This is a genomic window from Streptomyces sp. NPDC093018, from assembly GCF_040684035.1.
Lineage (GTDB): Bacteria > Actinomycetota > Actinomycetes > Streptomycetales > Streptomycetaceae > Streptomyces > Streptomyces murinus.
In genome coordinates this window covers 113755-171425 of record NZ_JBFBFF010000006.1, presented here as the reverse complement: position 1 = coordinate 171425, position 57671 = coordinate 113755, and the positions used below count along the sequence as shown (strand labels likewise).

Genomic DNA, 57671 nt, shown 5'->3' with positions numbered 1-57671 from the left:
GAAGGTCCTGTGCGTGCCCGCCCACGACCCTCGGTACGCGCCGGTGCAGGACATCACCGACATCTCGGAGTTCGACCGGCTGGAGATCACCCACTTCTTCGAGGTCTACAAGGACCTGGAGCCCGGCAAGTCCGTCGAGGGTTCGCACTGGGAGGGCCGCGAGCAGGCCTACGCGGAGATCGAGGCCTCCCGGGCCCGCGCCGTGGGAACGGGAGCCTGATCCATGACCCTGCGGATCACCGAACTGCACGCCGTCGAGATCCTCGACTCCCGGGCCCGCCCCACCCTCGCCGTCACCCTCACCACGGGCGACGGCGCCCGGATCCGGGCCGGGGTGCCCTCCGGTGCCTCCACCGGCACCCGGGAGGCGGTCGAACTGCGCGACGGCGACCGGACCCGCTACGGCGGCCAGGGCGTCTGCACGGCGGTCGGGCACGTCAACGCCGAGATCACCCGGGCCCTGACCGGACGCGACTTCGCCTCGGCCGCCGACATCGACCGGGCGCTGATCGAACTGGACGGCACCGACACCAAGGCGAGGCTCGGCGCCAATGCCGTCATCGGGGTCTCCCTCGCCGCCTGGCGCGCCGAGGCGGCCGCCGCCGGACAGCCGCTGTGGCGGCATCTCGCCGAGGTGGCGGGCACCGCGCCCCGCCTGCCGGTGCCGCACTTCAACGTGGTCAACGGCGGTGTCCACGCCGCCAACGACCTCGACTTCCAGGAGTTCATGCTGGCCCCGCTCGGCGCGCCGAGTCTGCCCGCGGCCGTACGCGCCGGGGCCGAGGTGTACGCCCGGCTGAAGGCGCGGCTGGCCGCCGACGGCCACACCACGGGCCTGGGCGACGAGGGCGGCTTCGCCCCCGCCATCGACCGGCCCGAGGACGTCCTGCAACTCCTCGTCGAGGCGATCACCGACGCCGGCTACACACCGGGCCGCGACAGTGTCGCGATCGCCCTGGACCCGGCGGCCAGCGAGTTCCGGCTGCCGGACGGCCGGTACCGGGTCGCGGGCGAGGCGCTGAGCAGTGACGACCTGATCGACCGCTACGAGGCGATCATCGACCGCTACCCCGTCTGGTCGATCGAGGACGGTCTGGCCGAGGACGACTGGCACGGCTGGGTCCGGCTGACCGAACGCCTCGGCGACCGGGTGCAGGTGATGGGCGACGACATCTTCGTCACCAACCCCGTCATCATCCAGGAGGCGATCAGCAAGAAGATCGGCAACTCCGCTCTGATCAAGGTCAATCAGATCGGCACCGTCACCGAGACCCTCGACGCGATGCGGATCTGCCGCGCGGCCGGCTACACCCAGATGATCTCCCATCGTTCCGGCGAGACCGAGGACACCTTCATCGCCGACCTTTCCGTGGGCACCGGCTGCGGTCAGATCAAGTCCGGGGCCCCGGCCCGGGGTGAACGCGTCGCCAAGTACAACCGGCTGATCGAGATCGCCGACAGCGACCCCTCGCTTCCGTTCGGCCTCACCGGCGGCTGACCCAGGGCCGCGCGGATCACTCCAGACAGCCGGTGAGCTGGAGATAGGCGTGCCGGGCGGTCTCCAGCAGTTCACCGGCTTCCAGGGCCGGTCCGATCCCTTCGACCTGGCAGGCGCTGCCCGGGGCGAGGCGTGCCAGCGCCTGCGCCCATGCCTCGGGCTGGGCGTGCCAGCGGGGGAAGTCGGCCAGGTCCAGCAGGCCGGTGAAGGGCGCGGCCTCGGCCACGCACAGCACCTCGTCCACCGGGCCGTCCGGCGCGGCGAGGTGGAGGACGGCCACCGGCCAGGCTTTGACCTCGTCACGGGGAACCGCGGGCTCGCACATCAGGACCAGCGCCCGCAGTGGGCCGCCGTCCTCGCCCAGGGTGTCCCGGACGCGGCCGTACCCCACCGGCCAGCCGTCCTTTCCGTGCGCGGGCGGCGGGTCCACCAGGGGTTCGGTCTCGTCGTCCCGGATGCCGCTGGCGACGGTCGCCTCGACCGTCACGGCGATTCTGGTCATCGATGCCACCTCCGTGCTGCGCGACGTGCCTGCATCACGTAGAGGCCATCAGCACCGGCCATGGGTGCGGTTGCGGCGAGCCTCATCGCCGTACGCCTCCAGTGTCCCGCGCGCCGGTGGCGCCCGCACCCAGCCGGGTCGGCTCCATCGGGTCAGCTCCGGGGCGCGCACAGCACATGGTCGGTGAGGGCCTGCACCGCCCGGTCGAGCCGGTCCTCGTCGACGAGCGCGGTGGTGGAGGTCACCGACACGGTCACCGCTCGTCCGCCGTCGGCGCCGACCGCCGGTCTGCCGTAGACCCCGAGCCCGTCGCCCTCGTGCGTGTAGTAGACGCCCCCGCAGGTCAGGGGGACGACCCGCAGTCCGAGGCCGTATCCGCCCTGTTTTCCGGCGGGGGGTATCGGCAGGTCGTCGTACGGGACCGTCCGGCGCATCAGGGCCCACTGCCCGGCGGGCAGCAGCCGTCCGTCCGCCAGGGCGCGGAAGAAGCGGTCGAGGTCCGAGGGGGTGCTCACCACTCCGGAGTCGGCGGTGTGCTGGTAGCTCTGCTCGGTGAGGTCTTCCGGTACGCCCCCGGGGCCGTCGATGGTCACCCGCTCGTGCGGGCCGATCAGATATGGGTTCTCGCCGGGGATGTAGGTGTGCCGCAGGCCGAGCGGGGCGATGATCCGGTGCTCGACCAGTTGCCGCCAGTCCGTGCCGGCCGCCTTCTCGGCGATCATCGCCGCCAGCAGGTAGTTGGTGTTCGAGTACGCCCAGCGGCGCGGCGAGCCGGGCGGCGGTGGGGTGAAGAGCGGGGCGTGTCGCATGGCGGTCGCGACGAGTTGGGACGCCGGGGTGGCGTCGTACCGGTTCTCGTCGAAGTGGTTCAGCAGCCGGTCCCGCACATCGGGGTCGTCGACGTAGTCGTAGATCCCGCTGGTCTGCTGGAGCAGGTCGCGGACGGTGATCCGCGCGCCGTCATTGCCATGCCCGCGGACCACTCCGGGCAGCCAGTGGGCCACCGTGTCGCCCAGCGAGAGCCGCCCCTGTGCGGCCAGTTGGAGGACCACCACCGCCGTGAACGTCTTGGTGGTGCTCGCCGTCCGGAACTCCGGGTCCCATGGCACGGGGGCGGTCGAGCCCACGCCCGCGGTCCCGTACCGTGCCCGCAGCACGGCGCCGTCCGGCTCGTCCACCCGGGCCACCACGTTCACATCACCGCCCGCGGCGGTACGGACCGCCGCCAGATCCCGTCTCAGCTCCCCCGCCGAGTAACCGCCCTCGCCCCCGTGCGCCCCGGCGGGCGCCGCGCCCACCGTGCCCGCCATGAGTGCCGCCAGGCATGCCACGGCTGCCGTACGCTTCCCCACCACGCTGTCCCCCTGTGCTGTACCCGGTCGGCCCTCACCCGTCCCTTGCCAGTCAACCGGTCGGGGCTCCCGTCATCGATGGAGCTGCCACCCGAGTACGAGGTGGGGCTTTCCCCCGCACGCGATCTTCACCGGGACAGCGGCTTCCACCGCCAATATCTACTTCCATATGGATCATGACGCATACATATATTGGACAGACGTGTGCCGCCGAGTGTCCACTGGATTCAACCGAGAATCACCTGCTCTCCTCGGAGGCTCCGCATGCAGAAGGAAGACGTGGCCCGCCTCTTCACCACCCCGGTGGACTCCCCGGCCTACGCCCCCACCCGGTACCGGTTCACCAACCGCGAGTACCTCAACATCTACTACCGCACGGACCCCGAGGTACTGCGCCGCCTCGTCCCGGAGCCGTTGACGGTCACCGATCCGATCGTGCGCTTCGAGATCATGCGCATGCCCGACACCACCGGGCTCGGCGACTACACGGAGGCCGGTCAGCTGATCGCCGTGGAACACGAGGGCGAGAAGGGCGAGTTCAACCTCGCCATGTACGTGGACAGCGTGCCCGCGATCTCCAGTGGCCGCGAGTACAGCGCGTACCCGAAGAAGTCCGGCTCCCCCACCCTCTACGTGGACTCCGACACGTTGGTCGGCACGCTCGACTACGGGACGCTGCGGGTGGCCACCGCGACCATGGGCTACAAGCACCACGCCATGGACCCGGCGGAGGCGCGCGCCCAGGTGTGCGCGCCGAACTTCATGATCAAGACGGTCCCGGACTACGACGGCGGCCTGCGCGTCTGCGATCTGGTCCGCACCCAGATCAGCGATGTCACCGTCAAGAGCGCCTACACCGCACCGGCGCGCCTGGAGCTCTTCGCCCACGCCATGGCCCCGCTCGCGGACCTGCCCGTGCTGGAGGTCCTCGGCGCCGGCCACCTCGTCACCGACCTGACGCTCAGCCCGGTCGAGCCGGTCTTCGACTACCTCGCCGCCTGACCCCGCCGCACCGCGCCCACCTCCGTCTTCGAGAAAGGCCCGCACCATGTCCCGCACCTCCGAGCCCGCCCTGCAGTCCTACCGGCGTGCCGCCGTCATCGGCGGCGGTGTGATCGGTGTCTCCTGGACCGGCCTCTTCCTCGCCCGCGGCATCGACGTCGTCGTCAACGACCCCCGCCCCGACATCGAGGATCTCGTCCGCGCCGGACTCGCGGAGATCACCCCCGCACTGGCCGCGCTCGGCCTGCCGACCGAGAACCTGACCGCCGGGCTCACCTTCGAGGCGGACCTCGCGACCGCCGTCGCCGAGGTGGACATCGTCCAGGAGAACGGTCCCGAGCGGCTCGAACTCAAGCAGGAGATCTGGGGGACCGTCGAAACGGCCGCCCCCACCCACGCGCTGCTGGCCACCTCGACCTCCAGCATCCCGGCGACCGCCATCGCCGAGGCCATGCGGGCGCCCGAACGCCTGATCGTGGGCCACCCCTTCAACCCCCCGCACCTCGTGCCCCTCGTGGAGATCGTGCCCGGCGCGCGCACCGCCCCGGCCACCGTCGAACAGGCCACGGCCTTCTACACCGCGCTCGGCAAGCAGCCGCAGGTCCTGCGCAAGGAGGTGCCGGGCTTCGTCGCCAACCGCCTCCAGGCGGCCCTCTTCCGCGAGTGCGTCCATCTGGTCGCCGAGGGCGTGGTGACGGAGCGGCAGCTCGACGACATCGTGACCTCCTCCATCGGGATGCGCTGGGCTGTCGCCGGTCCCTTCCGCACCTTCCATCTCGGCGGCGGCCCCGGCGGGCTCCCGCACTTCATCGACCATCTCGGGCGCGGTATGGAGACCGGCCTGTGGCCGCTTCTGGGCAATCCCACCTTCGACGACGCCACCGTCGCCCTCCTCACCGAGCAGGCACGCGAGGCGTTCGGCGGTGAATCCGTGGAGCAGCTCGCCGCCGAGCGCGACCGTGCGCAGATCACGCTGATGCGCGCCCTGGGCGAGACCCCGGACGCCGAGCGCGCCCGCTCCTGAACTCCCGCACACCACACACGAGAAGCGAAGAAGTCATGGACCTCACTGACAAGATCAGGAAGGCCGTCGCCGGCCCTGCCACGGACGACGCCTTCGATGTGCACGCCGAGACGGACGAGGTGCTCGCGGGCATCGGCCTGCGGCCGGGCGACACCGGCGGCCGGATCACCTTCGAGGGCGCGGACCCGGTCGTCCCCAGCACCCTGCGCCTGGGCGCGGCCTCCGGAATCGCGCTGGTCGCCAAGTCCGCCGCCGTCGCCGCCCTGTGGAAGGACCGCACCGGGCGCGGCCAGGACATCCACATGGACCTGCGCGTCGGCCCGCACCGGCTGTGCCCCTTCTACGACGGGAAGTGGGAACTCATCAACGGCTATGTCGGCGGCACCCCCTCGCTGCCGAACCAGGCGTTCGCCAACGCCTTCTACCGCACCGCCGACGACCGCTGGATGATGCCGTTCAACATCTATCCCAACATCAAGGTCGCCGCGCAGCGGCTGCTCGGTGTCGGCGAGGTGCCCGAGGACGTCGCGGCCGCGATCGCCAAGTGGAACGCCCGGGAGCTGGAGCAGGCCGGCGCGGAGGCCGGGTGCGTGATGCCGATGGTGCGCACGCCCGCCGAGATCCTGGAGGAGGCGCAGTACCGGCAGGTGCTCGCCGGGCTGCCGCTGGTGGAGATCACCCGCATCGGCGACAGCGACCCCGAGCCGCTGCCCGCGGATCCGACCGCGCCGCTCGACGGGGTACGCGCCCTGGGCATGGGCCACATCATCGCGGGCGCCGGAGCCGGCCGCGCCCTCGCCCTGCACGGCGCCGACGTGCTGAACCTGTGGCGGCCGTACGAGCTGGAGCACGATGTCACCTACCTGACCACCAGCGTGGGCGTGCGCTCCGCCACGGTCAGTCCGTACACCCGGGAGGGGCTGGCCCGGATCCATGAACTCCAGTCCGGCGCCGATGTCTTCTACGCCAACCGCCGCCCGGGCTTCCTCGACTCCATCGGCCTGTCCGAGGAGGAGTCCATCGCGCGCCGACCCGGTCTGATCCACGCGACGGTCTCGCTGAACGGCCGCAGCGGCCCCTGGAAGAACTACCTGGGCTTCGACCAGACCGCGGGCGCGCTCACCGGTCTGCTCCACCTGGAGGGCGACGGCGACAAGCCGGCCCTGCCGCCCATCACCGTCGTCAACGACTACCTGGTCTCGTGGTTCATGACGGCCGGGATCGCCGAGGCGCTGCGCCGCCGTGCCGTGGCCGGCGGCAGCTACCGCGTCCATGTCTCGCTGTCCCGGGTCGCCCTGTGGATCCTGTCGATGGGCATCTTCGACACGTCGTACGCCGAGGAGATCGCGGGCACCGGCGAGCTGCACGCCTATCCGGACCCCGAGGTCTTCACCGCCGAGACGCCGCTCGGCCACTACCAGGGCGTCACCGACCAGGTGAGGATGTCGGACACCCCCGGCGCCTACCGGCAGATCCTCGTGCCCCGTGGCTCCCAGCGGGCCCAGTGGCTGCCCACCGCCTGATCCGCCGCCCGGCAGAGCCGCTGTGCGTCACCCCGGTACGGGCTTCCGGTCCGGGTGCGCCGGGTCGAGGGTGAAGAGTTTGCCGTCGGAGGCCGCGAGGACCAGCGCGCCCTTGTCGAACCACACGGTGGGCAGCAGCCCGCTGTCCAGCACCTCCGCGCGGGCCGAGGACTCCCACAGCAGGGTGCCGCGGGCCGTGTCGAGGGCGGCCACCCGGCCGCTCCCCCCGGCCAGGTACACGGTGCGGCCGTTCGGGTCCACCGAGGCCTGGCCCGGAGTCTCCAGGGTCGTATGGCTCTGCCACAGTCTGGCCCCGGTCATGGGTGAGACGGCCGTGACCATGCCGCTGGAGGTGGCGAAGTAGAGCGTGCCGTGGGCCAGGGTCGGGATCCCGCCCCGGTACCGCTCGGGCAGCGGTGTCAGCGACCGCTCGCCGGTGCGCGGGTCGACCCGCACGATACGGGTGTAGACCAGGTCGGGGCTGTCGGGGGCGGGGTTGTCGGTCGATTCCACGAAGACCAGCCGGCCGTCCAGGGCGCCGATGAAGCTCCGCTGCTGGGCGGGGGACGCCAGGGTGCGCGCGGAGCCGTCGGCGGGGTCGACCACCAGGAACTTCGTGAGGTGCGAGCCCTCCGCGCGGGTGACGCACTCCACATACGGGCGATTGCCCGCGGCGAGCGGATAGCAGTCGTATCCGGCGGGTACGGGGATCCGGCCGCGGACCGTTCCGTCGCGCGCCGAGCGGACGGTCACCGCGCTGCCGTCGCCCTCCTGGGTCATCGTCACCCCGGCCGCGTAGGCCGAGCCCAGGCTGTCGACGCGCACCGGGTGCGACCAGAGCTGTGCGCCGCTCGTGGCGTCGAGGGCGAGGACGGACTGCGACCGGCCGGTGCCGCCCGAGCCGGTGACTGTCAACTCCACGAGCACCACGCCCTCGTACGTGCCGAGGATGTTCGTGACGTACCGGTCGGCCGGGACCCCGGCGGGCGCGATGCCGGAGCGCCACAGGGTGCGTCCGGAGGCGGCGTCGATCCGTTCGGGGAGGAGTGCGCTGCCCGCGCAGTAGAGGGCACCGGCGTCCGGTACGCAGGCCGGTGTCCGGTTCCCGTCGTATCCCGGTGCCTTCCGCACGCCCTTCTCGGCGTCGGCGGCCGCGGTCGTCTGCCAGGGTTTCCAGCCGGCCGGGAGCGGGGTCCAGCGTCCGGTGGCCGCGGATCCGGCCCGTACCGTGGCGCCGCCGGCACCGCCGCCGTCGCCCGGCGGGTCGAGCAGGAGAAAGCCGGTCAGGGCGGCGGCCAGCACTCCGGACACGGCCGGCAGCACCCGTGGGCCGCGCCGTCGCGGGCGGTGCTCCGCGGTGGTCGGGGCGCCGGGGAGGGACGGTGGTGCGGGCCGCGCCGAGGGCAGCCGCAGTGTCATCGTCTGCGGTTCGCCCGGTGACGGCTCCGGCAGGGCCTCGGCGAACTCCTGGGCCAGTCGGTCCGGTACGGGCCGGTCGGCGGGCTCCTTGGCCAGGCAGCGCTCCAGCACCGTGCGCACGGAGCCGGTCACCCCGTCGAGGGTGGGCTCGTTGTGGACGACCCGGTAGCCGGTCAGATAGGGGCTGTCGGCGTCGAAGGGGCCGTGCCCGGTGACGCACCACACCAGCAGCGCGCCCAGCGAGAAGACGTCGGAGGCGGGGCCGACCGTACGGGCGTCCGTGAACTGCTCGGGGGACATGAAGGGCGGGGTGCCGATCACCTGCCCGGTCTCGGTGAGGGTGTGGTGGCTCTCCACGGCCCGGGAGATGCCGAAGTCGATGACGCGCGGGCCGTCCTCCGCCATCAGGACGTTGGCCGGTTTCAGATCGCGGTGCACCACCCCGGCCCGGTGGATGTCGCGCAGCGCCTCCACCAGGCCCAGCGCCAGCGGCCGCAACTCGGTGATGCGCAACGGGCCCTGGTCGCGGACGCGGTCCGCGAGGGACCGGCCGCGCACGTACTGGGTGGCCATCCAGGGCGAGGCGGCTTCCGGGTCGGCGTCCACCACGGCCGCGGTGAAGGCGCCGCTCACCCGGCGGGCGGCCTCGATCTCCTGCCGGAACCGGGCCCGGAAGACGGGGTTCTGGGCGTACTCGGCATGGACGACCTTGACGGCGACCTCGCGTCCGGAACGCGATCTGCCCCGGTAGACCCTGCCCATGCCGCCGGCGCCGAGCCGGTCGATCAGCTTGTAGCCGCCGACGGATCTCGGGTCGTCCTTGTGCAGCGGCACGCGCCCCTCCCCTGGCCTCCCAGCAGTTCCAGCCGCCAGAATACGGAACGCGCACGCGTGGTCGGCCGGGCGGCGGACGGTCCGGGCCGCCCTTCGCAGAAGCATCACACATGGACACGGTCCTCCCAACTCCTCGGCGGCCGGGCCGAGTCCGTGCCGGAGGCTCCGGGCGGCCCCTTGCCCGCCGGGGACCGATCGGCGGCGCCGATCCACCGAGGACGACGCCGACGCCGGCACATGCTCGCCTCGAAGGGCCTCGAAGGCGCCGATCAGGCGGCCCCTCGGGGTGTCGTGACGCCTTCTCGCCGCCGCGCTGCGTTCCTTGATACGAGGGCATCGTCTCGGACGTGCCCGCAGTCCGCCGGACGGGCCCGCCCGGCGCGTGACCTCGAAAGGTGTCCCGTATGTCCGCACAGAGCGCCGCCCCCGCGTCCCGCCCGCCGACCGCGCTGGTCACCGGTGCCACCTCCGGTATCGGCCGGGCGATCGCCAAGCGACTGGCCGAGGACGGGCTGTCCGTCGTGGTCGTGGGCCGCAATGCCGAGCGCGGTGCCGAGGCCGTGGCGGAGATCGCCGCGGCCGGGGGCCGGGCCCGGTTCGTCGCGGCCGACCTGACCGAGCCGGACGGTGCGAGCCGGCTGGCGGCGGAGGTGGGCGAGGTGGATGTGCTGGTCAACAACGCCGGAGTCGCGCACTGGGCCCCGACCGAGGAGATGCGGCCCGCCGACTACGACGCCATGTTCGACGGCAATGTCCGCGCGCCCTTCTTCCTGGTGGCCGCCTTCGCCCCCGCGATGGCCGCGAAGGGCTCGGGCAGTGTGATCAGCGTCGGCAGCATGGCGGGCAGCCTCGGTCTGGCCAATGCCGCGGCGTACGGCGCCACGAAGGCGGCCCTGGCCTCGCTGACGCGGAGCTGGACGGCCGAGTACAGCGCTCGCGGTGTCCGCTTCAACACCGTGGCGCCCGGCCCGGTTTACACCCGGCCGGAGGCGCGCGAGCTGTTCGACGCGCTGGGCGCGACCACCGCGATGCAGCGGGTGGCCGAGCCCTCCGAGGTCGCCGAGGTGGTCGCCTTCCTGGCCTCGCCGAGGGCCAGTTATGTCACCGGCGCCACCATCGCCGTGGACGGCGGCCGGACCGCGATCTGAGGCGCCCCGGTCCGGGAGGCGCCCCGGGCGGGGCGGTCGAGCCGTCCCACCCGGGGGCGCGCCGGATCAGGAGACCGTCCGGCAGACCGTGCCGTTGAGACTGAAGGATGTCGGGGCGGGGTTGGCGCCGTCGTTGGCGCCGACGAAGCCGAAGGTGGCGGAGTTGCCGCCGTTCGGCGCGAGTTCGGCGTTGGAGTCGGTGTTGGTCACATGGACGTGCCGCCCGTCACCGGTGACGTTCGCGTTCCAGGACGAGGAGACCGACTGCCCGGCCGAGGGCCAGTCGAAGGTCAGCGTCCAGCCGTCGATGTCCGCGGGCCCGACATTGCGCACCACGACAGTGGAGACGAAGCCGTTGCCCCAGCCGGAGGTCACCTGGTACGAGACGGTGCAGGTGCTGTCGTCCGGCGTAGCGGCGGTGAAGGTCAGCGGGGCGGAGGGCCGGGATAGGTGTCCCGCCTTGTCGCGGGCCAGCACATTGACGGTGTGCCGGGAGCCGGCCGGGAGATTGGAGAGCGTGACGGAGGTGCCGGTGGACGAGCCGAGCAGCTGGATGTTGGTGCCGAGCTGCTCGTAGACCTCGTACCGGTCCACCGTGCCGGTCGCGGCCGGCCAGCTCAGGCCGACGGTGCCGGCACCGACCGTCGTGGTCCGCGGTGTGCCCGGGGCGCCGACGGTGGCGGCGGCGGAACCCGTGCCGCTCTTCGGGTGCAGGGTCAGCACGGTGATGGAGTACGGCGCGAGGGTCACCGAGTCGGCCGTGGCGGTGCCGGTCGCGTCCACCAGGCCGTCGTCACCGGGGGCCCACCGCTGGACCTCGGGGGCACCGGAGGCGGCGGTGAAGCCCAGGTACCGCAGGTCCACGGTGTGCTCGGTGCCGGAGCTCTTGTTCAGCAGCAGGACTCCGAGGTCGCCGTCGGACCGGAGCACGGCGTGCGAGGAGACCTCGGAGCCGGAGGTGCCGGACGTGCCGGAGGCCACCATGCTGTCGCCGGGGTCGCTGAGCGCGCCGAGTGTCTTGATGCCGTAGTACGGCGCGAAGGGGGTGTTCACGGCGGGCTCGCAGACGCCGCCGGAGCAGCTGCCGTTGGACAGCATGCCCATGTCGCCGTAGTCGGTCTCGCCGCCGACCGTGCTGATGGTGCCCGCGCTGTTGTGGGTGTCCCACCAGTCCACGGTGAAGACGCCGTTCTCCAGCGCGGTCATCATGGCCTCGGCGGTGAACAGGCCGTTGGGGCGGCTGGTGAAGGCGCCGCCGCCGGAGTTGGAGTTCACCTCGGTCATCGCGATGCCGATGTGCGCGGAGTCGGCGCCCGCGTACCGGTCCACCAGGTCGCGCACCTCGTGCAGCTCACCGGGCAACTGCCGTACGGCGGCCAGCGACTGGTCGCCGTCGCTGGTGTTGGGGTACCAGTGGACGCTGACGAAGTCGATGTCGTGGGCGACGGCGGCGAGCACGGTGTTGTTCCAGTCGCCGGTGTCGCCCGCGGCCACCGAGCCGTCGGGCCAGTTGCCGGGCATGGTGAGGACCGCGCCGATCTTGACGGTGGGGTCGACCGCCTTCATGGCCGCGGCATAGGACGTGACCTCGCGGGCGTACTGGTCCGGCGTCTTGTCCGCGTGGGTGTCGTTCTCCCAGCCGCTGCCGTAGACGCCGTTGCCGTAGAGCTCGTTGCCGATCTCCCAGTACCTGGCGCCGTAGCCCTTGGTGATGTTCGCGTACCGGACCCAGTCCGCGGCCTCCTGGGCGGTTCCGGAGCCGTAGTTGGCGATCAGGATCGGCTGGGCGCCGGATGCCTTCGCGGTGCCCATGAAGGAGTCGAAGCCGGTGCCGGGGGCGACGTAGCCGCCGGGCGCGGTGTTGTCGACCCAGTGGTAGAGGTCGGCGTAGGAGCCGCCCGGGTAGCGCAGCGCGCCGATCCCCGCGGCCCGGTAGAGGGGGGCCACTCCGGGGTCGTTCATGTACGCGTCCCAGACGGCGGTGTTGGCGCCGAGCGCGGTCGAAGTGACCGTGCCCAGGCCCGCGTTCGCGTTGACCGTGACCGTGGTGTCGCCGGTGGCGGCCGCGTCGGCTGCGGCGGAGGTGGCGAGCGGCACGATCGCGGCCGCCATGGCCAGGGCGGCCGAGGCCATGGCGGCGAGCGGGCGGCGGAGCCCGTCCGTTCTCCTGCGGGCTGGTCTCCTGCGGAACGGCATGGGGGTGTTCCTCCCGGGTGATGCGCCGGCCCGGGGCCACACCGCGGAGCCGGACGAGGGACGGGGAACCGTGCGGCGTGCAGCACCGTGTCACCCGTCGGCGGTGTGCCAACGGGCGGGCGGGGCTTGGGACATGAGGCTTGGGAGCGCTCCCATGATGGGAGCGCTCGCCGGTCGTGTCAATCGGCCGTCCCTCGCCGGCACGGGCCGCCCGAGACGGTGCCGTCGCGTTCCCCGTGCCCGATGGCCGGGCCCCGCGGGAGGTCTCGCCCGCGGGGCCCGGCCGGATCATCAGGCGGTTCCGGTACGGTCCCCGGCCGCGGGCCGCACGCCCGCCTTGTCGACCACGGCGTGGGCCAGTTCGGCCGTGCTGGACAGCAGGGTGCCGGCCTTGCCGTACGACGTGTCCTTCGTCAGGTAGCTGCGGGAGCCGAGGAAGGAGTAGTCCTTGGCGTCGAAGACCCACTCGGTGCGCACGCAGTAGCGCGTGTCGTCGCGGACGATGCCGAGGCCCTGCCGACCGATCGCGTCCCGCACCCGCGACGACCGGTCGACGCCGGGGATCTTCGCGGCGGCCTGATAGAGGGCGGCGGCGGTGCGGGGCGGCGTCAGTCCGCCGAGCAGACCGCCGATCTCCTCGAACACCGCCTGGTCGCGTTCCCGTCCTTCGGCCGCGGGCGTCTTGGCGTACAGGTAGGCGAGCAGCTTGTCCGGGTCGGTGGGCAGGGCGGCGAGCCAGCGGTACGTGGGCCGGCCGAGACCGGCCGGGGTGCCCTTGGTGTCCCCCAGTTCGGCGTTGATGGGCAGGGTCTCCCCGTCGACGCGGGACAGACCGAGCCTGTGCAGCGGGCCGGGCTGCTGGGACACCCACGCCTCGTAGTCCTTGAGCGGGCTGACGACGGCCTTGCCGCTGGTCAGATCGGCCTCGCGGACCATCTCCCGGGTGTAGACGAACTGGTCGTCGCGCACGGTGAGCGTGCCGTGGTTCGCGGCGGCGTTCGAGATGCGGTGCAGCAGGGCGGCGGCGGGCCGCATGTCCGCGGCGGCGTGCGCTGCGGCGGCGTCGTCGTGGCCGCCGTTGCCGCTCAGGACGGCACCGGCGGTTCCCGCCGCGGCCAGGGCGAGGGCGGCCGCCGAGGCGACGAGCGCGGGCCGCAGCCGGGGCCGGGCGCGCCGGACCGGCGCGGCGCTGGTTTCGGGGGTGGCGGTTTCGGCCTGGTCGCGGTCGATGTGGCGCATGAGCAGATCCTTGTGACGAAGGTGCTGCTCGCGCGGGAGGTCCCAGTCGGCCGGGGCCGGCAGCAGACGGGCGATCTCCTCGCGGTCGTCGTGCCGCTCCGGGCAAGCGTGACGGTCGTTCATGTGAGTTCCTCCCGCACGGGCAGGGCCGCGATCGCGGCCGCACTGGTTATCTCTCCGCGGCGGAGATGCGGTTCCCGGCTTTGTCCGGCGCTCTCGTCCGCGAGGCGGGCGAGCTTCTTGCGGGCACGGGAGAGCCGGGAGCGTACGGTGCCGACCGCGATCCCCAGCGCTTCGGCCGTCTCCTGGTAGTCCAGTCCGGACCAGACGCACAGGGCGAGGACCTCGCGTTCCTGTCGCCGCAGCCGGCCCAGCGCCGCGTGCACGGCCCGGAGCCGGCGCGCGTCGTCGATGCGCCCGGCCGACCGGGCGGCGAAGTCCTCGACGTCCGGCGGTGGCGGCTGGCGGGCCAGGAACAGCTGCCGCCGCCAGGTGCTGCGGCGCGCGTTGTCCGCCTTGTGGGTGGCGATGCCCAGCAGCCAGGGCAGCAGCGAGCCGCCGTCCTCCTGGACCCGCGCACGCGAGTGCCACGCGGTCAGAAACGTCTCTGACATGACCTCTTCGGCCGTCGACCAGTCGCCGGTCAGCCGCAGCCCGTGGTTGTACACGGGCCGGGCGAACTCCTCGTACAGCTGGGCGAACGCCTCGCGGTCCCCCTCGCGTACGCGGCGGCGGATGTCGTTCTCTGACTTGTTCACACTCACTTCTCTCCGCACGACGCGGAGAGTTCCTGTGTCGTACGTCACGGCGGCGCGCCGCTGCGGGCAACCTCCCGAGGGTACGGCCCCGGGCGCGGGCGCCTTCGCCGGGAGCGGATCTGGGCGCGGATGCCGCCTCTTACCATCCTCGGATGGAAGAGATAAGACTCGGATTCGGCCCGCGCGAGCAGCGCGACATCCGGCTGCGCGCGCTCGGCCTCACGGGGCTGTTCGGGGCGGTCGCGCTGTTCGTCGTGAGCAGGTCGGACGGACCCGGCCGGCCCGCGCTGGTCCTCCTCGCGGCCGCCCTCGCCCTCGGCGTGCTGACCCTGCTGAGGTACGGCTCCGGCACGACGCTGCTGACGCCTTCGGGCGTGGTCCTGGCCACCTGGTTCGGCCGCAGGACCGTCTCCTGGGAGCGGATCACGCGTATCGAGGTCCGCCGTCGGGTGGGCCGTTACGGGTCGACCTGGATGATCGCCCGGATCCATCTGGCGGACGCGCGCCCGATGCCGCTGCCCGGACTCGTCGAGGCCAAGTCGGGTCTGCCGAAGGCCGAGTTCCAGGGTCAGGTCCGCACCTTGCTGGGCTACTGGCAGCAGGCGACCGGCCGTACCGAGATGGTGCTCTTCACTCCCTGAACCGGCGAACGGCGGACGGCGAGCGGGGCCGGGCGGCGGCCCCGGGGTCACCCCCGTACCGCCCCCGTGCTGCTGCGCACCACCAGTTGTGTCGCCAGTTCGATGTGCGGGCTCTCCAGGGTCTCGCCCTGGATCAGGCGGAGCAGGGTGCGGACGGCGACCTGGCCCATTTCGTCCAGGGGTTGGCGGACCGTGGTCAGGGGCGGCGGGGACCACTGGACCTGGGGCAGGTCGTCGAAGCCGACCACGCTGAGGTCGTCCGGGATGCGCAGGTCGTGCCGGCGGGCGGCCTCGTAGACGCCGAGGGCCATCTGGTCGCTGGAGGCGAAGATCGCGGTCGGCGGGTCGGGGAGGGTGATCAGTTCGGTGCCCGCGGCGAAGCCGGCCTCGTGGGAGAAGTCGCCCCGGCGGATGAGCCGGTCGTCGATCTCCACCCCGGCGGACTCCAGCGCGGCCCGGTACCCGTCGAGCCGGGCCCGGCTGCACAGCAGCGTGGCCGGGCCGGTGATGACGCCGATGCGGCGGTGCCCGAGGGAGAGCAGGTGCTCGACGGCGCTGCGGCCGCCCGCCCAGTTCATGGCGCCGATCGTCGGTATGCCGAAGGTGGGCACCCCGGCCGGGTCGATGATGACGGTGGGCACGCCCAGGCGCCGTAGCTCGGCGTGCAGTTCGGGGGCGAGGTCCGAGGTGACCAGGATGACGCCGTCGGAGGCCCGCGCCCGCAGATTGACCAGCCACTGCTGGGCCGAGGTGCTGCGATGGTGCACCGCGGAGACCACGGTGCCCAGTCCCGCGGCGTGCGCCACGTCCTCCACGCCGCGCAGGATCTCCACCGCCCAGGGGCTGTCGAGGTCGTTGAAGACCAGGTCGATCAGTTCCGCCCGGCCGGCGGGCTGGGCGGCGCGCCGCCGGTAGCCGTGGTGGGCCAGCAGGTCCTCGACCCGGCGGCGGGTGGCGGGGGACACATCGGCGCGTCCGTTGAGCACCCGGGAGACCGTCGGCAGGGACACGCCCGCCTCCCGGGCGATGTCCGCGATGGTGACGCGGCCCGCGTCCTGTGCTGCCATCCATGCCTCCTCGCCTGCGGTCCCTCAGCATAGGCAATCGCCCGGCCAAGGGTCCGTGCGCCGCCGCCCGGGACGCCGCACGGCCAAGCCCCGGACGGGGCCGGTCAGTTGATGCCGCGGGGGTTGACGGCCAGTCGGAGCGACCCTAACGTTTCGCGACAACTTCCGGAAACTTTCCGGAAACAGTATCGGCCCCTTTCGATGCCCCACCCCGTCCCGAGGACCGTCCCCCACGGCCCACGAAGGGGCTTCCCCGTCATGGAGAGCGGCATGGACTCTGCGCGGCACGCATCCACCGGCACACGACCCGACACCCCCGCGGCCGGCGACGGCCTCCCGGACGGCATGAGCCGGCGGACGGCACTGGCCCTCGGGGTCGGCCTCACCGCACTGGCGACACCCGTGGCCTCCGTGCTGGGCTCGGCGGGTCCCGCCCGGGCCGACGGGGCGACGGCGGCGCGGCCCACCGACCCGGGGTCGTACATCACCACCTCGCGCGGGCCCGGCACCTTCCCGCTGGTCGAGTACGGCAGGGCCACTCCCCTGGTGGTCGATGCCGGGGACCACGCGGGTGTGGTCCGCGCGGCCGGGGATCTGCGGGACGACCTGGAGCGGGTCACCGGCATCGGACCCGCGCTGTCCCATGACCCGGCCGGCCTTCGCGAGATCGTCCTCATCGGCACCCTCGGGAAGAGCCCGCTGATCGACCGTCTGGTGGCCGCCGGGAAACTGGACGTCAGCGGGATCGCCGGGAAGTGGGAGACCTCTCTTGAGCAGGTGGTGGAGCATCCGCTGCCCGGGGTCGACCGCGCCTTCGTGATCGCGGGCAGCGATCAGCGCGGCACCATCTACGGCATCTACGACGTCAGCCGGGGCATCGGGGTCTCGCCCTGGTACTGGTGGGCGGATGCCGCGCCGAGCCACCAGGACCTGCTGCACGTCCGGCCCGGGCGGCACACCCAGGGCACGCCCGCCGTGAAGTACCGCGGCTTCTTCATCAACGACGAGAACCCGTCGCTGGGCACCTGGGCCCCGGCCCACTTCGGTCCCGGTCTCGCCCCCGGCCACCCCGACGGCTTCAACCACGCCTTCTACGCCAAGGTCTTCGAGCTGATGCTGCGGCTGAAGGCCAACTACCTCTGGCCCGCGGTGTGGGGGCGCGCCTTCGCCGAGGACGATCCGGAGAACCACGCGACCGCGACGGCGTACGGCGTGGTGATGGGCACCTCGCACGAGGCGCCCATGATGCGCGGCATCGAGGAGTGGAACCGGCACGCCGTGCCCGCGGTGCGCGACGGGCAGGGCAATGTCGTCACACCGGGCAGCGACCCGTACGGCGGTACCGGCGAGTGGAGTTTCCGGCACAACGCCGAGGCGCTGAAGGCGTATTGGACGGACGGCATCCGCCGCAAGGTGCGCGAGGGCTTCGAGGGGGTGGTGACCCTCGGCATGCGGGGCAACGGCGACACCGCGCTGCCCGACGGCGACGGCATCGACCTGATGCAGAGCATCGTGGCCACCCAGCGCCGGATCATCGCGGACGTCACCGGCAGGCCGCAGGCCGAGACCCCGCAGGTGTGGACGTTCTACAAGGAGGTCCAGCGCTACTGGGAGCAGGGGCTGCGGGCGCCCGACGATGTGACGGTGGTCTTCACCGACGACAACTGGGGCAATCTGCGGCTGGTCCCGAGCCCGTCCCTGCCCGCGCACAGCGGCGGTTACGGCCTCTACTACCACTTCGACTATGTCGGCGCGGGCCGCAACTACAAGTGGGTCGACACCGCCAACCTGGCCAATGTCCTCGACCAGCTCGGCCAGGCGTACACCTATGGCATCCGGCGGCTGTGGATCGTCAACTCCGGTGATGTGAAGGGAAATGAGCTGTCCACGCAGTTCTTCCTCGACTACGCCTGGAACCCCGGGCGCTGGACCGCCGAGGACGTCCCCGCGTGGCTGGAGCAGTACGCGCGGCAGAACTTCGGGCCCGCGCACGCCGCCGAGATCGCCGAGGTGCTGGACACGTACGGGTATCTGCAGGCACGGCGCAAGCCCGAGTTGCTCAACCGGAAGATCACCGTGGATCCGGACAAGGACCTGGCCACGGACTCCTCCGCCGTCGTCTACGACGACCGGGCGACGCCTTTCAGCATCACCGACTACCGGGAGATGGAACGCGTCACGCGGGAGTGGGCGGAGCTGTCCGCCGCGGCCGAGCGCGCGAACCGCGCCCTCCCGGCAGCCAAGCGGGACGGCTTCTACGAGCTGGTCCTGTATCCGGTCAAGGCGACGGCGAACCTCTACGCCCTGCGCCAGGCCCAGTTCACCAACCTGCTGTACGCCGGTCAGGGCCGGGCCCTCGCCAATGCGCTGGCCTCGGACACCGAGTCGTACTTCGCCGCGGACAAGGCACTCGCCGATCATTTCAACAACGGTGTGGCACAAGGGAAATGGAAGGGATTCCAGACCCAGCCGCACATCGACTACGGCGATGTGGCCCGGTACGGCCCGGACGCGCCCTGGCAGCAGCCGCAGATCGACAACGCGGCCATCCCCGACGTCATCTTCCCGGCCGTCGAGCGCATCACCCCGCAGGCGAAGGGGCGCATGGGGGTCGCTGTGGACGGCAGCGACCAGGTCTGGCCCGGCTCCGCGGCCGACTGCGTGCTGCCCACCCTGAGCCCGTACGCGAGCGGACCGGCGCCGTACATCGAGATCTTCAACCGCGGTACGGCGCCCTTCGACTACCAGATCCGTACCGGGGTCCCGTGGCTGTCCGTCGACGCGACGAGGGGGCGCGTCGACGGGCAGGCACGCGTCACCGTGCGCGCGGACTGGTCCCGTGCGCCCAAGGGCAGCACCACCGTGCCCGTCACCGTCAGCGGGCCGGACGGCCAACGGGTCACGGTCCAGGCCCCGGTGGACCATCCGCGGCCCGCGCACAAGGTCAGCGGGTTCGTCGAGGCACGCGGCTACCTCTCCATCGAGGCCGACCACTACACCAACGCCCGTGGTGGGGGCGGGATTTCCTGGCGCCGGCTCCCCGGCATCGGCAGGACCGGCGCGGGCATGGAGCCCTTCCCGGTCACCGCGTCCCGGCGGACCCCGGGCGGCGACGGACCCCGACTGGAGTACACCGTCACGCTCTTCACGACCGGCCCGGTCAGAGTGTCGGCGTACCTCTCGCCGCGCAACGACGTGCTGGCGAACGGCGGTCTCACCTACGCCGTCTCCTTCGACGGCGACCGGCCGCAGTCGGTGAACATCACCGAGGCCACCGGCTCCGACGACGGCACGATGAACACACAGTGGCAGCGCAACACCTCCGACAACGTCAACGTCACCACGACCACCCACCGCATCGGCGAGGCGGGGGTGCACGTGCTGAAGTTCTGGATGGTCGACCCCACCGTGGTGCTCCAGAACCTCGTCGTGGACACCGGTGGCCTCAAGCCCAGTTACCTCGGTCCGCCCGAGAGCCTCCGGCTGCGCTGAAGAAGGGACGACATCTTATGGGCCGACACCTCATGGGCCGGACATCCGCACTCCTCGTGAGCGTTGCCGCCGCGGCCGTGCTCACGGCCACCGGCTTCGCCACCTCCCCCGCGGCCGGCGGGGACCGTACGACGGGCACCACCACGAGCCGGGTCGCCGCCGGGCACTGGGTGAACACCTGGACCTCGATGCCGCAGCTGACCGAGCCGGGCAACCTGCCTCCGGCGCCGTTCACCCAGCCGGACCAGGTCTTCGCGGACAGCACGGTGCGCCAGACCGTGCATGTCTCGGTCGGGGGGACGCATCTGCGGCTGCGCTTCTCCAACGCGTTCGGCGGGGCGGCGCTGCCCCTCACGGCCGTCTCGGTGGCGCTTCCGGCGGGCGGGCGCCCCGGGTCCGGCGCCGTCCGGGCGGGCAGCACCCGGACGGTGACCTTCGACGGCCGCGCCTCCACCGTGGTCCCGGTCGGCGCGCAGGCCGTCTCCGACCCGCTGGACTTCCCGCTGCGGCCGGGATCCAACCTCACGGTGACGCTCTATCTGGCCGACGGCCAGGCATCGGACGACATCACCTCGCATCCGGGCTCGCGCACCACGTCGTACATGGTGCGCGGCAACCATCTGGACGACCCGGACCTCGGCGGGGCGGCCACCGCTCAACACTGGTATTTCCTCAGTGGAGTCGAGGTCTTCTCGAAGAGCGGCACGGCGGCGGCCGTCGTGATGGGCGACTCGCTGACGGACGGCCGGGGCTCCACGACCGACGGGAACGACCGGTGGCCGGACCAGCTGCTCACCCGGCTGCGGTCGCGCCCCGAGACGTCCGGGGTCGCGGTCCTCAACCAGGCGGCCGGCGGCAACCGGGTACTCGACGACGGCCTCGGCCCCAATGCGCTGGCCCGCTTCGACCGCGACGTGCTGGCGCAGAGCGGGGTGAAGTGGCTGATCCTCTTCGAGGGGGTCAACGACATCGGCACCGCCGACGCCACCGAGGCCGCGCAGCGGAAGACCGCGGCGGCGCTGATCGCGGCCTACGACCAGATCGTCGTACGGGCACACGCGCAGGGCATCCCGGTGTACGGGGCCACGCTGACGCCCTTCGGCGGCGACACCGACTACGACGACCCGAACGGCTACCGCGAGGCGGCCCGGCAGACGGTCAACCGGTGGATCCGCACCAGCGGCCGCTTCGACGCCGTCCTCGACTTCGACCGGGCCGTCCGCGATCCGCGCCAACCCCGACGGATCCAGGGCTCGTTGGATGTCGGCGACCATCTGCACCTGAACCCGGCCGGCTACCAGGTACTGGCCGACGCGGTGCCGGCCCGGCTGTTCGGCAGGCAGCCCGTACCGGACTTCGGTCTGCGCTAGCGGCACTTCGCCGGCCGGACCGATCTGTGCCCCCCGGGGCGGCAGCACGCGGCCCCGGGTTCTCCACGAGCCTTCCCGAGACGGTTACTGGTACTCGTTCTGGACCAACGGCGGCGGTTCGGTCTCCATGAGCCTGAGGTCCGCTGGACCACCAACCCGCTCGTCGAGCAGTGACGGCGGCACGTACGAACTCTACGAGACGCAGCAGGTCAACCAGCCGCCCATCATCGGCACCGCGACGTTCAACCAGTACTGGAGCGTGCGGCAGTCCAAGCGGGTGGGCGGCACCATCACGGTGAGCTGACCGAGGCGCCCCGTGCACAGGGGAGGGCCGGGGCGCCCCGGCCCTCCTTCGCGTCAGCCGGTCTCGGCGGCGAGGACCCGGCGCACGGCGAGCGTGGCCGAGTGGACGGCGGCCTCGCTGTTGGGGCGCAGGGCCAGCCAGTCCCCCGCGAACTCGACGCGGCGCAAGGGCCGTTGGAGGAAGGCCCGGCGCAGGCGCAGCGCGGCCGGTGGCGCCTCCGGCAGGCCGTGCGGCCAGCGCGCCACGAAGGCCGTACGGGTCGCCTCGGTCAGGCCCGGCAGATACCGCTCGGCGTGCGCGCCGACCTCGGACGCGATCTCCTCGTCGGTGCGGCCCAGCAGCCGCGTCGACGCGTAGGGGGAGGCGAACAGGCTGATCAGGCCGCGTCCGGGGGGTACCCGGCCGGGTGCCTTGATGTGGTCGAGGATGGCTCCGGCGAACACCCGGTCCTCCACCGCGGGCACTTGGAGGCCGTAGGAGGGCCGGCGGGTGGGGCTCGGCAGGGGGCGGTCGAGGAGGCAGGACACCTTGAGCATCGGGCGGTAGGTGCTCGCCGTCAGATAGGGGCGCTCGTCGTCCGGGACATCGGCGTGCAGCGCGAGTGCCAGGGGCGCGGGTACGGCGAGGACGACGTGTCCGGCGGTCACCGTCGTGCCGTCGGCGAGGTCGAGGCGGGCCGTGCGCGGGCCCGGCTTGACCGCGACGACGGCGGCGGCGGTGACGACGTCAAGGCGGTCCGCGAGTGCCCTGGCCAGGGTGTCCATGCCGTCCCGGTACGCCACCCAGCGCTCTCCCGCGCCGCCGACGGCGAGCAGCAGCGCGGCCATCGGCCCGATCGCCGAACGCTCGGGCAGCCAGCCGAAGAAGGTGCCGGACATCGGCTGCAACAGCCGCTCGTACAGGTCGCGATGGTGGCGGCGGGCGTACTCCGCCACGGTCAGGTCGCCGAACGGTGTCGACTCCGGGTGCTCGGGGTCGAAGCGCGAGCGGTGCCGCAGCAGGGTCGCGGTGAAGCGCAGCCAGGACAGCCGGCCGCGCCAGGTCATGCCCGCGCCGGTCAGCAGCCCCGCCGGATGGCCGAAGTCGGGGCGGGCCCGGCCGTCGCGCCAGATCGCCATGCGGCCGCCCACCGGTACGACCGCGTCGGCGGGCAGGCCGACCGCGCGGATCAGCCGCCAGGTGGCGTCGTAGCCGCGGGTGGCGATCTGCTCGGCGCCCTCGTCCAGGACGTACCCCTCGTGGCGGCGCCCGGCCATCCGCCCGCCGACCCGGTCGCCCGCCTCGAACACGCGCACCGATCTGCCGGTGCGCGTCAGATGGAAGGCGGTGGCCAGGCCCGAGATCCCGGCTCCGACCACGGCGACATCGACGTCTGTGTCGGCCATCAGCGGTTCTTCCTCGTGTAGTGGTACGACGGCGCGGCGGCGCGGGTCAGGTCCAGCGTCCGGTGCCGGGCGCCGGCGCCCCGTCGAGCAGCCGGTCCCGCAGCTCCTGGCGCCGTACCTTTCCCGTCGCGGTGAGCGGGAGCCGGTCCAGGGGCAGCAGTGCGGGCTCGCCGAGCGGGGGCAGATCGGCGACGGCCCGGCGCCATGCGTCGCGGGCGAGCGTTCCGTCCCGGGTCGCGAGGACGGGCAGCGGGAGCCCGTTCGGCCGGGCGAGCACCACCGCCTCGACGACGTCCGGGAGCCGGTCGTGCAGCACGTCCTCGATCTCGACGCAGGTGCTGCCCGGGACCGCGTCCACCTCCCGGTCCAGCAGCCGCAGCCGCCCGGACCGGGTGACGGCGCCGAGGTCCCCGGTGGCGAACCAGTCGCCCGCGGACTTGGCCGACAGCCGCTCCCGCTCCCCGGCGTATCCCGCGCACAGCGCCTTGGTACGGGCCATCACCAGGCCGGTCCTGCCGGGTGCCACCGGCCGCAGAGTGGCCGGGTCCACCACCCGCAGCCGTGTCTTGCCGGGAACGGGACGGCCCAGGTCGCGGGTGGTCGGGTGCCGCTCCCCCGCCGCGCGCACCGAACGGCGGGTGAGGCAGCGGAAGGTGAGCGGCCCGGTCTCGGACTGCCCCCACACCTGCACCCACAGCGGCAGCCGACGGCGCGTGGCGGCGAGGTAGGCGCGCACCGTGGGCGGGTGGATCGCGTCGAAGGTGTTGAGGAACAGGCGCACGCGGCAGAACGGGTTGTCCGGCGCCGCGGCGAGCGGCTGCCAGCGCACATAGGCGGCGGGCGTGGCCTCCAGGACGGTGGGGCGGTGGGCGCGCAGGACGGGTTCGGCGTGCTCGGCCGCGAAGCTGTCGAGCAGCACCACTTCGCGCGGGGCGAGGGCGAACACGCTGAGCGTCCAGGTGAGTCCGCGCCCATGGGCGTACGACGTCGCCTGGGCCACGGTGTCGTCGGGGCGGCTGCTCACCAGCGGCCAGCGGCGGGCCTCGGCGGCGGCGATGCGGTGGACCAGCGAGGCGGTGGTGTGCACGACCAGTTTGGGGACGCCGGTGGTGCCCGAGGTGTGCATGATGGCCAACGGGGCCTGTGCGCAGGGCCGTTGGAACGGCGGCGGGTGGTGGCCGCGCACGTCCGCGAGGGGTACGGCGCCGGGTGCCGGGGCGTCGAGGGTGAGGGTGCGGCGGGTGCAGGCGGTCAGGTCGGTGCCCGCGGTGTGTGCGGCCGTGAGGGTGTCCGAGGTGGTGACCAGGGCCCTGGCGTCGAGGCGTTTGAGCAGGAGGTGCAGGGTCTCGGGCGGCAGGCTCCCGGAGAGCAGCGCGGGCACGGCGCCGATGCGAGCGGCGGCGCAGGCGAGCAGGACGTAGTCCCAGTGGTTGGGTTTGATCACGGCGACCCGGTCGCCCCGCGTGACGCCGAGCGCGGCGAGCCAGCCCGCGGCCCGGCTCACCAGGCCGGCGAGGTCCTCGACGCCGTATGCCGTACGGCCGTCGTCGGGGATGTCCGGCGGGCGGCTCAGGTGGACCCGGGTCCTGCTGCCGCGGTCGGCCAACGCGTCGAAGAACAGGCCGGGTTCGAGGGTTCTCATCTCAGGTGCTCGTCTTTCGGGTACCCGCTATCGCGGGTCGGTCGGATCACGTCGTGGCGGCGCACAGCACATTGGCCGCGACCAGGGCGAGGACCAGGACCCGGTGCGCCCGGATGCCGATCAGCCGGCCGCGCAGGATGTCGCCGCGCACCATGCCGACCGTGAACTGCGCGATGCGGGCCGCCGTCACGGGGAGGAGGGCGAACGGGAACCACCGGGGCACGATGCCGAGGACGGCCGCCGTGCCGATCACCGCGGTCTCCAGGGCGGAGAGCGCGCCGATGAAGACGGCGTTGCCGCGGCGGGAGAGGAGGCAGGCGGCGGTCGGCCGGCCCACCGCGCGGTCTCCGGCGATGTCGTTGGTGTTCGAGTACACGCCGAAGAGGAGGGGCCCGAGGCCGAACAGGAAGGCCTCCACGGCCGCGAGGGCGGTGGCCCGGCCGGTGAGCAGGCCGTACAGCGGCAGTACGAAGGCCCAGCCGACGGCGGCGAGGAACACTTCCTGGAGCCCGTGGTAGCCGAGTCGCAGGCCCCAGGAGTACTGCGGGACGAGGAGGCCGGCGGCCGCGACGCCGAGCACGGCCCACAGCGGCCGGTGGGGTGCGAGCGCCAGCGCCGCCGTCCAGCACAGGACACCGGCGGCGATCGCGGCGCGGGCGAAGCGCAGGGCGTCCGCCTCGGTCAGGGTGCCGGCGAGGAGGGGTTTGCGGGCGAGCCGGCGCACGGCGGCGTCGGTGCCGTAGTTCGCGGCGTCGCTGCCGTCCCGGTACCCGGTGATGTCGTCGTACGCGACGGCCGCGCCCACCAGGCACAACTCGCCGAGCAGGAAGGCCCCGAGGGTCGCCCAGGACGAGGCGCCGAGGACGCCCGCGCCGCTCACCGGCAGCAGCGACACCACCACGATCAGGCTCAGGTAGTAGTCGACCATCCCGAGCTTGGCCAGCCGGAGATAGGCGGTCGGACGGGGGCGCGGGGGCCGGGCGGGGTGGAACGCGATGGTGGGCGGCGGGACCGCGGGGGCGTGTCCCACGCCGGGCTCGGCGACCGCGACGGCCGATGCGGGGGCAGAGGGCTTCACCGAAGCTCCTGAGATCACTTGGCGGGTGAAGGAGGAGCCGCAGGCCACGCCGGCGGCTCCTCACACATCGGTTCCCGACGTCAGGAGAACTTGACGTCGACCTTGTAGACACCGGGGCGCTCGGCGGTGACGGTGGCCTCGCCCTGCGCGCCGTTGTACACCCCGGTACCGCCCTCGACCACGGCCTTGAACCGGTAGGGGTAGTCCATCGGGTTGGCGTCGATCACGGCCTGGGTGCTCAGGTTGAGCTCGTCACCGTCGTTGAAGATGACGTACGCGCCACAGTCCGCGTCCATCTTCGTCGGGCCCTCGATACCGTCGACGGCGCAGGTGTCGAAGGTCCGGCCGATCACCCGGCCCGAGGCGTCGAACACCGGGCCGTTGCCGGCGAACCCTCCGCCCAGGCTCGGCGACTGCGGGATGGAGGTGTTCTTCGTGTAGTCGATGGTGAAGCTCAGCGGCGCGGGCGCCGCCGCCAGGGCCGGTGCCGCACCGGCGGCGCCGAGCGCGCCGACGAGGGACGCGGTGGCGACGGCGGAGGCGATACGCCTGCCCATAGCAACTCTGTGCATGAACACTCCTTGGACATCTCGGGCCCGTTGCCCGACGACCAGGGCACAGTTGATCACAGTTCGGAGTTCCTTGATCACCAACCGTGACGGAGTGTCGGAGGCGAGGTGTTCGCGGATTTCGCTACGGGGGCGCACGCCCGGGGCGTGCGGATGTGCCAGTCTTCGCCCGGTCAGCGCCGGGTCGTGGTGTCGAAGGCCACGAAGCGGAGTTCGGAGGTGTAGCGACGGCCCTGGTCGTCGGTGAGCCAGCTCTGTTCGGGGGTGGGGAGCATTTCGGTGAGGGTGACGGTGGCGGAGGGGTCCTTGCGGGCGAGGCGGCGGAGGGCCTTGGCGAGGATGGTCAGGTAGACGGGGCTGTCGAAGTCGACGTAGAAGGGCCGGGATTCGGTCGGGGAGACGACGAAGACATAGCGCGGCAGGCCGAGTTGGGCGCGCCAGCGGCGGGCGGCCACGAAGCGGCGGGCCTCGTCCTTCTCGTCGGCGAACGAGGCCTGCGCGGCCGGCAGGCGCCAGGTCTCGCGGGCCACCACCAGCCGGTCCAGGGTGACGCGCGGGGTGTGGTCGGCCTGGGGCAGGAGCTGGAAGAGGTCCATCGACAGGGTGGTCAGGACATGGGAGAAGACGTCCAGCGCGGGGAAGACGGAACCGTCCGGGAGGCGGACGACGAGGTCGCCGGCCCGGTTCTCCACGGTCGCATCGGCGCTGCGGATCGTCCGCTCGGGGTCCGCGGTGAAGTCGGCGAGGGCCACTTGGCGGTCCTGGGGCCGTACGAGGGTGTGGCGGACCCGGGCCGACAGGCGGGCGCGGTGCTCCTTGGGGATCAGGGGCATCAGACGGGGGGTGGGGTGGTCGCGGTCGGTCAGCGCGAGGAGTTCGGCCATGTCCGGGTGCTGGTAGGTGAACAGGGAGGCGCCCAAGGTGTTGGACGCCATGTGGAGTTCGCCCAGGACCAGGGTGAAGTCGCCGCGCTCGATCGCCTCCGTGCCCTCGGCCGCGATCAGGACGTCCGGGCTCAGATAGCGGGCCGTCGTCCAGCCGTCGCCGCCGGACGCGAACCGCTCCCGTACCGCCGTCTCGATGTCGGCCGTCGACACGGTCACCTCCCGGGCGCCCTCCGGCACCGCCAGGATCCGCCCCCAGCGGTCGGCGAACTCCCGTTGCAGCTCGGCCGACTTGGCGCGGGCGGCGCCGTGCAGCACCGGCAGGCACGCGAACCAGAAGGAGGCGAGGTCGACCGGGCCCTCGGCGGCCAGCCGGTCGTGGACGACGCGGACCTCCTCCCGCACGGTGGCGGCGAGTTCGGAGGTGAGCCAGGCCGCGCTGTCCATCAACAGCCTGAGCGGGCGCAGCGCTTCGAGCATTCCGGGGCCGAGGCGGGCGGTCGCCGAGCGGCGGGTGTCGGAGTAGACCAGCGAGCGGCAGGGCGCGGTCGACGCGGACTTCTCCCGCACCGCGGCCGTGTCGGTGAGTTCGGTGAAGTCCTGTTCGAGGGCGGTCAGGGCCTGGACGAGGGAGTCCACGTCGGTGGCCGCCGCCACGGCGGCGCGGCCGCGTTCCAGCCGGTCCAGTGCCGCGAGGCCGCGCCTGCGGGGTTCGGACGCGCCGACGGTCTCCAGCCAGGCGCGCAGGGCACGGTCGGGGTGGGTGTCGGCGGGTATCTCCAGGCGCCGGACCACCCAGCGGCGGGCGACCAGGTCGGCCAGCACGGCGGGGACGTCGGTGTCCGGGAGTTCGGCGGCGATGGACCGGGCCGGGCGGACGCCGTCGCAGCGGGCGAGGACGGCCGCGGTCTCGGCGGGCACGGGGATGGGGCGCCGGCCGGGGACGCGGACCCGGTCGCCGTCCAGCACGAGGAAGGGCACGCGGCGGGGGGCGATCCACTCATGCAGTGCGGGGTCGGCGTCCAGCATCTTGGCGAGCGCGTCGATCCCCCAACTCGCCCAGTAGACAGATGATTTGGCGATCAGTCCGGTTCCGGGGTCCACACCGACCGTCCGGGTGCCGGAGTCCCAGCGGCCCCAGCCCACGGGTCCGAAGAAGCCGATGGTGTCGTTCTTCACGCAGAACCGCTGCCAGTAGTGCGCGACCAGCTCCTCCCGCTGCCGGGGCATGCTGCTGCGGCTGTCCGCCGTCGGGGTCCAGCGCAGGAAGGGGGCGATCCCGGAGGTGAGCACCGGCCGGTTCTGCCAGGCCACCGCCTTCCGGAAGGCCGGCGCACGGGCGATGTCCTGCAAGGTGTGCGCGGTCTCCACGGCGGCCTCCGTGAAGAGCCGGGCGAAGCCGCTCCACTCGGGGCCGTCGAGTGGTTCGCCGGCGCCGAACTTGTCGGCCGCCTCGGCCAGTCCGGGCGGGGCGAGGCGCAGCACGCCGTCGGCGGGGAAGCCCGCCCCGCGCAGGGCGAACTGCTCCCACAGCCGCCAACGGCCGAGGGACGGCACGAGATCTTCGGTCATGGCACGGCTCTCCTTGGCGAGCGCGGACGGACGGGGGCGACGACGGGAGACGGGACGCGCCGGAGGAACGGACCCGTCGGGCGGATCGGGACGCGGTGGCGAACGGGTCAGGCGGTGCCGTAGTCGGCCTCGACGACCTCGGCCAGCTCCAGCGGTGTCGGGTAGGCGAAGACCAGGGAGACCGGGACGTCGGCGCCGAGGACCTCCTGGAGGCGGCCGGTGATCTGGAACGCGGTGAGCGAGTCGCCGCCGGCCTCGTAGAAGTCGGTCTCGGCGGTCAGGTCGGGCAGGCGCAGCACGTCCCGGAAGATGTCGACCAGCAGGTCGACGGTGACGACGGGGTTGGTGACGGGGGCGGCGGTTGCGGCGTTCGGGGTCATGGCGTGGGCTCCTTCGTTTCGGTACGGATGAGGGTGTGGGTGCTGGTGCTGGTGCTGGTGTGCGTGCTGGTGCTGGTGCTGGTGTGGCTGTGGTGCAGGGTGTGCAGCCGGGCGGGGGTGTTGCCGCCCGAGACGATGGCCACGGCGCGTTCGCCGCGCCCGGCGCGCAGGGCGCCGGCCAGGGCGACGGCTCCGCTGGGTTCGGCGTCGACGCCGAGGCGGTGCAGCAGGGTGGTGGCGGCGAGGATCTCCGCGTCGCCGACGGCGATCAGTTCGTCGACGCGGTCCCGGATGATCGGGTAGGGCACGGTTCCGGGGCTCTGGCCGCGCAGTCCGTCCGCGACGGTGGCGCAGGGCGGGAGGCGGACCGGGTGTCCCGCGGCCAGGGAGCGGGCGTAGCGGGGGGTGAGGGCGGGTTCGACGCCGACGACGCGGACCGGGTGATCGGCGGCGGCCAGGCACAGGCCGGCGAGGAGTCCGCCGCCGCCGGTGGGGACGTAGACCGTCTCCGTGTCGGGTGCCGCGGCCAGGAGTTCGAGGCCGACGGTGCCCTGTCCGGCGACGACCAGGGGGTGGTCGGAGGACGGTACGAGGACGGCGCCCTGCTCGGCCGCGAGGGCGCGGGCCCTCTCCTCCCGTTCCGCCACTCCCCCGCCCACCTGCACGGTCTCGGCGCCGAGCGCGCGGATGGCGGCGGCCTTCGAGGGCATCGCGCCCGCCGCGAGGACGACGGTCAGCCGGATGCCGAGCGTCCGGGCGATCCGGGCGAGGGCGATGCCGTGGTTGCCGGAGGAACCGGTGACGACCCGGTCGGCGCCCAGCGCCAGGACGGCGTTGGCGGCGCCGCGCATCTTGAACGAGCCGCCGAGCTGGAGGTGTTCGGCCTTCAGCAGCAGCCCCGTCCCGTGCGCCGCGGTGACCGGGCCGCGCAGCAGGGGGGTGCGGACGACGTACGGCGCGATACGGGAGGCGGCGGCCAGGAGGTCGGCCCCGCCCAGCGCCACGGTGGCGGCCCCGAGCCGGACCTCACCGGCTCCGGGTCCGACCCCGACTCCGACCCCGGGTGCGACCCCGACGGGTCCGGGTCCGACCCCGGGTCCGGTCGTCCTCGTCCTCGTACCGGCCCCGAGCCCGGTGACGCTCGTATCGGCCCCGCGTCCCGCCGTACCCGCCGTACCCGTCGTCCCGGCCGTACTCATACCGGCCTCCCGCCCGCCAGCACCCGGCGGTCGGCCTTGCCCGCGCGGGTCGTCGGCAGCGTCTCCAGACGGACGAAGCGGCGCGGCATCAGATGCGGGGGCAGGGTGCGGGCGAGGTGGCGGCGCAGGGTGGCGTCCGTCGTGTCCGACAGGGCGCCGGTGACATGGGCGAGCAGATGGACGCGGCCCAGGTCGTCGGTGTGCGGGGTGACCACCGCGCCGGTGACGCCCGGGTGGGAGAGCAGGGCGCCCTCGATCTCGGCGGGGTCGACGCGGTAGCCGCGGATCTTGAGCTGGCGGTCGGTGCGGCCGGTGTAGTGCAGTCCGCCGGGGCCCCGGTGGCCGAGGTCGCCGGTGCGGTAGAGGCGGGCGCCGGGTGGGCCGAGGGGGTCGGGGACGAACGCGGCGGCGGTGCGGGCGGGTTGGCCGCCGTAGCCGCGGGTCACCCCGCTGCCGCCGATGTAGACCTCGCCCACCGTGCCGTCGGGGACCGGGGCGAGGGCCGCGTCCAGGATGCGGACGACAGTGCCCTCGCGCGGGGTGCCGACGAGGTCGGTGGTGTGGTCGGGGGCGGCGGGCACGCTGTGCCGGGTGGTGGTCATGGTGCACTCGGTGGGGCCGTACTGGTTGACGAGCCGGCCGGGTACGAGCCCGCGGCCACCGGCGGCGAGGAAGGGCCGCAGGGACTCGCCGCTGGAGGCGACCAGTTCGACGCCCGCGAGGGGTTCGGTCAGGTCGGTCTGTCCGCCGAGGTGGGTGAGGAAGGACGGGGTGACGCTGAGCAGCGCGGTCACCCCGTGGTCGCGGACGGTGGCGGCGAACTCCGCGGGGCGCAGCAGCCGGGCGCGGTCCACGATCACCAGCCGGGCTCCGGCGAGCAGCGGTACGAAGGTGTCCCGGATGGAGGCGTCGTAGCCGAGCGGTGCGGTCTGGAGGGCCACGGTGTCCGGGCCGAGGCCGAACGCCCGTGCGGTGTCGCGGAGATAGGCGTCGAGGCTCGCGTGTTCGACGAGTACGGCGCTCGGTTCGCCGGTGCTGCCGGAGGTGTGGCTGACATAGGCGAGGGCCTGCGGGTCGGCGCCCACGTCCGGGAGCGGGCCGTCCGGGGGTTCCTCCTGGTCCAACAGGACGGTGGGTACGCCGAGTTCGAGGGCCGGGGCGAGGGCGCAGTGGGTGAGCAGCAGCCGGGCGCCCGCGCTGCGGACGAAGGCCGCCAGCCGCTCGCGGGGCTGGCTCACGTCCAGGGTGAGGAAGGCGGCGCCGCAGCGCAGCGCGGCGGCCATGGCGGCGACCGCGTCGGTGCCGTGCTCGACGGCCACGGCGCAGACGGTCTCGGGCCGGGCGCCGTGGGCGCGCAGCAGCCGGGCGATCTCCTCGATCCGGGTGGCCAGCCGGGCGTACGACACCTCGCCCGCCGGGGTGCTCAGGGCGGTGCGCCCTGGGTGACGCAGGGCGTGCGCGGCGATGTCGTCGGCGAGCGTGCGCATCACCGCTCCCCCGGGTCGGCGACGGTCATGTCGACGGCCACGAACCGGAGTTCCGAGGTGTAGCGGCTGCCCTCGTCGTCGGTGAGCCAGGCCTGCTCGGGGGTGGGCAGCATCTCGCTGACCTTGAGCCGGGCGCCGGGGTCCTTGCGGGCGAGCCTGCGGGCGGCCTTGGCGAGGATGGTGAGGTAGACGGGGCTGTCGAAGTCGACGTAGAACGGCCGGGGTTCGGTCGGCGAGACCACGAACACGAAGCGGGGCAGCTCGTGCCGGCGCTGCCAGTGCCGGGCCTTCACGAAGCGGACGGCCTCCGTCTTCTCGTCGGCGAAGTCCACCTCGGCGACGGGCAGTTGCCAGGTCTCGCGGGCCACGGTCATCCGGCCGAGGGTGATGCGCGGGGTGTGCTCGCCCTCGGGGCGCAGGGTGAAGCGGTCCATGACGCGCTGGGTGAGGGTGTTGGCGTAGGCGTCGAGCACGTCGTACGCGGTGCCGTCGGGCAGGACCGCGCTGAGCCTGCCGTCCCGGTCCTCGACCAGGACGTCGGCGCTGAGCACGGTGCGCGGGCGGTGCGGGTCGCCGGTCTGGTCGACCAAGGCGACGTAGTGGTCCTCGGGCCGGTCCAGGGAGGGCCGGCTGCGGGTGGACCACTTCAGGGGCAGCTCCTTGGGCAGCATGGGCAGCAGGCGCGGGCCGGGGAAGTCGCGGGTGGTCTCGGCGAGCAGCTCGTCGCGGTCGGGGTGCTGGTGCACGAACAGGGAGGCGCCCATGGTGTTCAGCGCGCAGTGCATCTCGCCGAGGACGAGGTCCACGTCGCCGCGGGCGAGGGCGGTCTCGTCGGCGGCGGTGACCAGCACGTCGGGGCTGATGTAGCGGGCCAGCGACCAGCCGTCGCCGGGCTCGTCGAACTCGCGGCGGACCCGTTCGGCCAGTTCGGCGGTGCTCACCCGGACCCGGCGCACGCCCTCGGGCAGTTCGAGGACACGGGCCCATTTGGCGCGGAGTTCGGCCTGGATCGCGTCGATGAGGTCGCCCGCGTCGGGGTGCGGGGAGGGCAGGGTGTGCAGCCACAGGGTGCCCAGGTCGACCGGTGCGCCACCGGCGCTCAGCCGCTCGTGCACGGTGCGCAGCCGGGCGCGGACGGCCTCGGCGAAGCGGTTCGTCATCCAGCGGGCGGCGGTCAGGCACAGCTGGAGCGGTTCGAGGTGGTCCAGCAGTGCGGCGCCGGTGGTGGCGGTGGCGGCGCGCCGGGCGTCGGAGTACACCAACCCACGGCAGGGCGCGGTGCGTTCACCCTTGGCGCGCTGGGCCTCGCTGTCGGTCAGCGTGGCGAAGTCGGCTTCGAGCGCGGTGATCGCGGCGGTCAGCGCGGTGGCGTCGTCGCCGGCGGCGCGGACGGCGTCCCGGCCGCGCTCCAGTACGGCGAGACGCTCCAACGCCCCTTCTCGCGCCGCCTTTTCGGGGACGCGCTCCAGGATGTCGCGCAGCGCGCGGTCGGGGTGGGTGGCGGCGGGCACCTCCAGTCGCCACTGCACCCAGCGGCGGGAGATCAGGTCCCGTACGGTCTGGGTGACCTCGTCCTCGGGCAGGCCGAGTTCGGCGGCGATGGCGGGTATGTGCCGGGTGCCGTCGCAGCGTTCCAGTACGGCGCGTTCGGGGTCGTCGAGCTGCCGGGCGGGGCGGCCGGGCACCTGGACCGTGCCGTCGGCGCAGCGCACGAACGACACCCGGCGCGGCGGGATCCAGCGCATCAGGGCGCTGTCCGCGGCCAGGACCTTCGCCAGGGCGTCGATCGCCCAGCCGGAGAAGTACACCTCCCGGGCGGCGAGGAAGCCGTCGCCGGGGGTCACGGCGACGCCGCCCCGGGCGACCAGGTCCCAGTAACCCCAGCCGACGGGCCCGAAGAAGCCGATGGTGTCGTTCTTCACGCAGAACCGCTGCCAGTAGTGCGCGACCAGCTCCTCGCGCTGCCGCGGCATGCTGCTGCGGCTGTCGGCGGTCGGGGTCCAGCGCAGGAACGGGGCGATGCCGGTGCGCAGGACGGCGGGGTTCTGCCAGGCGAGCGCGGCCTGGAAGCGGGGCCGGGCGGCGATCTCCTGGAGGTAGCGGGCGGTCTCCACGGCGGCCGCCGCGAGGTTCTCCGTGAAGGCTCCCCACTCCGGTCCGGACAGCTCGCTGTCGGGCCCGAACTTGTCGGCGGCCTCGGCGAGTCCGGGCGGGGCGAGGCGCAGCACGCCGTCGGCGGGGAAGCCGGGGCCGCGGAGCGCGAACTGCTCCCACAGCCGCCAGCCTCCGCCCGGCAGCAGGACAGGTGCGTGCTCGTCCGACATCGCGTGCTCCTTCCGAATGGGGTGCGCGGGAAATCGCGTGGCCCGGGGTTTCCGGGGTGCCGGGCGGCCCGCGACCAAGCAGCACGGTCCCGCGTCGGGGCGGTGGGTCACCAGGGAAGTTCCGGCAGCAACGGGTGCCACCACTGCGGCGCGTTCGTCCCTGACCGGCCGGGGCGGGGGCCGGGCACTCTTGCGTCGCCGGACCCTGATCCGCGGCCGGCCCATCACCTGCGGGAGGTTCACCGTGACGCAACCCAACTCCGCGAACGGCAGCGGCGGCGACGAGGCGCGCCCCGGCGCCGAGGACGGGTATCTCGTGGTGCGCAACGACGAGGAGCAGTACTCGATCTGGCGGGCGGACCGCGAGCTGCCGGCCGGCTGGCACCGGGAGGGCCACGAGGGCAGCAGGCAGGCGTGCCTGGACCACATCGACGCCGTCTGGACGGACATGCGCCCGTTGAGCCTGCGCCGCCGGCTCGCCGGGGCCGATGTCTGAGGTCCGGCCGGCCCTGGTGCCGGCCAGGCCGGCCAACGCACCGCCGACGCAGCGGCCGACACCAGCCGTGCGTGACGTACCGTCAATAACGCTGTCCGGCACGCGAGTTGGCTTACCGGCGACAGCGGAGCCGGGCGGCGTGCTCACGACCCCCCGGATGCCGGCGGAACTCAGCGACACCCCCCTGTCGGTCTCGCCCCCCGGCCCGCTGTGTCCCTCCCTCCTGGACCTGCCCGGTCCGCACTACCCGCCGTACCCCGTCGGCCCCCGGCCGCTGCGCGGTCCGCTGGAGCTGTATCTGACCGAGGTCGGCAGCCAGGACGACCGATCGCTGCTGCGCGCCCAGGAGTTGCTGGACGCGCAGGAGCGGGCGCGGGCCCGTGCGTTCAGGCGGCCCCGGGACCGGGACGCGTATGTGATCGCGCATGCGACGCTGCGCGCCCTGCTCAGCCCCCTGCTGGGCGTCCCGGCGGACGAGCTGCCGCTGATGCGGGAGCCGTGCGCGGGCTGCGGGGGTCCGCACGGGCGGCCCGCGCTGCACACCTCGGGGGTGCACTTCTCCCTGTCGCACAGCGGGGACCTGGTGCTGGTGGCGCTCGCCGGCGCACCGGTCGGGGTTGATGTGGAGGGCGTGGCCACCGTGGAGGCGGTGCGCAGCGCGCAGTGCGCGCTGCACGCGGCGGAGGTGGCGGAGCTGGCCCGGCTCCCGGCGCACGAGCGGCAGGCGGCCTTCACCCGGACCTGGGTGCGCAAGGAGGCGTACCTCAAGGGGCTGGGGACGGGGCTGGTGCGTGATCCGGCCCTTGACCACGTCGGCACCGGACCACGGCCGGTGTCGCCGTCGCCCGACTGGAGCCTGCGGGACGTCCTCGTCCCGGCGGGGTACGCGGCGGCCGTGGCACTGCGGCGCGAGTGAGCGCGCGGCCGAAGCGGCGCACGCGAAGACGGCGGGGACCGGTCCGACGACCGGTCCCCGCCGCGTTGTCCCCCTCCCGTCTTCGCGAGCCCGCCCCCGCCCGTCTTCGCGAGCCCGCCCCCGCCCGTCTTCGTGGGCCCGCCCCCGCCCCTCCGCGCGGGCGCGCCTTCACGACTCCCCCACGTCCGGAGCACGTTCCGCGCGCTACGATCACCGCGTGACCGCCCCGGAACCCACCATCGTCGCCACCTCCGGAGGACATCGCGCCGCCGCACGCACCCGGGTGCTCTTCGACGCCCTGGTCCGGCACGCGGTCGATCTCTCCGGTGTGCACGGCAGGCGACCGCGCATCCTGTACGTCGGCACCGCGATCGGGGACGCCGAGCACGTCGCGGCGCGGATGTCGGAGGCGGCCCGGGTGGCGGGCTTCGAGCTGACACCGCTGCAACTGTTCCCCATGCCGAACGTCGAGGACGTCGAGGGCACGGTCCTGGACCACGACGTGGTCTGGGTGATGGGCGGTTCGGTCGCGAACCTGCTCGCGGTGTGGCGGGTGCACGGACTGGACGCGGTGCTGCGGCGGGCCTGGCGGGCGGGGGTGGTCCTCGCCGGGGTCAGCGCGGGTTCCATCTGCTGGTTCGAGGGCGGCGCCACGGACTCCTTCGGACCCGAACTGCGCCCGGTGACGGACGCGTTGGGGCTGCTGCCGTACGGCAACGGGGTGCACTACGACTCCGACCCGGGCCGGCGTCCGCTGATCCACCGGCTGGTCGCCGACGGCACCCTGCCCACGGCGCACTGCACCGACGACGGGGTGGGCCTGGTCTACCGGGGCACCGAACTGGTCGAGGCCGTCGCGGAGTTGCCGGACAAGGGCGCGTACGTGGTGCGCCGCGAGGACGGGCGGGCCGTGGAGGAGCGCATCACACCGCGACTGCTGCCGACTCCCGGGGTGTGACCCCCGGGTCGCTGGCCATCGCATCTCAGATCAGTCCGTGGCGCACCGCGCGCGCCACCGCGTGGGCCCGGTTGCGGGCGCCGAGCCGGGCCATGATCTCGTAGACGACGTTCTTCACGGTGTGCTCGGAGCAGTCCAGCAACTGCGCGATGCCCGCGTTGCCGTGGCCCTCCGCCATGAGCCGCAGCACGGACATCTGACGGCCCGTCAAGGAGGGCGGCCGGTCCTCGTGCGCGGCGGGGCCGCCGGGTCCGGAGCCGGTGGTCAGCAGGTGGGACAGCTCCGGGTAGGGGATGCTCAGGTGCGGTGCCCCGGCGCGGCGGACGGCCGCCGTGAGGCTCTCCTCGGTGAGGTCCGCCCTGCGCAGCACGACGGCTCCGGCGCGCAGCGCCTCCAGCAGGCCTGCGCGGCCCACCGTGTCGCACACCAGCAGCAGCGGGCCGGGCAACCGGGTCGCGCGCAGGGCCCGTTCGGCGTCGTCGGTGACGACGACGGTGACAGTCCCGGGCTGTCCGTGGCCGATCGCGCAGTCGAGACCGGCGCGGCGGGCGAGTTCCCGCACCCGGTCCGCGTGCCGTGCGGGCAGGACACGTAGGGGCAGGATCGTGGTCACTGCGCCGGGTGCGGCGGTCAGGGTGGCGGTCACAGCAGGCCCGCTCTCAGTGCGTAGGCGACCGCGTGGGCGCGGTTGCGCAGTCGGAACCGCTGGGTGATGTCGTGCACGACGGTGGTCACCGTGCGCGGCGAGTAGGCGAGTTGCTGGGCGATCTCCGCCGTCTCGTGCCCGTCGGCGACCATGCGCAGCACCGAGCGTTCGCGGTCGGAGAGCGATCCGCCCGCCCAGCCCCGCTCGGCGCCCTCGGGCCGGTCGAGGACCTGTTCGAGCAGGTCGGTGGGGACGGTGCAGTCGTCCTGTGCGGCGGCCAGCACCGCGTGGGCCAGCCGGGACGCGTCCGCCTCGCGGCGCAGCAGCAGGCCCCGGGCGCCGGCGGCGAGGGCGTGCAGGGCGTCTCCGGAGGCGAGCGCGCCGGCCACCAGGACGACGGCGGGACGCGTCAGGTGGGCTCGGGTGGTGCGCACCATGTCGAGTTCGGCCGGGCCGAGCCGGTCCACGGTGAGCACCGCGACCCGGGCGGTCCCGGGCTCGCACACGGTGAGTTCCGGGCAGGCGAGCAGGGTACTGCGGGTGCCGGCCTCCAGGACCGGGTCGAGGGCGACCACACCGACGGGTACGGGAACTCCCATCTTCTGCTCCTTGCAAGGTCGTTCGCCCGGTGGTGAGCACCGCGGGCGGCCTGTGGGGTACGACGCTCACCCTGCCGTCGCCGCCTGGGGGCGGGCATCGGTAGTCGGTCCCCACGTTTCCGGTGCGGGCCCGCCGCGGGATGGTGGGGACGGCCCCCTGAGGGCGTGCGCGAGGCCCCCTAGGGGCGACGCAGGACTCCCTGGGGCGGCAGGTCCCCCTAGGGGCGCCGCAGGTCCCCCTAGGGGCGCCGCGGGACCCCCTACGGGCGTGCGCGGAGCTCCTCAGGGCGCGCACCGGGGGCTCCAGAGGCTTGCGCGAGGCCCCTTAAGAGCCTGCGCGGCCCCCGTAAGGGCATGTCCCGGCACATGGCCGGGGGTCGTCGGCCATCTGGGGGTGCCCGTCACGACGCATGGGGGGCGCGTCTGGGTAGTCGCGGGTGCGGGTGGCGGCCGTAGGGGCATGGGGGGTGCTCCTGGGGGCCTATGGGGGACGGGCGTAGGGCTTATGGGTAGTGCGGCGCCGACCTGCGGTTTCCCCATCACCCGGGGTGCCCTCCCCCACCCCTGGGGAGAGTCCGGGGAGAATATGGGGGTCACTTCCCCATGTGGGGGCCGGCCCCCGTCTGGGACCTTCTTCTCGTGACTGAGACCGCCAGCCTCCCGACTCCCCGGAGCGCCGGCCTGCCGCTCGCCTGGTGGGCCCCGGCGCTTTCCCTCGCGGAGCGCCTCGCCGCCCCCGGCCGACCGGCCGCGCCCGCCGACCCCGACGCCCCCGTTCGCGCCCCCTGGGCCGCCGGGGACACGGACGGCTTCGCGCTGCGGCTGGCGCACCTCGGAGTGGACGGCGCCACGGCGGCGGCCCTCGCGGCGGAGCCCGCCGAGCGACTCGCCGCCCGCGCCGCCGAGCCCCGCTGGGCCCGTTACGTGGAGGCCGCCCTGGACGCCGCCCCCGAGTACCACGAGGAGCCGGCCACGGACGGTACGGGCGCCGAGGTCTTCGCCCACGTCGTACGACCGCTCGTCGCCCCGGCCGCCACGCGCCTCGCCGACCTGCTGGCGGGTACGCCCGCCACCGAACGGAACGTGTGGCAGAGCGAGTTCAACGCCTGGCTGACCTCGCAACTGGTACGGCTGGCCGCGCGTACCCTCGTACGGGAACTCGCCGGGGCGCGCCGCGCCGGACGCCTTACGGGGGCCACCTCGCGGGAGCGGTTCGCGTCCTTCGTGGCCGGCGCGGCCACCCGGCGGGGGCTCGGCGAACTGTTCGCCGCCTACCCGGTGCTGGCCCGGATGCTCGGCCAGACCGCCCTGGACGCCCTGGACGCGGCGGCCGAACTGGCCGCCCGCTTCCGGGCCGACCGGGGCGAACTGGTCGGCGCTCTCCTCGACGGCCGCGACCCGGGGGCGCTGGTCCGCGTCGAACTCGGGCTCGGCGACGCCCACCAGGGCAACCGGTCGGTGGCCATGCTGCGCTTCGCCGACGGGGCCCGCGTGGTGTACAAGCCGCGGCCGCTCGGCCAGCACGCCCTGCTGGACGAGCTGGCGGCCTGGATGGACACCAAGGTCCCCGAGCTGGCGCTGCGCACCGCGCGCACCGTGCGCCGGGAGGGCTACGGCTGGCTGGAGTTCGTCTCCCACCGCTGGTGCCGCTCGGTGTCCGAGACCGACGCCTTCTACCGCCGCCAGGGCGTGCTGCTCGCGCTGCTCTACGCGGTGGACGGCGCCGACATGCACTACGAGAATGTCATCGCCTGCGGCGACCAGCCGGTCCTGGTGGACGCCGAGACGCTGCTGCACACCGGGCTCGGGCAGGCCATGACGGCCGGCGCCGACCCGGCCGCGGACGCCCTGCACACCTCCGTGCACCGCACCTGCCTGCTGCCCCATCTGCTGATCGGCGAGCACGGCGCGCTGGACATCTCCGCGCTGGGCCGCTCCACCGACGGCACCTTCCCCAGCGAGGGCCTGCGGTGGGCGGACAGCGGCCTGGACACCATGCGCGCCGTACGGGGCCCGCTGCTCAGCCCGGCCGCGCAGAACCAGCCGCTGCCCGACGGCCGCCCGCTGGACGGCGCCGACCACCGGGCCGCGCTGCTCGACGGCTTCCGCACGGCGTACGCGGCCATCGCGGCGCACGGCGGCGAACTGACCGGCGAGGACGGCCCGTTGACGACGGCGGCGGACAGCCCGGCACGGCTGATCGCCCGTGCCACCCGGCTGTACGCGACCCTGCTGGAGGAGTCCACGCATCCGGCGCTGCTCGGTGACGCGCTCGCCCGGGACGGGGTGTTCGCCGTGCTGTGGACCGAGTCCGAGCACGACCGGGCGCGCTCGCGGCTGATCGAGCACGAGACGGCCGACCTGTGGCGCGGCGACGTCCCCCTGTTCACCCATCGGCCGTCCGGGACAGGGGTCCGGGCGGCCGACGGGACCTGGCTCGCGGACGTGCTGCCGGAGGCGAGCCTGGCCGCGGTGCGCAAGAAGATCGCGCGGATGGACGAGATCGACTGCCGCGACCAGGAGTGGATCGTCTCGGCGACGCTGGCCGCCCGGGGCGCCTGCGACCCGGCGGACCGGCCGAGGTCGGCGCTCGCCGTGGCGCCCGTACCGGCCGTGGTGCCCGACGCCTCACGGCTGCTGGCCGCGGTGTGCGGGATCGCCGACGACATCGCCGCCCGTGCGGTACGCGACGGCGGCCGTGCCAACTGGCTCGGTCTGGAACGGGTCTCGGGTCCGCACTGGGCGGTGCTGCCGATGGGCGCCGGGCTCGCGCAGGGCTACTGCGGGGTCGCGCTCTTCCTCGCCCACACCGGCGCGCTGACCGGCGCCGACCGGTACACCGCGCTGGCCCGGGAGGCGGTACGGCCGCTGCCCGCGCTGCTGACGGCCCTGGCCGCCGACCCCGAGCTGGGCGCGGCGGCGGGCCCCGGCGCCTATGACGGTCTCGGCGGCATCTGCTACGCCCTGGTCCGGCTGTCGGCGCTGCTGGGCGAGGAGTTGACGCAGGTCCTGCCGGACGCGCTGACCGCGCTCGGCCACGCGGCGGCCGGGTGTACGGACCTCGGGCTGGCCGGCGGCAGGGCCGGGGCGCTGGCCGCCGCCGTCGCCGTACACGAGGCGACCGGGACCCCGGGCGCGCTGGAGCTGGCGGACGCCCTGGCGGACCTGCTGTGCCAGGCGGGGCCCGTCGAGGACGCCGGTTTCGCGGACGGCGCCGCCGGGATCGGCTGGGCGCTGCTGCGCTACGCCGCCGCGCGGCCGGAGCGGTCCGCGGCGCACGCGAGCGCAGGACGGGCCCTGCTCGACGACGCGGCCCGGCGGGCACGGGACACGGAGACGGATCCGTCCTGGGCGCACGGGCTCGCCGGAGTGGCGGCCGCCGTCTCGGCACGCACCGGACTCCCGGCCGCCGCCCACGAGTTCTCGGCCCGGCTGCGGGACGCCGAGGTCGGGCCCGATCTCAGCCTCGGCCAAGGCGCCCTCGGCGCTCTCGAAGCCCTCACCGTCCTCGCGGAGCGGGGCGACGGCCCGGCCGCCGAAGCCCTGACCCTGCGCACCGGCCAGGCACTCGCGTTCGTCGAGGCGCAGGGCCACCGCTGCGCCACCCCCGACCACGTTCCCTCCCCCGGGCTGCTGACCGGCCTCTCCGGCATCGGCTACGGGCTGCTCCGTCTGGCCCACCCGGGCACCGTGCCCTCCGTCCTGCTCCTGGGACACCCCGGCCGGTACGGCAACTGACCACCGCGCACCTCTCCGCCTCCGCCCCCGCGCCCACCCGCGCGGGACCATCTGAAGGGGATCACCTCATGGACAAGAACTTCGCCGCCACCGCCGCCACCGCCGACGCCACGGAGATCGCCGCCGAGATCGCCGCCGACGAGCAGGACGCGGCCGGTGGCATCACCCTCAAGGGCCGCAACCGCGCCTGCGCCCGCGCCCGGGTGCTGGCTGGAATGGTCCTCACCAGCGGCCTTGTCATCACGCTGAGCACCATCGACACGTCGGTCTCCGCCCCCCGGTAGGCGACCGCCGACCGCCACAGGCGTGATGGCGCGGACCCGTCTTGCGGGTCCGCGCCGCCGTGTGCCCAAGCGGAGCGGCACGGTCCGGAGGGGGCTACCTGCCACAGGTCGCGATATTCCGATTATCATCTGCGTTCATGCGTTCCCATACGCCTTCCCTGGTCGGGCGGGGTCCCCAACTCCACCTCCTCGAACGTGCGTTGAGCGGCGCTCAACAGGGACGCGGCGGTGTGGTCTTCCTGGTCGGCGAGGCCGGCGTCGGAAAGTCGCGGCTCGCGGCCGAGGTGGTGGGCGGCGCGCTCGACACCGGTATGCGGGTGCTGCGCGGCCGCAGCAGCACCACGGGCCCGGCGGTGCCGTTCCGGCCATTGACCGAGGCGCTGATGTCGCTGTTCCGGGGCGGCGAGTCCATGGACGACCTGGCCCTTGGCCCGTACCGGCCGGTGCTCGGACGGCTGATTCCCGACTGGGACACCGGTGAGCGCGAGAGCAGTTCCATGGTCATCCTGGGCGAGGCGGTGCTGCGGCTGCTGATCGCGGCCGGGCGCGGCCAGGGCCAGCTGCTGCTCCTGGAGGATCTGCACGACGCCGACCCCGAGACGCTCGGTGTCCTCGAATACCTCGTGGACAACCTGGAGTACACGCCCGTCCTGCTGCTCGCCACCGTGCGCACGGACTTCAGCGACGCGCTGGACCTGGCCCAGTCCGCGCGCCGGCGCGGTGCCGCCACCCTGCTGGAGATCCCGCCGCTGACCCGGGGGCAGGCGGACGAGATGGTCGCGGCCCAACTGGGCGCGGCGGACCCGCAGGAGGTGCCGCAGCCGGTGCTCCAGCGGCTGTGGGAGGACAGTTCCGGCAGCCCGTACCTGGTCGAGGAGCTGCTCCAGACCATGATCGGGGCGGGCACCCTGGTCCAGGGCCAGGACGGCTGGCGGGCGGTCGGGGATCTGCGCAGCGATGTCTCCTCGACGCTGGCGCGGGACATCCTGCGCCGCATCGACCGGCTGGGCACACAGGGCCTGACCCTGCTGTCGGCGGCCGCCGTGCTGGGCCGCCGCTTCCCGCTGACCGTGCTCCAGCGGATGAGCGGCGTGGACGACCGCGCGCTGCTCAGCCATCTGCACGCAGGGGTCGCGGCCCGGCTGGTGATCCCCGACGAACCCGCCCCCGACTGGTACTCCTTCCGGCACTCGCTGACCGTGGAGGCCCTGTTCACGCAGATGACGCCGGGGCAGCGGGCCGACCTCGCGCGAAGAGGCGCGGAGGCGGTCGAGGAGCTGCATCCCGAACTCGGCGGTGACTGGTGCGCGTTGGCGGCGGGGCTGCGCAGCGAGGCCGGGGACCGGGGCGCGGCCGGGCTGCTGTTCGCGGACGCGGGCGGCCGGGCTCTCGCGGCCGGTGCGCTGGGCTCCGCGGTGACCCTGCTCAGCCGGGCCGAGAACCTGCTCGCCGAGGCCGGTGACGCACAGGGGCGGGCCGCGGTCCTGGAGAACCTGCTGCCGGCGCTCGCCGAGGCCGGTGACTTCGCGCGCGCCTTCGAACTGGCCGAGGACCTGCATCTGCTGGGCGGCTTCGGGCTCAGTCCCGTCCGGCTCGCCACGCTGCACGCCCGGCTGGCCAAGGTCGCCCACACGGCGGGGCGGTGGAGCGACGGCAACCGGCAGGTGGCCCGCGCCCGTGAGGTGCTGGCGAGCGCGCCGGACGAGATGACCGCCGCCACCGTCGATGTGACGGCCGCCTATCTGGCCCTCGACACCCCGGGCCCCGACCGCACCCAGCACGCGGAGAAGCTGGCCCGCTCGGCCGCCGACACCGCCGAACGGCACGGGCTGCCCGTGGTCGCCTGCCAGGCCCAGGAGTTGCTCGCCACCGTGGCCCGCGAACGCGACCCGGAGGAGTCCGAGGCGATGCTCGGGCAGGCCCTCGCCACGGCCGAACGCCACCGGCTCCCGCTGCAGCGGATGTACGCGGCCACCCGGCTCGGCGGCAACGCCTGGCTCGCCGAGGGCGACACCGCGGGCCTGCTGGCGGCGCGCGAGGAGGCGCTGCGGCTCGGCTCGGTCAACATCGTGCACACCGTCGACGGCATCCTCGTACTCGACGCCGTACTGCGGGGTGACCACGACACCGCGCGCGCGACCGCCGCCGAGTGCCTGCCCGTCGTACGACGGCTGCGGCTCGCGCCCGCCGTGCGGTACGTCCTGATGGCGCAGGCCGTCCTCGCGGCGCACCATGCCGACCGGGCCGGGATGGAGGCGGCGCTGGCCGCGTTCGCGCAGTGGGACGGGGCCGGTTCGCAGGAGGAGCCGCTGTGCCACGGTCTGGCCCGGGCGTTCTGCGCGCTCCTCGAGGAGGACCGCGAGCAGGCCCGGGAGGATCTGGGCACGGTGCTGGCGCTGGAGGCGGACAACCCCTCAACCTACCATCTCAGCGGCACCCACGGCATGGTGCTGCTGCTGGATGTGCTGGCCGGGCGCGCGGACCGCACCCGGCACGCGGAGATCACCGCCACCGCGATGGCCCGGATGCGCTGGAACCGGCACTTCGTGCTGCTCACGGAGGCCGTGCTGCTGGGCCGGGAGGGCGCGGAGGCCGGGGCGGTGCGCGCGGTCGAGGCGGCGCAGGCGGTGGCGGAGCCGTATCCGCTGGCCCGGCATCTCGGGCTGCGGCTGATCGCGGACGCGGCGCACCAGGACGGCTGGGGCGATCCGGTCAGCTGGCTGCGGCAGGCGGAGCACTACTTCCACGAGCGGGACATCCCGGCCGTCGCGGGCGCCTGCCGGGCGGGGCTGCGCCGGCTCGGTGCGCCCGTGCGCCAGCACCGCACCGGGAGCAGCGGCATCCCGGACCGGTTGCGCGCCCAGGGCATAACGGTCCGGGAGTTCGAGGTGTTCCGGCTGCTCGCGGAGCGGCTGTCCAACAAGGACATCGCCGACCGGCTGTTCATCTCCCCGCGTACGGCGGAGAAGCACATCGCCAGCCTGATCACGAAGACGGGGGCGGCCAACCGCGCTGATCTGTGCGCGCGTTCGGCCGCCCTGCGCGATTCCTAGGGCCTTGTGCGAAAGGGCCCTAACGCATCTCGCGCACCGCCCGGGAGCCGAGCACCGCGAGCCCCGTGAGGGCGAGCACCGCGGCGACCACCGCGAACAGGGCGAATGTGCTGGTCCGGGCCAGCGCGCCGCACACGATGAGGGAGAGCGGGGCGGCTGCGTAGCCGAGCACCATGTCGACGGAGATGACCCGGCTGAGCACCTCCTGGGGGATGTTGCGCTGGATCCAGCTCAGTCCGAACACCCCCTGGAAGCCGATGGCGAAGCCCATGGCCAGTACGGTCGCGACGACCGCCGGGGTGCTGTGCACCAGGCCCAGGACCGCCATCCCGGCGCCCAGCCAGCCGGCCAGCGCGGCCACCAGCAGTCCGACCCGAGGCCGGCCGCCCAGCGCGCCGCCCGCCAGCGTGCCGAGCATCGCACCTCCGGCGAGGGACCCGTTGAGCACGCCCAGGGTGGCCGAGCCGCCGCGCAGCACCTGTTCGGCGAGGGTCGCGAAACCGACCGTGAAGGGCCCGGCGTAACAGAAGTTGACGGCGGTGTCGAGGACGACGACCGTGCGCAGCCGCGGATCGCGGAGGGTGAAGACGACGCCCTCGCGGATACGGGCGCCGAGGGACGGGGGACGCTCAACGCCCTTGTCTTCCTGGGCCTTTGACTCCTCCTTCGGTGTGGCGGCCCGGCGCGGCCGGGTGGCGATCAGGGACACGCACCAGCCGCACAGCGCGAAGCAGACGGCGTCGACCACGAAGGCGACCGGCGCCCGGGTCAGCGCGATGACCACACCGCCGACCGCGGGGCCGACGACGGCCGCGGTGCGCGAACCGGCGCCGAGCAGCGCGTTGGCCGGGGTGAGCAGGTCCTTGTCCACCACCGAGGGCAGGATCGACACCCGGGCCGGCTGGAAGAAGGCGTCCACCGTGCCGAACGCGGCGGCCGCCGCGCACAGCATCCAGACCGTCAGATGCCCGGTCAGCCCGGCCAGTCCGACCCCGGCCATCAGGGCGGCGCGGGTCCAGCTGGAGGCGATCATCAGGGTGCGGGTGGACCAGGAGTCGCTGAGGCTGCCGCCGACCAGGGTGAGCAGGGCGCGGGGTACGGCCTGGAAGGCGAGGACGTAGCCGAGGGTGAGGGTGGAGCCGGTCAGACCGAGGGTGATCCAGGAGAACGCGACGACGCTGAAGCCGTCACCGAGCAGGGACAACGACTGTCCCAGCCACAGGAGTTGGAAGGGCCGCTGGCGGGCGGGTGCCCACAGCCGGGGACCGGCGCCGGCGAGGGTGGTGGCCATGGTGTGCCTTTCGGGGGTGCGGACGCTCGCGGCGGTCAGGTCAGTAGCGGACGGGCAGCGCGGTGAGGCTGCGGTTGAGGAGGGACGGCTGCCAGGTGAGCCCGCCGGGGTCGGTCAGGGTCAGGCCCGGGTGGTCGCTGACCAGCGTCCGCACGGCGGCGACGGCGACCAGCCGGGCCAGCGCGGCGCCGATGCAGAAGTGGGCGCCGAAGCCGAAGCCGAGGTGGGTGGCGCCGGTGCGCCGGACGTCGAACCGGCCGGGGTCGGGGAAGCGTGCCGGGTCCCGGTTGGCGGCGGCGGTCACCAGGAAGATCCGGTCGCCCGCCCGGAGGGTGTGGCCGTCCAGCTCCAGATCGGAGACGGCGGCGCGGATCGACATCTTGGACGGGCCGTCCAGGCGCAGCGCCTCCTCCACGGCGCCCTGCGCCAGCTCGGGATCCTCGCGTACGGCGGCGAGTTCGCCGGGCCGGGTGTGCAGGGCGAGGACGGTGTTCGCGATGAGGTTGCTGGTGGTCTCCCCGCCGGCGAACGCCATCTGGGTGAGCATCCCGACGAACTCCTCCTCGGTGACCGACTCCCCCACCCGGCCCTCCTTCAGGACCTGGCTGATCAGGTCGTCGGCGGGTTCGGCGCGGCGCCGGGCGACCAGTCCGGCGAGGTAGTCCTCCAGGCTCACCAGCGCCTGGAGGGAGGCCCGGTACTCGCTCTCCTCCTGGGCGGTGCCGAGCACGAGGTCGGCGACTCGGGCGTTCCAGTACCAGAAGGCGGCGGCGTCGGTGCGGGGGATGCCGAGCCAGCGGGCGAACACCAGCGCGGGCAGCGGCTTGGCCACGTCGGCCATCAGGTCGCCGGTGCGGCCCGGGACGGCCTTGCGGGCGAGGACGGCCCGGGTGGCCTTCTCGGTGAAGGTCCGGTAGCGGGCCACCGCCCGTGCGGCGAACGCCTCCTGGAAGACCTGGCGCAGCCTGCGGTGCTGCGGCGGATCGTTGAACACCATCCAGCGGGACAGGATTCCGAACGCCCGCTCGGCGTCCTCGCGGGCGCCCTGCGGTACGGCGTCCATCAGGGGCCGTACCCGGTCGGCCGTGACGGCCGGGTCGCGCAGGCAGCGCATCACCTGGTCGTAGCCGGTGACCAGCCAGGCGTGGTGCATCGGGCTCCAGTGCACGGGGGCGTGCGCGCGCAGGGCGTCGAGGTGGCCGTAGGGGTCGGCGATCATGTCAGGGGACAGCAGGTAGCGCTCGGTGAACGCCGTCGCGGGGGCGGTCGCCGTACCCGTAGGGGTGGCAGTACCCGTAGGGGCCGCCGTACTCATCGGGGTCGCCGTCGTCATCGGTTCTCCCCCTCCTTGATCGCGACGAGGATCTCGGCGATGCCGGACACCCTCGGCTCGGCCATCATCGACATGTGGTCGCCCTCGCTGATGTGCACGGTGAGGCCGCCGCCTGCCAGGTCGCGCCAGCGGGCGAGATAGGTGTCGTAGTCGACGTCCAGGCCCGGCATGGTGCGGCCGCGCGGCAGTCCCGCGGCCTCGCTGCCGACCACCAGGTGGATATGGCCGGGGTAGGGGCGGACCTCGTAGCCGGCGAGGGCGGCGAGCAGCGAGTGCCACACCTCGATGGGCGCGTTCTCGACCAGGGCCGCTTCGGCGGGGCTCATACCGGCGCCCAGCAGGGTGGCGGTGAGTTCGGCGGTGGCCCGGTCGCGCTCCGGGGACGGCGGCAGCTGCCGGATCAGGTCGCGCTGGCGCCAGGCGGTGCGCAGGTCGTCGGTCACGCCGTTCAGCCGGGCGCGGGCGGCGGGGTTGGGCAGGTACGGCTCGATCAGGACGAGCGGGGCCACCGGCTGCCCGGCGCGGTCGAGCTGGGTGGCCATCTCCAGGGCGATGTTGGCGCCCATGGACCAGCCGAGGAGGGCGTGCGGGGCCCGCTCGCCGGTGGTGTCCGAGGTGGCGTCCGCGGTCCGGTCGGTGATCTCGGCGACGTAGTTGGCGGCGATCCCGGTGACGGTGCTCGGGTCCACCCCGCCGAGCAGTCCGCGCGCCTGGAAGGCGTGCACGGGCCGCCCGGGCGGCAGGGCGCGGGCGAGCGGTACGAACCAGGCGGCGCTGCCGCCGGTGGGGTGCACGCACCACAGCGGCTCCCCGGTGCCCTCGCGCAGCCGTACCTCGGAGGTGACGGCGGCGGGCAGGCCCGTTCCGGCCGCGCGGGTGGCGTGCTCGGCGAGCTGGGCGATGGTGGGGTGCTCGATCAGGTCGCCGACGGAGACGGTCAGGCCGCGGCCGGCGGACATCAGGGAGACCCGGACGGTGGACAGGGAGCTGCCGCCGATGCGGAAGAAGTCGTCGTGGACGCCGATCCGGGCGAGGCCGAGGACCTCGCGCCAGATCTCGGCGAGGACCTTCTCGGCCGGGGTGGCCGGGGCGACGAACTCGGTGTCGTGCTGGTCGAGTTCGGCGGGCGGCAGCGGCAGCGCCCGCTTGTCGGTCTTGCCGCTGCGGTTGACGGGCAGTTCGTCGAGGAGCACGAACCGGGCGGGAATCATGTACGCGGCCAGCGAGGCGCGCAGGGCGCGGCGCAGTTCCTCGGGCGTGGGGGCGGCGGGGCCCTGCGGGACGAGGTAGGCGACGAGGGCCGGTTCGCCGCCGGGCAGGTCGGTGCGGTGCAGTACGACGGCCTGGCGGATCTCGGGCAGGGCCCGCAGCGCGTGCTCGATCTCGCCGAGTTCGATGCGGAAGCCGCGCAGCTTGACCTGTGAGTCGCGGCGGCCGAGCCATTCCACGGAGCCGTCGGGCCGGTGGGTGCCGAGATCGCCGGTGCGGCACAGCCGTTCGCCGGGGAGCCCGTAGGGGTCGGGTACGTAGGTGGCGGCGGTGAGTCCGGGGCGGCCGAGGTAGCCGCGGCCCACGGCCTGTCCGCCGAGGTAGATCTCGCCGGGGACACCGGCCGGGACGGGCTGGAGGTCGTCGTCCAGGACATGGACGCGGGTGTTGCGGATCGGGGTGCCGATGGGCGGCCGGCCCTGGCCGGGGCTCAGTTCGGCGGCGACGGACCATACGGAGGTCTCGGTGAGGCCGTAGACGTTGTGAAAGCGGCGGCCGCGCGACCAGGTGTCGGCGAGTTCGGCCGGGCAGGACTCGCCGGCGACCTGGAGGACCCGCAGTTCGGGGAAGTCGTCCTCGCCGAGCACCGCGAGGGCGCTGGGCGGCAGCATGGCGCAGGTGACGCGGGCGGTGCGCAGGGTGCGGGCGAGGTCGGGGCCGGGGCGCAGGTCCTCCTTGGGCGCGGTGACCAGGCGGCCGCCGTTGGCGAGGGACCAGGTGAGTTCCAGGATCGAGGCGTCGAACCCGAAGGAGGCGAACTGGAGCACCCGGTCCCCGGGGGTGGGGCGTACCAGGTCGCGCTGGCCTTCGAGCATGTTGGACAGTCCGCGGTGCGGCAGGGCGACGCCCTTGGGGGTGCCGGTGGAGCCGGAGGTGTAGATGATGTAGGCGAGGGTGTCGGCGTCGGGCTCCCGGCCGGGGACGGGCTCGATGTGCTCGGCGGGGGCGTCCAGGTGGAGGACGGGGCCGTCGAAGGGGACCGTGCCGTCGAGGGCGCGCTGGGTCAGCAGGACCCGCATGCCGCTGTCGTCGGCCATGAACTTCAGGCGCTCGGTGGGGTGCTGGGGGTCGAGCGGCAGGAAGGCACCGCCGGAGCGCAGCACCCCGACGGCGGCGCGCACCAGGTCGGGGCCGCGTTCGACGCAGATCCCGACGACCGTCTCCGGGCCGACGCCCAGGTTCCGCAGCCGCCGGGCCACCTGCTCGGCCTGTTCCTGGAGTTCGCCGTACGACAGCTTGCGTCCGCGGTGCTCGACGGCGACCGCGTCCGGGGTGCGGGCGGCGTGCCCGGCGATGTGCTCGTGGAGCATCAGCGGCGAGGACGGGATCTCGGGTCCGCGCGCCCAGACGTCGAGGGCGGTGGCGCGGGCCGCGCCGGTGAGCGCGGGCCGGGTGACCCGGGCGTCGGGCCCGGCGACCATGGCCTCCAGCTGGGCGCAGTACACGTCGGCCAGTTGCTCGGCCGTGGCGGGGGCGACGAACTCCGGGTCCACGTCGAGGGTGAAGGCGTTGACGCTGGCGTTGACCAGCAGCGGGAACATGGTCCGGGCGATCTCCAGGGAGTCGTCCCAGGAGTCGTGCGAGAGCCGATGGAAGTTGACGTAGTTGAAGACGGTGTCCGTCAGGCTGGGTTCGGTGGGCCGCAGTTGGGCGATGCGGACGAGGGGCACCCTGCGGTGCGGCAGCATCTCCTGCTCGGCCGTGAACACGTCCCGCAGATACGCGCGCCAGCTGCCGCGCGGGCGGGTGACGCCGAACGGCACGGTGTTCAGGAACAGTCCGCGCATCCGGTCGGCGCCGGGCACCTCGGGCCGTCCGTTGGTGACCAGGCCGATGCTGTGCCCGAGGGCGCTCTCGTCGCGGTCGGCGAACAGGCTCATGGTGTGGTGGAAGGCGGTGAGCAGCACGGTACGGCGCGGCACCCCGGCGTCCTTCGCCAACTTCCCGATGCGCTCGGCGAGATGGGCGTAGGAGCGCCGGACCTCGTGCACCGGCGGCCGGTCGGCGCCCGCGTCGCCCTGCGCGCGGCGGCGGAAGGCCACCGGGCGCAGGTCGGCGAGACTGTCGCGCCAGTACGTCAGGGACTCCTCGCTGTCGAGGGCGGCCCGCTCCAGGGCCACGTACTCGGCGAAGGCGGGGGCCTGTGGCGGCCGGGGCGTGGCGCCGTGGGCGACGGCCTCGCGGTGCAGGGCGAGCAGGTCGGCGACGAGCGAGGTGAGGCTCCAGCCGTCCAGCACCACATGGCAGTCGGTGAGCACGAGCCGCAGATCGTGGTCGGTGATGTGGTGCAGATGGATGCGGACCAGGGGTGCGGCCGCCAGGTCGAAGCGCTTCTCGAACTCCTCGTCCACGAACTCCCGCAGCCGGGCGCGCTGTTCGTCGCGGGGCAGGCCGCGCAGATCGGTGTAGCCGACCCGCAGCCGGGCGGCGCGGTGCACGAGCTGGAGGGGTTCGCGGTAGCTGACGAGGTCGACGGAGCTGCGCAGGATGGGGTGTCCGGCGACCACGGCGTCCACGGCCGCCTGGAACGCGTGGCGGTCGAAGCCCTCGGGGGTGCTGATCTTCAGATCGGTGACGTTGTGGTAGGCGCCGCGCCGGGGGTCGGCGAGCATCTCGTGCAGCATGCCGGCCTGGAGCATGGTCAGCGGGTAGGCGTCTTCCAGCCCGTCGGGGAGGCGGCTCGCGTCGGCGGGGTCGAGCTGGGAGAACGGGGCGACGGGGGCGGGCGCGTCGGCGGCTTCGGTGACGAGGGCGGCGAGGTCGGCGAGGGTGCGGGTGCGGAAGACGTCGGCGACGGAGAAGCCGAGTCCGGCGAGCCGGCCGAGACCGACCAGGCGCAGCGCCAGGATCGAGTCGCCGCCCAGGTCGAAGAAGTTGTCGCCGCGGCCCACGTGTTCGGCGCCGAGCACCTGACTCCACACCCCGGCCAGCGCCTGCTCCAGCGGGCCCTCGGGCGGCACATGGGTGCCGGGTCCGGCCGCGGCGGGGGCGACGGCGGTGAGTGCGGCGCGGTCCACCTTGCCGTTGGCGGTCAGCGGCAGCCGCTCGTGCCGGACGAACAGCGCGGGCACCATGTAGTCGGGCAGGGTCAGTCGCAGTCCCTCGCGCAGCGCGGGCGCGTCGAGCGGGCGGGCCTCCGGGGTGACGATGTGGGCGACGAGGCGGGCCGTGTCGCCGTCCCGGCGGGCGATCACCGCGACATCGGCGACGCCGGGCAGGGCGCGCAGCGCGGTCTCGATCTCGCCGCATTCGATGCGGTAGCCGCGGATCTTCACCTGGTGGTCGGCGCGGCCGAGGTACGCCAACTCGCCGTCGGGCAGCACCCGTACGAGGTCGCCGGTGCGGTACATCCGGGCGCCGGGCGCTCCGAAGGGATCGTCCAGGAAGCGTTCGGCGGTCAGTTCGGGCCGGTTGCGGTAGCCGCGGGCCACGCCGCCGCCGGAGACGTACAGTTCGCCGACGCTGCCGGGCGGCACGAGCCGGCCCCCGGGGTCGAGGACGTAACCGTGCTGCCCGGTGAGCGGACGCCCGATGGGGGAACGGACGGTGCCGTGCACGTCGTTCTCGGTGATGGCGCGGAAGGTGACGTGCACCGTGGTCTCGGTGATGCCGTACATGTTCACCAGGGCGGGCTTCCCGCCCGGGGCGGTGAACCAGTCGCCGTAGTCGCGGACATCGAAGGCGTCGCCGCCGAACACCACGGTGCGCAGCGGGAGTTCGGCGAAGCCGCTCCCGGTGCTCTCCAGATGGGCGCGCAGGCCCTTGAAGGCGGCCGGGGTCTGGTTGAGGACGGTGACGCCCTGCTCGCGCAGCACCCGGTGCACGGCGGCCGGGTCGCGGACCTCGTCGGCGCCGAGCACGACCACGCGTCCGCCGCTGGTCAGCGGCGCCCACAGCTCCCAGACCGAGAAGTCGAAGGCGGGCGAGTGCATCAGCGTCCACACGTCGTCCGGGCCGAAGTCGAAGTGCCGGTCGGCGGCGGCCAGCAGCCAGGCCAGGTTGCCGTGGGTGACCTCGACGCCCTTGGGGCGGCCGGTGGAGCCGGAGGTGTAGATGACGTACGCGAGGTCGCCGGGCGCGGGCCGGATGTCGGGGGTGTCCGCCTCGGCGCCGCCGTCCTCGTCCAACGCCATCAGCCGGACCGGCAGTTGCTCCACGGCGCCGCGGGTCGCGCCGTCGGTGACGATCCACTCGATGCCGGAGTCGGCGACGGTGAACTCGCGGCGGGCCTTCGGGTGGGAGGGGTCGAGCGGGAGGTAGGCGGCTCCGGCGCGCCAGACGGCGAGCAGGGCGACGGCCAGGTCGGGGGTGCGGTCGAGGCAGACGCCGACCAGGGAGCCCGGGGTGACCCCGGCGGCGCGCAGTCGGCGGGCCAAGTGCGAGGCCCGGGCGTTGAGTTGGGCGTATGTGAGGGAGGTGCGGGTGGCGCTTACCGCGCTCGCCTCCGGTGCCCGGGCGATGTGCTCGGCGAGCCGGTCGGGGGCGGTGCGCGGGGCGGTCCGGGGCTCGTTGCCGGCGTTCGCGGGGCCGCTCGGGCCGAGCAGGTGGGCGCGTTCGGCGGGAGTCAGCGGGTCGATGCCGCTGAGCGGGGTGTCGGGGGTGGCGCAGAACGCCTCCAGCAGGTTCACGGTGTGCCGGGCGAGCGCCGCCACGGTCGCCGCTTCGTACAGGTCGGGCCGGTAGACGAACGCCAGCTCGGTGCGGCCGTCGCCGTCGCGCAGATCGAGGGTGAGGTCGAACTTGGCGGTGGTGAGGTCGATCCGGAACGGCGTCCCGGTGGCTTGGCCGAGGTCGAACGCGGAGCCGCTGATGTCGGTGTGCGTGTACAGGACCTGCACCAGCGGGTTGCGGGCGAGATCGCGCTCGGGGCTCAGCGCCTCCACGACCCGCTCGAAGGGCAGCGACTGGTGCGAGAACGCCTCCAGGACCCGCTCCCGGGTACGGGCGAGCAGCGCGGCCGGCGTCGGGTCGTCGGCGAAGTCGCCGCGCAGTACCAGGGTGTTGACGAAGAACCCGACGAGCTGCTCGGTCTCGGCCCGCTCCCGGTTGGCCACCACGGTGCCGACGGCGATGTCCTGCTGCCCGCTGTGGAAGGCCAGCGCGGCCTGGAAGGCGGCGAGCACCGTCATGTACGACGTCGTGCCCGCGCGTCGGCCGAGTTCGGCGAGGCCGCCGGTCAGCGCGGGCGGCAGGGTCAGGACGTGGGCCTCGCCGCGGCCGCCCGGGGCGTCGGGGCGGGGGTGGTCGGTGGGCAGCTCCAGCGGGGTGAGGCCGGCCAGCCGGGCGCGCCAGTGGTCGAGGGCCGCGGACTGGTCGCCGCCGCGCTGCCAGATCGCGTAGTCCGTGTAGTCCAGGGGCAGTTCGGGCAGCTCGGCGCGACGCTGCCCGGTCCTGGCCAGGTACAGCTCGGTCAGGTCGCGGACGATCAGGCCGAGGGACCAGCCGTCGGAGACGATGTGGTGCATGCCGAGGACCAGGACATGGTCGTCGGCGGCGGCGCGGACGAGGGTGGCGCGGAAGGCGGGCTCCCGGCCGAGGTCGAAGGGGCGCAGCGCGGCGGCGTGCACGGTGGCGGCCAGCCGTCCCTCCTGGTCCGCGCCTGCCGGTCCGGTGGCGTCCACCAGGTCGAGGCAGCCGGGGTCGGGCGGCAGGATCCGCTGGTAGGGCAGGCCCTCGTGCTCGGGGAAGACCGCCCGCAGCTGCTCGTGCCGGGCCGTGAGGTCGCTGACGGCGGCGCGCAGCGCGGGCACGTCCAGGGGGCCGGTGAACCGCCAGGCGGCGGGCAGCAGATAGGTGGCGGCGCCGGGGTCGAGGCGGTCCAGGAAGTACAGGCGCTGCTGGGCGGGCGACAGCGGGATGCGGTCGGGGCGCGGGCTGATGCGGACCGGGCCGTCGTCGCGGGCGCCGGTCAGTCCGCGCAGCCGCTGCTCCAGCAGGCGCCGGGCGGCCGGGGACAGCGTGGCGGACGGGGCGGCGGGTCCTGGGCGCACGTCGGATGTGGTCATGAGGGCACTCCGATCTGAACTCTTGGGAAGGAAGCGGGTGTCGGGGCGGGAGGCCCTCAGAATTCGGCGGTGAGGGAGAGGTCGATCTCGTCGTCGCTCATCTGCGAGATCAGCTCCAGCAGTCGGCTCTCCACCTCGGCGGCGAGCCGCCCCACCGTGGGATGCTCGAACAGGTCCCTGACCTGGAGCGGGCAGTCGAAGGCGGTGCGCAGCCTGGAGGCGACGGCGACGGCGCGCAGGGAGTGGCCGCCCAGGGCGAAGAAGTCGTCATGGACGCCGACCCGGGGCAGGTCGAGCACCTCGCACCAGATCTGTGCGACGACCGTCTCGGCCGGGCTGCGGGGCGCCACGAAGGTCGCCGCCTCGGGTGCCGCGGGCTCGGGCAGGGCGGCGGTGTCCAGCTTGCCCTGGACGGTCAGCGGCAGCGCGTCGAGCAGGACGAACGCCGACGGCACCAGGTAGTGCGGCAGTTGGGCCCGGCAGTGCGTCTGCAGGATCTCCTCCGACAGCCCGTCGCCGACGACGTAGCCCACCAGGGCGGCCTCGCCGCGCAGGGTGCGTACGACCACCGCCGCGGCCCGTACCCCGGGGTGCCGGCGCAGCGCCGCCTCGGCCTCCTTGGGCTCGACACGGAACCCGCGGATCTTCACCTGGTCGTCGTTGCGGCCGAGGAACTCCAGCTGGCCGGAGGGCAGTCGGCGTACGACGTCGCCGGTGCGGTAGAGCCGTCCGCCGAGCTCCCCGAACGGGTCGGGTTCGAACCGCTCGGCGGTCAGCGCCGGCCGCCCCAGGTACCCACGGGCCAACTCGCGCCCGCCGAGAAGCAGTTCGCCGGGGACGCCCTCGGGGACGAGTTCGCCCAGCGCGTCGACCACATAGGCACGACGCCCGCCCAGCGGCCGGCCGATGGGAACCCGGCCGCCGCGGGCGCCGTCCACGGTGTGCGCGGTGGCCGAGATCACCGACTCGGTGGGCCCGTAGGTGTTGAGCACGGGCACCTGCGGCAGGTGCGCGAACCACCGCTCCAGGGGATCGGCGGGCAGCGCCTCTCCCCCGGTCACCAGCAGCCGCAGCGAGGCGAGCCGCGGGGCGAGCCGGTCGAGGTGGGAGACCAGTTCCGCCCAGTAGGACGGGGTGAGTTCCATGACGGTGACCCGCTCGGCCGCGACCCGGGCGGCCAGTTCCTGCGGCGCCCAGATCTCGTCCGGGCGCACGATCACCGTGGCGCCGGTGCTCAGCGCGGGCAGGATCTGCTCCAGCGAGGCGTCGAACGACGTGGACGCGAAGGTGAGCACCCGGTCCTCGGCACCGAGCGCGAACCGCTCGCGGGCGGCGGCCACATGGGCGTCCAGGGCGTGGTGCTCGACCCCGACGGCCTTGGGGCGGCCGGTGGAGCCGGAGGTGAAGATGACGTAGGCGAGGTCGCTCGGGTCGGGGGTGTGCCGGGGGCCGTGGGCCATGGTCCGGCGGTCGTCGGCCGGGGTCCGGGGGCGGTCGGGGGCGTGCGCCGGTCCGTCCGGGAGCGGTCGTACGTCCTCGACGGCCACGGCGCTCACCCCGAGCGCGGCGACCTTCCCGCCGGTGTGCGCGTCGGCCACGACGTGCCGTACCCCGGCCTCCTGGAGCATGTACCGCAGCCGGTCCTCGGGCAGCAGGGCGTCGAGCGGGACGTAGACACCGCCCGCCCGCCAGACGGCGAGCATCGCGGCCACGGACCAGACGCCCCGGCCGACGCACACCCCGACGGGGTCACCGGGGGCGACTGACCGGTCGGTGAGGGTGGCGGCCAATTCGCCTGTCAGGGCGTCCAGTCGGGTGTAGTCGAGGCTCACGCCCTCGCACACCACGGCGGGGTCCTCGGGGCGGCCGGCCACCCGGAACGCCGGTGCGGGCGGCACCTCGCGCCCCGCCGTCGCCACCAGCAGGTCGCGCTCCCCCGCGGACAGCAGCGGTGCCGCGTCCACGCGGGTGCCGGGGTCGGCGAGGAAGGCTTCGAGCAGGCGTCCGACATGGCGGGCGAACCGGGTGGCGGTGGCCGGCTCGAACAGGTCGGCGGCGTACTCGACATTGAGGGCGAACCCGTCGGGCCGCACCACAAAGGTGGCCGTCAGGTCGAACTTGGCCGATCCCCAAGGCAGTTGGAAGTCACCGGTGTCGAGCCCCGGCAGCCCGGCGCCGCCGGTGGAGGCGTCCTGGACGTCCACCATCACCTGGAACAGCGGATTGCGGGACAGATCGCGCGCGGGACGCAGCCGCTCCACGACCCGCTCGAACGGCACCTCCTGGTGGTCGAAGGCACCCAGCACCACCTCACGCACCCGGTCCACGAGCCCGGTGAAGGTGGGCCGCCCGGACAGGTCCGTGCGCAGCACCACGGTGTTGACGAAGAAACCGACCAGCGGCTCCAGTTCGAGGCGGCCGCGCCCGGCGACGGGTGTGCCCACGGGGATGTCGGTCTGTCCCGACCAGCGGGCCAGCACCGCCTGGGCGGCGGCCAGCAGCACCATGAACCGGGTCGCGCCGCGCTCCCGGGCGAAGGCGTCCACGCGATGCACCAACTCGGCGGGCAGATCGATCTCGACGGCACCGCCGCGCCCGGTGAACGCGGCCGGCCGGGGCCGGTCGGTGGGCAGCTCCAGGGCGGGCGTCTGTGCCAGCACCCCTTCCCAGTAAGCGAGTTGTGATTCCAGCGCCCCGCTCTCGGCGCGCTCACGCTGCCATACGGCGAAGTCGCCGTACTGGACGGGCAGCGGCGGAAGGTGAACCTCCCGTCCCGCCCGGCGGGCCGCGTAGTGGTGGGCCAGCTCGTCCAGCAGGACACCCTTGGACCAGCCGTCGGTGACGGCGTGATGCAGGGCGAGCAGGACCACATGGTCGTCGTCGGCCAGCTCCCACACCCCGGCCCGCAGCAGGGGCGGCCGGGCGAGGTCGAAGCGGCGGGTGGCGAGGGCCACGGCCCGCTGCCGTACGGCGTCCAGCCGGGACCCCTCGTCCGGCCCCTCCGGCGCCGCCTCCCAGTACAGGGGCACTCCCACCGGGTCGCACACCTGTTGTACCGGGCGGCCGTCGGACTCGATCAGCGCCGTGCGCAGCACCTCGTGCCGGGCCACCAGATCGTCCAACGCCCGCTGCCAGGACTCGCGTTCGAGTCCGCCGCGGACCCGCCAGCAGTACCACAGCAGATAGGAGTCGCC

The 57671-nt window shown here is 73.8% G+C and carries 37 protein-coding genes, 1 pseudogene and 1 riboswitch (2 of these 39 only partly in view); of the genes and pseudogenes, 16 read left to right on the top strand and 22 right to left on the bottom strand.

Features of this window, described 5'->3' with window-relative positions:
- Together AB0N90_RS16625 and eno are read left to right on the top strand one after the other, a co-directional pair.
- Positions 1-220 carry the final stretch of an inorganic diphosphatase gene (locus AB0N90_RS16625; protein ID WP_346075531.1) on the top strand. 269 nt of this gene lie to the left of the window's left edge, so 220 of the gene's 489 nt are visible here — the last part of the coding sequence; its start codon lies beyond the left edge, outside the window; its stop codon occupies positions 218-220.
- Between the two features lie 3 nt (positions 221-223).
- Entirely contained in the window at positions 224-1498 is a 1275-nt protein-coding gene (gene eno, locus AB0N90_RS16620; protein WP_365197012.1) for a phosphopyruvate hydratase, read from the top strand.
- 16 nt (positions 1499-1514) lie between these two features.
- Here eno and AB0N90_RS16615 read toward each other — a convergent pair whose 3' ends face one another.
- Complete coding sequence (locus AB0N90_RS16615; RefSeq protein ID WP_365197010.1) at positions 1515-2000, bottom strand: inorganic diphosphatase; 486 nt, start codon at positions 1998-2000, stop codon at positions 1515-1517.
- Between the two features lie 32 nt (positions 2001-2032).
- Positions 2033-2099, bottom strand: a riboswitch (Fluoride riboswitch).
- A gap of 53 nt (positions 2100-2152) precedes the next feature.
- Positions 2153-3352, bottom strand: a complete 1200-nt coding sequence (locus AB0N90_RS16610; RefSeq protein ID WP_365197009.1) for a serine hydrolase domain-containing protein — start codon at positions 3350-3352, stop codon at positions 2153-2155.
- Positions 3353-3616: 264 nt separating this feature from the next.
- Between AB0N90_RS16610 and AB0N90_RS16605 the strand changes: the two genes are divergently transcribed.
- Genes AB0N90_RS16605 through AB0N90_RS16595 form a run of 3 tightly spaced genes read left to right on the top strand, consistent with a single transcriptional unit; the run spans position 3617 to position 6901 of the window.
- Complete coding sequence (locus tag AB0N90_RS16605) at positions 3617-4354, top strand: acetoacetate decarboxylase (protein WP_365197007.1); 738 nt, start codon at positions 3617-3619, stop codon at positions 4352-4354.
- A gap of 46 nt (positions 4355-4400) precedes the next feature.
- Positions 4401-5378 carry a 3-hydroxyacyl-CoA dehydrogenase NAD-binding domain-containing protein gene (locus tag AB0N90_RS16600; protein WP_365197004.1) on the top strand — a complete coding sequence of 326 codons (978 nt, stop codon included), beginning with the start codon at positions 4401-4403 and terminating at the stop codon, positions 5376-5378.
- A gap of 35 nt (positions 5379-5413) precedes the next feature.
- Positions 5414-6901 carry a CoA transferase gene (locus AB0N90_RS16595; protein ID WP_365197003.1) on the top strand — a complete coding sequence of 496 codons (1488 nt, stop codon included), beginning with the start codon at positions 5414-5416 and terminating at the stop codon, positions 6899-6901.
- Between the two features lie 27 nt (positions 6902-6928).
- Here the strand turns inward: AB0N90_RS16595 and AB0N90_RS16590 are convergent, their stop codons facing one another.
- Complete coding sequence (locus tag AB0N90_RS16590) at positions 6929-9154, bottom strand: protein kinase (RefSeq protein WP_365197002.1); 2226 nt, start codon at positions 9152-9154, stop codon at positions 6929-6931.
- 404 nt (positions 9155-9558) lie between these two features.
- Here AB0N90_RS16590 and AB0N90_RS16585 point away from each other — a divergent pair, with 404 nt between their 5' ends.
- The gene (locus tag AB0N90_RS16585) at positions 9559-10302 is read left to right on the top strand and encodes an SDR family oxidoreductase (protein ID WP_365197000.1); all 744 of its coding nucleotides are present in this window, start codon (positions 9559-9561) and stop codon (positions 10300-10302) included.
- A gap of 66 nt (positions 10303-10368) precedes the next feature.
- Here AB0N90_RS16585 and AB0N90_RS16580 read toward each other — a convergent pair whose 3' ends face one another.
- The 3 genes from AB0N90_RS16580 to AB0N90_RS16570 form a co-directional block, all read right to left on the bottom strand.
- A complete protein-coding gene (locus AB0N90_RS16580; RefSeq protein WP_365196998.1) occupies positions 10369-12498 on the bottom strand; it encodes a cellulose binding domain-containing protein in 2130 nt (709 codons plus the stop codon).
- 291 nt (positions 12499-12789) lie between these two features.
- Positions 12790-13860 (bottom strand): CU044_5270 family protein, encoded by a 1071-nt coding sequence (locus tag AB0N90_RS16575; RefSeq protein WP_365196997.1) that lies wholly within the window; start codon positions 13858-13860, stop codon positions 12790-12792.
- Positions 13857-14474: an RNA polymerase sigma factor gene (locus AB0N90_RS16570; protein WP_365197379.1), complete on the bottom strand. Its 618-nt coding sequence runs from the start codon at positions 14472-14474 to the stop codon at positions 13857-13859. The genes AB0N90_RS16575 and AB0N90_RS16570 overlap by 4 nt, the downstream gene beginning before the upstream one ends.
- Before the next feature lie 173 nt (positions 14475-14647).
- Between AB0N90_RS16570 and AB0N90_RS16565 the strand changes: the two genes are divergently transcribed.
- Complete coding sequence (locus tag AB0N90_RS16565) at positions 14648-15136, top strand: PH domain-containing protein (protein WP_365196995.1); 489 nt, start codon at positions 14648-14650, stop codon at positions 15134-15136.
- A gap of 47 nt (positions 15137-15183) precedes the next feature.
- On the opposite strand, the gene AB0N90_RS16560 is transcribed toward AB0N90_RS16565, so the two are convergent.
- Complete coding sequence (locus AB0N90_RS16560; protein WP_365196993.1) at positions 15184-16203, bottom strand: LacI family DNA-binding transcriptional regulator; 1020 nt, start codon at positions 16201-16203, stop codon at positions 15184-15186.
- Between the two features lie 345 nt (positions 16204-16548).
- Between AB0N90_RS16560 and AB0N90_RS16555 the strand changes: the two genes are divergently transcribed.
- The 3 genes and pseudogenes from AB0N90_RS16555 to AB0N90_RS16545 all read left to right on the top strand — a co-directional run.
- Entirely contained in the window at positions 16549-19695 is a 3147-nt protein-coding gene (locus AB0N90_RS16555; protein WP_365197377.1) for a glycosyl hydrolase 115 family protein, read from the top strand.
- Between the two features lie 56 nt (positions 19696-19751).
- Positions 19752-21065: an SGNH/GDSL hydrolase family protein gene (locus AB0N90_RS16550; protein ID WP_365196991.1), complete on the top strand. Its 1314-nt coding sequence runs from the start codon at positions 19752-19754 to the stop codon at positions 21063-21065.
- Between the two features lie 160 nt (positions 21066-21225).
- A pseudogene (locus tag AB0N90_RS16545) lies at positions 21226-21360 on the top strand (glycoside hydrolase family 11 protein); the annotation flags it as partial.
- Between the two features lie 62 nt (positions 21361-21422).
- On the opposite strand, the gene AB0N90_RS16540 reads toward AB0N90_RS16545, so the two are convergent.
- From AB0N90_RS16540 to AB0N90_RS16500, 9 genes are all read right to left on the bottom strand, one after another.
- Positions 21423-22754, bottom strand: a complete 1332-nt coding sequence (locus AB0N90_RS16540; RefSeq protein WP_365196989.1) for an NAD(P)/FAD-dependent oxidoreductase — start codon at positions 22752-22754, stop codon at positions 21423-21425.
- A gap of 46 nt (positions 22755-22800) precedes the next feature.
- Complete coding sequence (locus AB0N90_RS16535) at positions 22801-24396, bottom strand: class I adenylate-forming enzyme family protein (RefSeq protein WP_365196986.1); 1596 nt, start codon at positions 24394-24396, stop codon at positions 22801-22803.
- 46 nt (positions 24397-24442) lie between these two features.
- Positions 24443-25474 carry a UbiA family prenyltransferase gene (locus tag AB0N90_RS16530; RefSeq protein WP_365196985.1) on the bottom strand — a complete coding sequence of 344 codons (1032 nt, stop codon included), beginning with the start codon at positions 25472-25474 and terminating at the stop codon, positions 24443-24445.
- Positions 25475-25554: 80 nt separating this feature from the next.
- Positions 25555-26046 (bottom strand): hypothetical protein, encoded by a 492-nt coding sequence (locus AB0N90_RS16525; RefSeq protein ID WP_365196983.1) that lies wholly within the window; start codon positions 26044-26046, stop codon positions 25555-25557.
- Positions 26047-26216: 170 nt separating this feature from the next.
- Positions 26217-28499, bottom strand: coding sequence for a lantibiotic dehydratase (locus AB0N90_RS16520; RefSeq protein ID WP_365196980.1), 2283 nt, complete (start codon positions 28497-28499; stop codon positions 26217-26219).
- A 107-nt stretch (positions 28500-28606) separates the two neighbouring features.
- The gene (locus AB0N90_RS16515; protein ID WP_365196977.1) at positions 28607-28879 is read right to left on the bottom strand and encodes an acyl carrier protein; all 273 of its coding nucleotides are present in this window, start codon (positions 28877-28879) and stop codon (positions 28607-28609) included.
- Positions 28876-30078: a pyridoxal-phosphate dependent enzyme gene (locus AB0N90_RS16510; protein ID WP_365196975.1), complete on the bottom strand. Its 1203-nt coding sequence runs from the start codon at positions 30076-30078 to the stop codon at positions 28876-28878. The genes AB0N90_RS16515 and AB0N90_RS16510 overlap by 4 nt, the downstream gene beginning before the upstream one ends.
- Positions 30075-31565, bottom strand: a complete 1491-nt coding sequence (locus AB0N90_RS16505) for an amino acid adenylation domain-containing protein (RefSeq protein WP_365196973.1) — start codon at positions 31563-31565, stop codon at positions 30075-30077. The genes AB0N90_RS16510 and AB0N90_RS16505 overlap by 4 nt, the downstream gene beginning before the upstream one ends.
- A complete protein-coding gene (locus AB0N90_RS16500) occupies positions 31565-33889 on the bottom strand; it encodes a lantibiotic dehydratase (RefSeq protein WP_365196971.1) in 2325 nt (774 codons plus the stop codon). The genes AB0N90_RS16505 and AB0N90_RS16500 overlap by 1 nt, the downstream gene beginning before the upstream one ends.
- Positions 33890-34205: 316 nt before the next feature.
- Between AB0N90_RS16500 and AB0N90_RS16495 the strand changes: the two genes are divergently transcribed.
- From AB0N90_RS16495 to AB0N90_RS16485, 3 genes are all read left to right on the top strand, one after another.
- Complete coding sequence (locus AB0N90_RS16495) at positions 34206-34385, top strand: MbtH family NRPS accessory protein (protein ID WP_365197374.1); 180 nt, start codon at positions 34206-34208, stop codon at positions 34383-34385.
- 139 nt (positions 34386-34524) lie between these two features.
- Positions 34525-35301, top strand: a complete 777-nt coding sequence (locus tag AB0N90_RS16490; RefSeq protein ID WP_365196968.1) for a 4'-phosphopantetheinyl transferase superfamily protein — start codon at positions 34525-34527, stop codon at positions 35299-35301.
- 217 nt (positions 35302-35518) lie between these two features.
- The gene (locus AB0N90_RS16485) at positions 35519-36259 is read left to right on the top strand and encodes a peptidase E (RefSeq protein ID WP_365196965.1); all 741 of its coding nucleotides are present in this window, start codon (positions 35519-35521) and stop codon (positions 36257-36259) included.
- Positions 36260-36284: 25 nt separating this feature from the next.
- Here the strand turns inward: AB0N90_RS16485 and AB0N90_RS16480 are convergent, their stop codons facing one another.
- Positions 36285-36905 carry a LuxR C-terminal-related transcriptional regulator gene (locus AB0N90_RS16480; protein WP_361673184.1) on the bottom strand — a complete coding sequence of 207 codons (621 nt, stop codon included), beginning with the start codon at positions 36903-36905 and terminating at the stop codon, positions 36285-36287.
- Positions 36902-37504 (bottom strand): response regulator transcription factor, encoded by a 603-nt coding sequence (locus AB0N90_RS16475; protein WP_232984977.1) that lies wholly within the window; start codon positions 37502-37504, stop codon positions 36902-36904. The genes AB0N90_RS16480 and AB0N90_RS16475 overlap by 4 nt, the downstream gene beginning before the upstream one ends.
- A gap of 639 nt (positions 37505-38143) precedes the next feature.
- On the opposite strand from AB0N90_RS16475, the gene AB0N90_RS16470 reads away from it, so the two are divergent.
- The 3 genes from AB0N90_RS16470 to AB0N90_RS16460 all read left to right on the top strand — a co-directional run bounded on the left by AB0N90_RS16470 (position 38144) and on the right by AB0N90_RS16460 (position 44579).
- Entirely contained in the window at positions 38144-41242 is a 3099-nt protein-coding gene (locus AB0N90_RS16470) for a type 2 lanthipeptide synthetase LanM family protein (RefSeq protein ID WP_365196962.1), read from the top strand.
- A 68-nt stretch (positions 41243-41310) separates the two neighbouring features.
- Positions 41311-41526: a hypothetical protein gene (locus tag AB0N90_RS16465; protein ID WP_037657029.1), complete on the top strand. Its 216-nt coding sequence runs from the start codon at positions 41311-41313 to the stop codon at positions 41524-41526.
- Between the two features lie 137 nt (positions 41527-41663).
- Positions 41664-44579 carry an AAA family ATPase gene (locus tag AB0N90_RS16460; protein ID WP_365196959.1) on the top strand — a complete coding sequence of 972 codons (2916 nt, stop codon included), beginning with the start codon at positions 41664-41666 and terminating at the stop codon, positions 44577-44579.
- A gap of 19 nt (positions 44580-44598) precedes the next feature.
- Here AB0N90_RS16460 and AB0N90_RS16455 read toward each other — a convergent pair whose 3' ends face one another.
- The 4 genes in view from AB0N90_RS16455 to AB0N90_RS16440 are tightly spaced (at most 56 nt apart) and all read right to left on the bottom strand, a layout consistent with a single transcriptional unit that may run on beyond the window.
- Positions 44599-45870: an MFS transporter gene (locus AB0N90_RS16455; protein ID WP_365196956.1), complete on the bottom strand. Its 1272-nt coding sequence runs from the start codon at positions 45868-45870 to the stop codon at positions 44599-44601.
- Positions 45871-45910: 40 nt separating this feature from the next.
- Complete coding sequence (locus AB0N90_RS16450; RefSeq protein WP_365196953.1) at positions 45911-47203, bottom strand: cytochrome P450; 1293 nt, start codon at positions 47201-47203, stop codon at positions 45911-45913.
- Positions 47200-54477 carry an amino acid adenylation domain-containing protein gene (locus tag AB0N90_RS16445; protein ID WP_365196950.1) on the bottom strand — a complete coding sequence of 2426 codons (7278 nt, stop codon included), beginning with the start codon at positions 54475-54477 and terminating at the stop codon, positions 47200-47202. The genes AB0N90_RS16450 and AB0N90_RS16445 overlap by 4 nt, the downstream gene beginning before the upstream one ends.
- 56 nt (positions 54478-54533) lie before the next feature.
- On the bottom strand, positions 54534-57671 hold the 3' portion of the coding sequence (locus tag AB0N90_RS16440) for an amino acid adenylation domain-containing protein (protein ID WP_365196949.1). Its footprint extends 3219 nt past the window's final position; 3138 of the gene's 6357 nt are visible here — the last part of the coding sequence; its start codon lies beyond the right edge, outside the window; its stop codon occupies positions 54534-54536.

Excerpts from the sequence above, each read along its gene's own strand:
- eno (WP_365197012.1), top strand. The coding sequence starts at position 224 with ATGACCCTGCGGATCACCGAACTGCACGCCGTCGAGATCCTCGACTCC.
- AB0N90_RS16615 (WP_365197010.1), bottom strand. The coding sequence starts at position 2,000 with ATGACCAGAATCGCCGTGACGGTCGAGGCGACCGTCGCCAGCGGCATC.
- AB0N90_RS16605 (WP_365197007.1), top strand. The coding sequence starts at position 3,617 with ATGCAGAAGGAAGACGTGGCCCGCCTCTTCACCACCCCGGTGGACTCC.
- AB0N90_RS16600 (WP_365197004.1), top strand. The coding sequence starts at position 4,401 with ATGTCCCGCACCTCCGAGCCCGCCCTGCAGTCCTACCGGCGTGCCGCC.
- AB0N90_RS16595 (WP_365197003.1), top strand. The coding sequence starts at position 5,414 with ATGGACCTCACTGACAAGATCAGGAAGGCCGTCGCCGGCCCTGCCACG.
- AB0N90_RS16585 (WP_365197000.1), top strand. The coding sequence starts at position 9,559 with ATGTCCGCACAGAGCGCCGCCCCCGCGTCCCGCCCGCCGACCGCGCTG.
- AB0N90_RS16580 (WP_365196998.1), bottom strand. The coding sequence starts at position 12,498 with ATGCCGTTCCGCAGGAGACCAGCCCGCAGGAGAACGGACGGGCTCCGC.
- AB0N90_RS16575 (WP_365196997.1), bottom strand. The coding sequence starts at position 13,860 with ATGAACGACCGTCACGCTTGCCCGGAGCGGCACGACGACCGCGAGGAG.
- AB0N90_RS16565 (WP_365196995.1), top strand. The coding sequence starts at position 14,648 with ATGGAAGAGATAAGACTCGGATTCGGCCCGCGCGAGCAGCGCGACATC.
- AB0N90_RS16560 (WP_365196993.1), bottom strand. The coding sequence starts at position 16,203 with ATGGCAGCACAGGACGCGGGCCGCGTCACCATCGCGGACATCGCCCGG.
- AB0N90_RS16555 (WP_365197377.1), top strand. The coding sequence starts at position 16,549 with ATGAGCCGGCGGACGGCACTGGCCCTCGGGGTCGGCCTCACCGCACTG.
- AB0N90_RS16540 (WP_365196989.1), bottom strand. The coding sequence starts at position 22,754 with ATGGCCGACACAGACGTCGATGTCGCCGTGGTCGGAGCCGGGATCTCG.
- AB0N90_RS16535 (WP_365196986.1), bottom strand. The coding sequence starts at position 24,396 with ATGAGAACCCTCGAACCCGGCCTGTTCTTCGACGCGTTGGCCGACCGC.
- AB0N90_RS16525 (WP_365196983.1), bottom strand. The coding sequence starts at position 26,046 with ATGCACAGAGTTGCTATGGGCAGGCGTATCGCCTCCGCCGTCGCCACC.
- AB0N90_RS16520 (WP_365196980.1), bottom strand. The coding sequence starts at position 28,499 with ATGACCGAAGATCTCGTGCCGTCCCTCGGCCGTTGGCGGCTGTGGGAG.
- AB0N90_RS16515 (WP_365196977.1), bottom strand. The coding sequence starts at position 28,879 with ATGACCCCGAACGCCGCAACCGCCGCCCCCGTCACCAACCCCGTCGTC.
- AB0N90_RS16510 (WP_365196975.1), bottom strand. The coding sequence starts at position 30,078 with ATGAGTACGGCCGGGACGACGGGTACGGCGGGTACGGCGGGACGCGGG.
- AB0N90_RS16505 (WP_365196973.1), bottom strand. The coding sequence starts at position 31,565 with ATGCGCACGCTCGCCGACGACATCGCCGCGCACGCCCTGCGTCACCCA.
- AB0N90_RS16500 (WP_365196971.1), bottom strand. The coding sequence starts at position 33,889 with ATGTCGGACGAGCACGCACCTGTCCTGCTGCCGGGCGGAGGCTGGCGG.
- AB0N90_RS16475 (WP_232984977.1), bottom strand. The coding sequence starts at position 37,504 with ATGGGAGTTCCCGTACCCGTCGGTGTGGTCGCCCTCGACCCGGTCCTG.
- AB0N90_RS16465 (WP_037657029.1), top strand. The coding sequence starts at position 41,311 with ATGGACAAGAACTTCGCCGCCACCGCCGCCACCGCCGACGCCACGGAG.
- AB0N90_RS16460 (WP_365196959.1), top strand. The coding sequence starts at position 41,664 with ATGCGTTCCCATACGCCTTCCCTGGTCGGGCGGGGTCCCCAACTCCAC.
- AB0N90_RS16455 (WP_365196956.1), bottom strand. The coding sequence starts at position 45,870 with ATGGCCACCACCCTCGCCGGCGCCGGTCCCCGGCTGTGGGCACCCGCC.
- AB0N90_RS16450 (WP_365196953.1), bottom strand. The coding sequence starts at position 47,203 with ATGACGACGGCGACCCCGATGAGTACGGCGGCCCCTACGGGTACTGCC.
- AB0N90_RS16445 (WP_365196950.1), bottom strand. The coding sequence starts at position 54,477 with ATGACCACATCCGACGTGCGCCCAGGACCCGCCGCCCCGTCCGCCACG.